Genomic DNA, 56,467 nt, shown 5'->3' on the forward strand with positions numbered 1-56,467 from the left:
TTGATCGAGAACAACCGGCGTATCGTCGAGCGCTCGCGGACTCAGGTCGGCAATCTCGCCCATTCCCTGAAGACACCGCTGGCGGTGCTGCTCAACGAGGGGCGGGCGCTTGGTGGCGCCAAGGGGCAACTGATCGCCGAACAGGCCGCTTCCATGCAGAAGCAGGTCGATCACTATCTCCAGCGCGCCCGCGTCGCGGCGCAGCGCGACAGCGTCGTCTATCGCACGCCGATAGCGCCGTTGGTGCAGCGCATGGTCAGGGTCTTGCAGAAGCTCAATCCGCAGACCAACCTGTCGTTGTCGCTGCCGCCGATCGAGATCGTCTTTGCCGGCGAGCGCGAGGACCTCGAGGAGTTGCTCGGCAATCTGCTCGAAAACGCGATGAAATGGGCGAAGAGCGCGGTTTCGATTTCCGTCGTTCCCGTGGGTGACAAGGACGACAACATGTTCGAGATCGCCATCGAAGACGACGGACCGGGCATACCCGAGGAAAAAGCGCGCGAAGCGTTGAAACGCGGACGACGCCTGGACGAGACCAAGCCGGGCACGGGTCTCGGCTTGGCCATTGTCGCCGACCTCGTCAACGAGTATGGAGGCATACTGCTGCTCGAACGGTCCGGCATGGGCGGATTGAAGGCGGTAGTGCGATTGCGGAGCCTTCAGTGATGCCTTTCCCCGGCCGATCGACATTGAAGGGCTGGGCATGTTATGGCGGGGCACCGATTGGCTCCGTAGCGGGCCCAACGGCCAAATTTCCGACAAATATCAACATTATAGGCTCGCCGACTTCTCCGATGACGCGGCCCCCGGCTCATCCATGACAGGCTCCAGCTCAAGAAAACCGGTTGTTGGCATGAAGATTCGCGTCGCGCTTGTTTCCGCATTGATGGCCGTTTCTGGCTGCACCACCTTGGGCGGCAAGGCTCCCACCATCGCTGCGACGCCGGCCTCGACGCCATCCGGCGGCGGCAAAGTCGCCACGACGATTATCTCTGCGATGGGCGGCGGCCTCATTGGCGGGTCGATCGGCAGCGGGCTTAGCGACGCCGAAAAGCGCAGCGCGCTCGAGGCTGAATACAAGGCGCTCGAATACACCACGAGCGGCCAGAAGGTGACGTGGAAGGGCACCCAGGCGTCCCGTTATGGCGAAGTGGTTCCGGCTCAGCCCTACCGCGTCGGCTCACAGGACTGCCGCCAGTACACGCAGACCGTCTTTACCGGCGGGGCAGGGGTCACGGCGCGTGGAACGGCTTGCCGCAACGCCGATGGCAGTTGGACGCCGCTCACCTGACAGGCTAGCCGGTCCATTTCGGACCCGGCCGGTTGATGTCGATGAAGGATATGCGGCGCGCCCGCCGTCAAAGCGTCGCAGTATGCTTGTGTTGGCAGGGCAAGGCTCTGCCGTTATTGGAAGAACCATGCTGTTCTGGGTCATAGCCGCAATCCTAACGCTGGGCGCCAGCCTGGCGGTGCTGCTGCCGCTGGCCGGTGGCGCCAGAAGCGCGTCTTCGAGCGGCGAGCACGATCTGGAAGTTTATCGCGACCAACTGTCCGAACTCGACCGCGACGCCGCCCGTGGCCTGATCAAGCCTGCCGAAGCCGATGAGGCGCGCGCCGAGATCGCCCGGCGCATCCTTCGTCTCGACAATGCGGACCAGACCGGCAGCGCATCCGTCGGACGTACATCCGTCGCGACGCGGCTTGTCGCCACCGCGGCCGTGCTGGCGGTGCCGCTGGTCAGTTGGGGCCTCTACATCAACATAGGCTCGCCCGATCTGCCCTCGCAGCCGCTCAGCGAGCGGCTGGCCAAGAATCCGGCCGACAGCTCGGTCGACGAACTTGTGGCTCGCGCCGAAGCCCATCTTGCCGCCAATCCGTCCGACGGCAGAGGATGGGACGTGCTGGCGCCGGTCTATCTGCGCATGCAGCGCTTTTCCGACGCGGTCGCCGCCTATCGCAACGCCATTCGCCTCGACGGCGACAGCGCTGTTCGCCGGGCCGGTCTCGGCGAGGCGATCGCCAGCGCGGCCGGCGGCATCGTTTCGGCGGATGCCCAGGAGGCCTTCGAGGCGGCCCTGAAACTTGACCCGGCCAATGCCAAGGCCGGCTTCTACCTGGCTATGGCCTTGGCGCAGGAGGGCCGCAGCAAGGAGGCGGCCGCGGCCTGGCAGGCGATGCTGGGCACGCTGCCGAAGGATTCGCCATGGCGCGGCGCGATCGAGCAGGCGCTGGCCAAGTCCGATAGTTCCGGCGCCGGCAATGCAGGCATCGCTTCGAGCGAGCCGGCAAACGGACCGACCGCGGGCGATATCGATGCCGCTTCATCGATGTCGCCGCAGGACAGGGAAGCCATGATCAACACCATGGTCGCCGGGCTCGACGAGAAGCTGCGGCAGAATCCGCGCGACCCGGAAGGATGGATGCGGCTCGTTCGTTCCTACATCGTGCTGGGCAAGGCCGACCAGGCGCGCGAGGCGCTGAGCCGAGCTATTGCCGTCTTTGGAGCCGACAGTGACGAAGCCAGGAAATTCACCGCTTTTGCCGCTTCGCTCGGCCTGACGGCGACGCAATAGGGCTGGACCGGACAATGACACGCAAACAGAAACGATTGTCGGTGATCGCGGGCGGCCTGGCCTTCCTCGGCGCCGCCACCGGCCTGACATTCTATGCGCTCGGCCAGAAGGCGTCCTATTTCTACATGCCCGCCGATCTGGCCACGGCGACGGTGCAGCCGGGCCAGCGCATCAGGCTGGGCGGCCTGGTGGAAAAAGGCACGATCCAGCGCGGGCAGGGGGCGACAGTGGCGTTCTCGGTGACCGACACCCATAAATCGGTCAAGGTCACCTATACAGGCATCCTGCCTGACCTATTTCGCGAGGAGCAGGGGGTCATCACCGAGGGCACGTTCGGCCCGGATGGCGTCTTTGTGGCCGACAGCGTTCTGGCCAAGCACGACGAGCGCTACATGCCCAAGGAAGTGGCCGATGGGCTGAAGGCCAAGGGCGTTTGGCAGGAGAGCAAGAGTGAATAGGCAGGCTCGATATAGCCGGGTTGGCGATCATGGTTGAGACCGGACATTTCGCGCTGGTCCTGGCCTTCGCGCTGGCGCTGGTGCAGACGGTGGTGCCGCTGTTTGGCGCCCGCACCAACAATCAGCGCCTGATGGCGGTCGGCGCTCCCGTCGCGATCACCGGCTTTGCCCTGACGGCGCTGTCCTTCGCCGCACTGGTCAGCGCCTATGCGAGCTCCGATTTCTCGGTCGCCAGCGTCTGGGAAAATTCCCATTCGCTGCAGCCGATGATCTATAAGATCACTGGAACCTGGGGCAATCACGAAGGCTCGATGCTGCTCTGGGTGTTGATCCTGACCTTCTTCGGTGCGCTGGTCGCCGCCTTCGGCTCCAACCTGCCGGCGACGCTACGCGCCAACGTGCTTGCCGTGCAGGGTGCGATCGGCGCGACATTCTTCCTGTTTATCCTGGCAACGTCCAATCCCTTCGCCAGGCTTTCGCCGGCGCCCATCGAAGGGCGCGATCTCAATCCCATTTTGCAGGATCTCGGCCTCGCAGTGCACCCGCCACTGCTCTATCTCGGCTATGTCGGCTTTTCGATCTGTTTCTCGTTCTCGGTAGCCGCGCTCATCGACGGACGCATCGATGCGTCCTGGGCGCGATGGGTACGGCCGTGGACCCTGGTGGCCTGGATGTTCCTGACCGGCGGCATCGCCATGGGCTCGTACTGGGCTTATTACGAGCTCGGCTGGGGCGGCTTCTGGTTCTGGGATCCGGTCGAGAACGCCTCCTTCATGCCGTGGCTGGCGGGCACCGCGCTGCTCCATTCGGCCATCGTCATGGAAAAGCGTTCGGCACTGAAGATCTGGACGCTGCTGCTCGCCATCCTGACCTTTTCACTGTCGTTGCTCGGCACCTTCCTGGTGCGTTCGGGCGTCCTGACCTCGGTGCATGCCTTCGCCACCGATCCGACGCGCGGCATCTTCATCCTGTGCATACTGACGTTGTTCATCGGTGGATCATTGACGCTGTTTGCACTGCGTGCCTCGAGGCTGACGGCCGGCGGCCTCTTTCATCCGGTTTCGCGCGAAGGCGCGCTGGTGCTGAATAATTTGTTCCTGACCACGGCCACCGCCACCGTACTCGTCGGTACGCTCTATCCGTTGGCCGTCGAGGCCCTTTCGGCCGACAAGATTTCGGTCGGCGCGCCGTTCTTCGACCTCACCTTCGGACCGCTCATGGTGCCGTTGCTGGCCATGGTTCCGTTCGGGCCGCTGCTGGCCTGGAAGCGCGGCGACGTCTTCGCCGTCGCGCAGCGCCTGATGGCAGCTTTCGCGGCGGCGCTTCTGGCAACGCTGGTCACCGCCCTGTTCATCAACGGCGCTTCGGTATTCGCAGCCCTTGGCGTGGGTCTTGCCGTCTGGCTGATCCTCGGCGCTCTCACCGACCTCGCTGTCAAGGCGGGGTTCGGCAATGTGGCTGCGAGGGTCATGGTCAGGCGCCTGCTCGGCCTGCCGCGCTCGGTCTTCGGCACAGCGCTTGCCCACCTCGGTCTTGGCCTGACCACGCTTGGCATCGTCGGCACGCTTTGCTTCGGCACCGAGAAGATCCTGTCGATGCATGCCGGGCAAACCGTCGAATTGTCCGGCCACACTCTGCGTTTCGTCGGGCTCCATCCGGCGCAGGGACCGAATTACAGCGAGGATCGCGGTCGCTTCCAACTGATCGGTGTCGGCGGCAGTCCGGTTGGCGAAATCAGCTCGGCCAAGCGCTTCTATCCGGTACGCCAGACGACGACGACGGAATCAGGCATCAGGACGATGGGCCTTTCGCAGCTTTACATTTCGCTCGGCGACGAGGGCAATGACGGATCGGTCGTGGTGCGCCTGTGGTGGAAACCGCTGGTGACGCTGATCTGGGGCGGCGGCCTGGTCATGATGGTTGGTGCGGCCATGTCGCTGATGGACAGGCGCCTGCGCGTCGGCGCACCCTCGCGCCGCCGCAAGCAGGCCGGCGCCATGAGCCCCGCGGGCCTGCCATGAAGGCGAAGTTGTCCATCGCGTCGCTCGTGATGGTGCTGGCGCTGTCCTTTGCCGGCACGGCGCTGGCGGTGAAGCCCGACGAGATGCTTGCCGATCCGACGCTGGAAGCGAGAGCGCGAGCGCTGTCGGAAGGGCTGCGCTGCATGGTCTGCCAGAACCAGTCGATCGACGAATCCGATGCCGATCTTGCCCGTGACCTGCGCGTTCTGGTGCGCCAGCGCCTGGTCGCTGGCGATACCGACAAGCAGGTGATGGACTATGTGGTTTCGCGCTACGGCGAGTTCGTGCTGCTGAAGCCGCGCTTCGACCTGCGCAACGCTCTGCTTTGGGGCACGCCGGTGATCCTGCTTTTGGCCGGTGGCCTGTTCGTCGTGCTCAGCGCGAGATCGCGCCGGACACTGGCGACAAAATCCCTCTCCGCCGACGAGCGGGCGGCACTGGAGGCGATCCTGCGCCGCGATTGAGTGCAGGCGGCGATCGTTCGCCAACATTACCAAAATTTCATGCGTCGGAAATGGCGTCGTAATGTACGCCGCTCTAATTCTCTTCCACAGGATGCCGACAAGGCGCGTCCCTTCGAAAAGAGGATACGAGACCCCATGAATATTGCCCCCAATTCATATTCCCGCACCCGCAAGCGTCTCCTGGCTGCCGTCGCTTCCGTCGCCGTTGCCGGCGCGATCGGCGTTGGCGCGTTGACCAGCGGAACCAGCCCCGTTCTGGCCGATGCCGTGCGCGTCGAGGCGCCGCAGGTCCCCAGCTTCGCCGATGTCGTCGAGCGCGTTTCGCCCGCCGTTGTCAGCGTCAAGGTTAAGGCCAAGGTCCAGCCCACCGCCGATGACGGCTCCGACGACCAGGACGGTTTCGACAATTTGCCCAACAATCCGCAGCTGCGCCGCTTTTTCAAGGAATTCCGCGGCTTTGGCGATCAGGGCGGCCAGAACGACGATGGCCACCGCCGGTTCGGGCATCGTGACCGCGGTAATGGCGAGCCGCGCCCGGTGGCTCAAGGGTCGGGCTTCTTCATCTCCGAGGATGGCTATCTCGTCACCAACAACCATGTCGTCGAAGAGGGCACCGCCTTCACCGTGGTGACCAATGACGGCAAGGAACTCGACGCCAAGCTGGTCGGTACCGACCCGCGCACCGACCTCGCGGTGCTCAAGGTCGAGGGTGGCGGCAAATTTACCTATGTCGACTTCGCCGACGACTCCAAGGTTCGGGTCGGCGATTGGGTCGTGGCCGTCGGCAACCCCTTCGGTCTCGGCGGCACCGTCACCGCCGGCATTGTCTCGGCGCGGGGCCGTGACATCGGCGCCGGTCCCTATGATGATTTCATCCAGATCGACGCCTCGGTCAACCGCGGCAATTCTGGCGGCCCGACCTTCAACCTCAGGGGTCAGGTGGTCGGCATCAACACCGCTATCTTCTCGCCTTCCGGCGGCAGCGTCGGCATCGCCTTCGACATTCCTGCCTCGACCGCCAAGCAGGTCGTCGAGGATCTGATGAAGAGCGGTGCCGTGCAGCGCGGCTGGCTCGGCGTCGAGATCCAGCCGGTCACATCAGACATCGCCGAATCGCTCGGCCTGAAGTCCAACAACGGCGCACTGGTATCCAGCGCACAGGACGACGGCCCCGGCAAGAAGAGCGGCATCACCGCCGGTGACGTGATCACCCAGGTCGACGGCAAGGATGTTGCTTCGCCGAAGGAACTCGCCCGCCTGATTGGCGCCTATTCGCCGGGCAAGTCGGTTGACGTCACGGTCTGGCGCGACGGCAAGAGCCAGAGCGTCAAGGTGGAGCTCGGCAAGCTGCCTTCAAGCGACAAGCAGGCCTCGGCCGACGACAAGCCTGCGGCTCCGGCTAAGGCCGATACGCTCGCCGATCTCGGTCTGACCGTCACCAAATCCGAGAACGGCAAGGGTTTGGTGGTGACCGATGTCGATCCCGACAGCGATGCCGCCGACCGTGGCATCCAGCCGGGCGACATCATCACCGCGGTCAATTCGATGGAAGTCAACGGCACCGACGACGTCACCAAGGCCATGGACGAAGCGGTGAAATCCGGGCGCAAGGCTGTCCTGATGCAGATCACCCGCGACGACAACAACCGCTTTGTGGCGCTGCCCGTCGCCAAGGGCTGAGAACGACTTTTCCAGTGCGGCGGTTTCAAACACCCCCGAGCCGCCGCACGGGAAGTATGGAGCCGAGCACGTTAGTCAGTCATCGTGCTCCCCTCCGGCGGCAGCGGGCTTCCCATCGCCCGCTGCCGCACTCACCCCGCGGACCATGCGCTCAGGCTGAGCGAACAAGCGGAGCGCTTTGGTGGCAACGGCATGCCGGCAGCATGCTGGGAAAGTAACACCAGAGAACCAAGACTTTATCGCGCGCGGCCTGGATCATCTTGATCGCGATGCGCTTTGGCGAAGGCTAAAATGCAGATGCCGGCTACTCAATCTTCCAGCGAAATCGCGTATAACGGTCCTATGAAGATTCTCGTCATAGAAGACGATCGCGAGGCTGCGGATTATCTGCAGAAAGCCTTTACCGAGGCCGGGCACACCGCGCATGTCGCGGGTGACGGCGAGACCGGCTTCGCGCTCGCCGATGCCGGCGACTACGACGTGATGGTCATCGACCGGATGATGCCGCGCCGCGACGGCCTTTCGGTCATCGCCGGCCTGCGCTCCAGGGGGAACGCCACGCCGGTGCTGATCCTGTCGGCGCTGGGCGAGGTCGACGATCGGGTCACCGGCCTACGCGCCGGCGGCGACGATTATCTGACCAAGCCCTATGCCTTTTCCGAGCTGCTCGCCCGCGTCGAGGTGCTGAACCGCCGGGCCAGCGCCAAGGAAGCCGAAACCGTCTACCGCGTCGGCGATCTCGAACTTGACCGGCTTTCGCATTCGGTCAGGCGCGCCGGACGCGAGATCACGCTGCAGCCACGCGAGTTCCGCCTGCTTGAATATCTGATGCGCCATGCCGGTCAGGTGGTGACGCGCACCATGCTGCTCGAAAATGTCTGGGATTATCATTTCGATCCGCAGACCAACGTCATCGACGTCCATGTCTCGCGACTGCGCGGCAAGATCGAAAAAGGCTTCGACAAGCCCATCCTGCATACGATTCGCGGCGCCGGTTACATGCTTAGGGCCGGTTAGGCGACGGCATGGCCCTTTCCGTGCCTGCCATCATGAAGACGACGGCTGCGCGGCTCTCGGCGCTCTATCTCCTGCTCTTCGCGCTCTGCGCCGTACTGCTTGTCCTCTACATGACCTCGCTTTCAGCGCGCATGCTGACCGCGCAGACGCAGGAGACCATCAACGACGAAGTGCTCGGCCTTGCCCGCGCCTACCAGCGCGGCGGCCTGCCTGTCCTGGTGCGCGTGGTGGAGCAGCGCTCGCGCCAGCCCGGCGCCAATCTCTATTTGATCGCCGACGCCAACGGCCAGATCCTGACCGGCAATGTCCAGAGCCTGGAGCCGGGGGTGATCGAAACCGAAGGCTGGACGACCGAGCCGTTCTCCTACCGTCGTTTCGGCGAAGGCGAGCTCGACCGGCAGCGCAGCACACCCTCCGATCAGACCACGCCCCAAGCCGGCGATACGGCGGTCCGATCCGAAGGCGAGAAGGGCCACAATGCGATCGCCCTGGTGCTGCGCCTGCCGAACCAGATGATCATGCTGGTCGGCCGCGATCTGGGCGAACCTGAGCGGTTCCGCGCCGTCATCCGCCGCTCCCTGATGCTGGCGCTCGGCATGATGGGGCTGGGCGGGCTGTTGATCTGGTTTTTCGTCGGCCGCGCCGCGCTGAAGCGCATCGATGGCGTTTCGGAAGCCAGCCGCCGCATCATGGGCGGCGATCTTTCGGGCCGGCTGCCGGTGACCGGCGCCGGTGACGAATTCGACCGGCTTTCCGAGAACCTCAATGCCATGCTGGCCAGGATCGCCATGCTCAACGAGGGGCTGAAGCAGGTTTCCGACAACATCGCGCATGATCTGAAGACGCCGCTGACCCGGCTGCGCAACCGCGCCGAGGCGACGCTTTCGGGCAAGCACAAGACGTCGAACTACCGCCAGGCGCTGGAAGGCACCATCGCCGAGTCCGACCAGCTCATTAAGACCTTCAACGCCATCCTGATGATCTCCCGGCTGGAGGCGGGTTATTCCTCCGAAAGCACCAGTCGCGTCGATCTGGCCGCAGCCGTGCGCGATGTCGTCGAACTCTACGAGCCGGTGGCGGAAGAGGCTGGCGTTTCGCTCGAAGCCGCGGTCAATGGCGCATTCCTTGTCGACGGCAACCGCGAGCTGATCGGCCAGGCGCTGTCTAACATCGTCGACAATGCGATCAAGTACTCGACCGATTCCACCTCCAAGCCGACTGTCCGCGTGACGCTCGAACGCACGCATGGCGAAATCAGGCTTGTCGTCGCCGACAATGGCCAGGGCATTCCGGACGATGCCGATCGCGCCCGGGCGACCGAACGGTTCGTGCGGCTCGAGAAGAGCCGTTCCCAGCCAGGTTCCGGGCTTGGCCTCAGCCTCGCAAAGGCGGTCATGACATTCCACTATGGCCGGCTTGATCTGTTGCCTGGTAATCCCGGATTATCCGTGGTCATGAGTTTTCCCGCGCGGGAGGATCATTGATGGCGGCGGCTGCAAAGCGGACGGCGAAGGACTGGCTGTTGAAGCCCGCGGCAAGGCTTGCTCCTCTGGACGACAGCCGGGCCCGGCAGGAGCTGGCCGAGATCGCCACCTTGGCACGCGAAGAAGGATTGACACGGCTGGCGAAATTCCTGGCTGGAACGGGTGAGGCGCAGGACTTCCTGGCCGCTGTCTTCGACCTGTCGCCGTTCCTGCGTGACATGGCGCGTCGCCGGCCGCAGATATTGGATGGGCTTTTCGACCAGCCGGTCGAGGCCCGGCTGAAGGCGATCATCGTGGCGATCGACCGGGCATCGTTCTCCGAGACGATCTCCGAATCCAGATTGATGATGGAACTGCGGCAATGGAAGGCCGATGCGCATTTCCTGATCGCGCTGGCCGATCTGGCCGCCGAGGCCGAGACCTCGCTTACGGTGCGGCGGTTGAGCGACCTTGCCGATGCGTGCACGCGCGCCGCCGTCGATTTTCTGCTGCGCGACGCGCATGGCCAGGGCAAGCTGAAGTTGCCGGATCCCGCCAATCCCTCGAACCGGTCGGGCTGGATCCTGCTCGGCATGGGCAAGCTTGGCGCGCATGAGCTCAATTTTTCCTCCGATATCGACCTCGTGGTCTTCTTCGACCCGGAAGCGTCGGCCGTCGTCGATCCGCTCGATGCGACGGAGCTGTTTTCGCGGCTGACGCGCCGTCTGGTGCGCATCCTGCAGGACCGCACCGAACATGGTTATGTCTTCCGCACCGACCTCAGGCTGCGTCCCGATCCCGGTTCGACCCCGCTGGCGATCCCGGTCGAGGCGGCGCTGCGCTACTACGAGGCGCGCGGCCAGAACTGGGAGCGCGCTGCCATGATCAAGGCGCGTCCTGTGGCCGGCGATCTGGACGCCGGCACCGCTTTCCTCAAGGAGCTCCAACCTTACATCTGGCGCAAATACATGGACTATGCCGCGATCGCCGACGTCCACTCGATCAAACGCCAGATCCACGCCCACAAGGGGCATGGCGAAATCGCGGTCAAGGGCCACAACGTCAAGCTCGGGCGCGGCGGCATCCGCGAGATCGAGTTCTTCGTCCAGACGCAGCAGCTCATCGCCGGCGGCCGCTTCCCGGAACTGCGAGGCCGCGAGACCGTGCCGATGCTCGGCCAACTGGCCGCGCGCGGCTGGATCACCGCCGAGGCACGCGACGCACTGGCCCGGCAATATTGGTTCCTGCGCCGGGTCGAGCATGCCATCCAGATGGTGGCCGACGAGCAGGCGCACACCCTGCCGGAGGATGATGAAGGGCTGGAGCGAATCGCGCGCATGCTGGGCTTTGCCGATGCGGCTGCTTTTTCCCTGGGCTTCCGCGCCTCGCTGCAGCAGGTCGAACGTCACTACGCGGCGCTGTTCGAAACCGCGCCGGAGCTTTCGGCAGGCATCGGCAATCTGGTCTTCACCGGCGACGTCGACGACCCCGATACGCTGCAGACGTTGCACGGTCTCGGCTTCCAGCGAACGAGCGACATCTGCCGCGTGATCCGTGGCTGGCATTTCGGTCGCTACCGCGTCACCCAGTCGGCTGAGGCGCGCGAGCGACTGACGGAACTGACGCCGGCGCTGCTCAAGGCTTTCGGCCAGACGCGTCGGGCCGATGAGGCGTTGATCCGTTTCGACGAGTTCCTCGCCGGCCTGCCTGCAGGCATCCAGCTCTTCTCGCTGCTCCAGTCCAATCCGGCGTTGCTGAAGCTTATGGCGACGATCATGGGCGCCGCGCCACGACTGGCCGCGATCATCACGCGCCGGCCACATGTGTTCGATGGCCTGCTCGATCCCGCTCTTCTCACCGAATTGCCGGATCGTGGCTATCTATCGGCACGGCTTACCGCTTTCCTCGAAGGCGACCGCGCCTATGAGGACGTTCTCGATCGTTTGCGCATCTTTGCCTCCGAGCAGAAATTCCTGATCGGCGTGCGGCTGCTCGCCGGCTCGATCGATCCGGCCCGCGCAGGCCGCGCCTTTTCTGACCTGGCCGACCTCACCATTGAGGCCGCGTTGCGCGCGGTTATGGCCGAATTCGAGGCGCGCCATGGTACAATCGCCGGCGGCGTGGTTTCGCTGCTCGGCATGGGTAAGCTCGGCAGCCGTGAATTGACGGCGGGGTCGGATGTCGACCTCATCCTGCTCTACGATCACGATGCGGACGCCGAGGAATCCGACGGTGAAAAACCGCTGGCGCCCTCGCATTACTACACCAGGATGACGCAGCGCCTCATCTCGGCCGTTTCCGCGCCGACCGCGGAAGGCGTGCTCTATGAACTCGACCTGCGGCTGCGGCCGTCCGGCAACAAGGGGCCAGTGGCCACCCACGTCGACGCCTTCAAGAAATACCAGCGCCAGGAGGCCTGGACCTGGGAGCACATGGCGCTGTCGCGGGCGCGCGCCATTGCCGGAGATGCCAGGCTCTGTGCCGAGGTCGAAGCCGACGTTGCGGCGGTGCTCGGGCAATTGCGCGACGCAGCAAAGGTGAAAGCGGAAGCGTCCGACATGCGCGCCATGATCGAAAAGGAAAAGCCGCCGCGCGACCTCTGGGACATCAAACTCATTGCCGGCGGCCTGATCGATCTCGAATTCATCGCCCAGGTGGCCGTCGTCACGGGCAATGTCGAGTCCGGCCGCAGGGTCACGGCAACCGCGGAGGTATTGTCGCGCCTTGCGCCACAATTCGCAGCCGCCGATGTCAGGGAGGAGCTTAGCGAGGCCTACCGCCTCTATCTGGCGCTGACCCAGATGATCAGGCTTTGCCTCACCGGCCAGTTCGAGCGGGACGATGTGCCGCCGGGGCTTTCGGATCTGCTTCTGGCGGTCACCGACTTGCCGGATTTCGGTGTGCTGGAAGCACATCTCAAGGAGACGTCGCGGAAGGTCAGGAAGGATTTCAACCTTCTGCTTCGTGCCGGGCGGCCGTGATCAACGGCCGTGCGGATCGCATCGGGGGTGACGATGCAACAGGAGAAGACCATGAGAAAGACAACCAAGCTCGCGTTCGCCTTCATCGCGTTGGCAGGAGCCGTCGGCACTGCGGCCTATGCCGAGAACATCGACAGCGCAAACATGCGTGAGCGCACGATGATGCGCCTCAACAAGGCGATGAAGGACAATGACGGCACCATCAGCTTCGACCAGTTCTCAAGCGTCATGGATTCGCGGTTGAAGAAGCTGGTCGCCGACAATGGTGGCAAGCTCACGGTGGAGCAGCTCACCGCAGCGCTGGAAAAGGCCCGCTTCGAGCACATGGCCAGGCGCATCATCGCGCGTTACGACAACAAGGGCGACGGTACGCTGAAGACGGACGACATCGCCAGTCGCGACAAGAAGCTCTTTGCCCTGCTCGACAAGAACAACGACGGAAAGATCAAGAAGGGCGAACTGCCAAAGGGCGGCCGCTTTGGCTTACACCGTCAGTGGGATGACGAAGGCGACGACGGCAGCATGCAATAACGCCTTCCGGCACGGGCTTCGGCGACATCGCCGGAGCCCGTTGCTTAAGCCGCGACCTTGACCACGGGCGTCGCCTTCTTCACCGGAATGCGCACCGACACGATCGTGCCGACACCTTCGGTTGAGCGGATTTTCAGGGCACCGCCTTGCAGTTCGGCCAAAGAGCGCGAGATGGCGAGGCCGAGGCCGGACCCGGCATGGCTCTTGGAGAACTGGTTCTGCACCTGTTCGAAGGGCCGTCCGAGCTTGCCGAGCGCCTCCTTCGGGATGCCGCAGCCATTATCCTCGATCGTCAGCACCAGCGCCCCTGAGGTATTGCGGGCCCTGACCGATATGTGGCCGCCTTGGCCGGTGAATTTCACTGCGTTGGACAAAAGGTTTATGACGATCTGCTTGATCGCTCGGCGGTCGGCAAACAGCGTCAGCGCGTCGGCGATGCGGGTCTCCACGGTGATCGCCTTCTGTGCGGCCTGCAGCGAGACGACCCTGACCGTCTCGCTGATCAGCGGGCCGAGATCGATCTCTTCGCGGTCGAGCGAGAATTGGCCGGCCTCGATTTTCGACATGTCGAGAATGTCGTTGATGACGCCCAGGAGATATTTGCCACTGCTGTTGATGTCGGTGGCGTATTCCTCGTAGCGCTCCGATCCCAGCGGGCCGAACAGCCCCTGTTCCATCAGCTCGGAGAAGCCGATGATGGCGTTCAAGGGCGTGCGCAGTTCATGCGACATGTTGGCCAGGAATTCGGACTTGGCCCGGTTCGCCGCTTCGGCGCGCTCGGTTTCCTTCATGTATTTGCGGTTGAGCTCGACCAGTTCGCGCGCGCGCTCCTCTTCGGCCCGGCGGGCGAGGCTGAGATCGTGTATGGTCGCCATCAGCCGGCGCTCGCTGTCGACCAGCTTTTCTTGATGCAGCTTGATCTGGGTGATGTCGGATCCGACCGAGACAATGCCGCCGTCGCGGGTTCTGAGTTCGTTGACCTGCAACCAGCGGCCGTCGGCCAGCTGCCGTTCGAACGTCGCGCCGCCCTGCGGTCCATTGCTGTTGGCAAGCCGCCGATCGGAAGCGAAAGCGAGCATGCGCTCTTCCAACGTGGCGCGCACGGCGCCTGGCATCACGTCACGGTCCGAAAGGCCATTGTCCTTCTGGTATTTGGAATTGCACATGATCAGCCGCTCGGCGGCATCCCACAGCACGAAGGACTCGTTGATGTTCTCGATCGCCGTCCTCAGGCGCAAATCGGCTGCCTCGGAACGAAGCGCCAGGTGACGCTGCTCGGTGACGTCGACGGCGATGCCGATCAACTGGATTTCGGGTGCTTCCGGATCCATGACCTGCGCCCTTGCGCGCATCCATACCCACTGCCCGTCGGCATGCCGCATCCGGAACACCTGATCGATATGATCGATCTCGCGCGCGACGATCTTGTTGGCGAGCTGGAACAAGTCGCCATCATTGGGATGGATGATCTCGTCGACCTCGCCGAAGGACAGCATCGTGTCGCATGGCTCGTAGCCCAGCATGTCGTACATCGAGCGCGACCAATACATCTTGCCGCGCACCATGTCCCAGTCCCACAAGCCGCAGCGGCCGCGTACCAGCGCCATGTCGATGCGTTGATGCGCTTCGAGATAGATGCGGTCGGCCGCCTGCGCGCGCGCCGCCTGGCCGAAATAGGCATAGAGGATGATGATCAGCACGCCGGCCGTCAGTACGAACAGCGTCACATTCAGCGAGACTGTCTTGCGCCAGGCGTCGAAAACCGCGTCCTGCGGCACCAGCGCCGCTGCCGCGCCTTTGCGACCGTTCGTCAGGCTGACCGCTGCATACCAGTCCTGCCCGCCAATATCGACCTCCATCACTCCGGCGCGGTCGCCGAACATGAACAGAGGCTGGCCGCCCTGGGCGAGGCTATCCAGCGAACGGCCTTGCCAGGACATCGAGCGCGGCGTCACCGCGGTGATCTTGAAGGCGCTGTCGGTGATGACAAGAACGTGGCCGCGGCTCATCGCGCCCTGGCGGCTGGTCGTTTCCAACAGGTCCTGGATGGCGCCCGGCGCGGTGTCGGACGTGGTGGCCAGCGAACTCGCCAGTTGACCGGACGCCAGCATCAGGATCGCCTTGGCGTTGCGCTCGATATCGTCGCGTTCGTTCATCAGCGACAGGACGCGCAGCGCCGCGATCGCGATCAGGAAGATGACGATGAGAGCCGGTATCGATCGGCGCAGCAATGGCTCCGCCGCCAGAAGCCGCTTGTAGGCCGGTTCGGCGATGAGCCGCGTATTCCCGGCAAGGCCGTCGCCTCGCGGCGTCTCGCGACGCGCAAAAGCTATCCCTCCGGGCGCGCCCCACGCGTCCGCCTTCGCCATAAATGGCACTCCCCGATTTGCCTATGCTTGATGATCCGGCAAACGCCGCACTTCCGAATCGCCATTAAAGAATCAAAGGTGATTCGCCTTGTCCAGTGGTCCGGCGAAAAAAGATTAAAAATCGACTAAAATAGCGGCTTTTCCGCCAACCGAGCAAAGGCATGCGATGGCGATTACCGTGGAAAGGGAATAATATTAGAAATCACGCATATTCCGTGCGGGATTGCACATTGGGAGGAAAGCATGAATCGCAGATCTGCAATTGCTCTCGGCGTGTCAGCGGCAGCGGTAACGCCTTTGTTCGCCCTGGCGGCGTCGGTAAAAACGAGGACATACGGCCCGAAGGAGGGCAAGGAGATTGCGCCCGGCATCAGAGTGGTGGAGGTAGGCACGGGAAACTCAGACATTCCTGCCTACAAAAGCATCTCAATCGTCGATGTCGTGTTTCAGCCCGGCACACATGCGCCGGCGATGGTGATGGACAACGACATGGTATGCACCATCACTGCGGGCGAATTCACGATCAAGAAGGCCGACAAGGAGTTCAAGCTCAAGGAAGGCGACATATACACTTGCGCCAAGGGCAAGACCGACGAGGCGACGAATACGAGCGCCGAGATCGGCGTGCATCGCATCGCCATGTTGATACCCGCGTAGGGAGGCGGGAATCCGTTCGAGCAGCAGAAGCACAGCCTGACGGGCCGGTGGCGTTGCCTTGGCATTGCCGCCGACCACCATGGTGGCCGCTTGGGTCTGGCTCACGCCAGCGTACGCTCCACGATATCGCTTAAATCCGCCGACAGGTTTTCGGCATTGGCAATCGAAAGCAGCGCTTCCCTGGCCTTGGCCTGCCGGCCAGGTTCGAGCGAACGCCACGACCGGAGCGCCGTTGCCAACCTTGCCGCCACCTGCGGATTGCGTTTTTCGACCTCGAGCACGGTCTGCGTGAAGAATCGGTAGCCTTCGCCGTCGGCGCGGTGGAATCCGGTCTGGTTGGCACTGGAGAATGTGCCGATCAACGAGCGCACCCGGTTCGGATTGGCCATCGAGAAGGCCGGATGCGTGGTCAGGGCGCGAACCGTCTCCACCGCCTGCGGACCGGGTACGCTGGCCTGAATCTGGAACCATTTGTCCATCACAAGCGGGTCGGACGCATATGTCGCTTCGAAAGCCGCCAGTGCCTTGTTTGCCTCCGGCGAACCATGGTGGCGGTGCGCGAGCACGGTCAGTGCCGCCGCGCGGTCAGTCATATTGGTGGCCGACCGGAAGTGCTCCGCCGCAAGCCCGGCGCCATCTGACAGCAGCGAGAGATAATCGAGCATGACGTTGCGCAGCGCCCGCCGTCCGGCGGAAGCTGCATCCGGGCTGAACGGGCCGGCGTCGGCAAGCCGCTCGTAGAGGCCGGCGAACGCGTCGCGGTTAGCCCTGGCGATTGCCAGCGCCAGCGCCTCGCGCGCAGCGAAGATGGCGTTGGGTTCGATGTTTTTGCCGATGTCGCGCGCTATGTCGGTCTCGCCCGGAAGCGAAAGCGCCAGCGCCCGGTAGGCCGGCTCCAGCGTCTCGTCGCTCGCGATCCTGCCGGCAAGCTCGGTCAGCCGCGCGGTGAAGCCAGGCTCGGCGCCGTCGAGAATCTGGCGGAAGGCCAAGATCAATGCATCCGTAAGCAGCGTGTTGAAGGTCTGCCAGCGCGAGAAGCTGTCGCTGTCGTGGCCGGCAAGGAAGAACTGGTCGTCGGTCTTCTGCTCGACGGCAAGCGTTATCGGCGCCGAGAAGCCGCGGTTCAGCGAAATCGCCGGACGCTCGGCGACGCCTGAGAAGCGCACCACATGCCGGCGCTTGCGGATGTGGATGATGCCGTCCTCGACGCTGGCGCCGTCGACAGCGTCATAGGCGACCGGCTCGCCGCCGGCGCCAATCAGACCGAAGGCGAGCGGTATGTGCATCAGTCGTTTGCGGCTTTCCGACGGGGTCGGCGGCACCGATTGCTCGATTTCCAGAGTGAATTCCCGCTCCGCCCGGTTATAGGTCGAGCTCACCGCCAGGTTAGGGGTGCCGGCCTGATGGTACCAGAGCGCGAATTGCGACAAGTCGCGGCCGGACACCTCCTCGAACACTGTCAGGAAATCCTCGATCGTCGCCGCCGTGCCGTCGTGCCGCTCGAAATAGAGGTCCATGCCGGCGCGAAAGCTATCAGGCCCGAGGATGGTACGGATCATGCGCACCACCTCCGAGCCTTTTTCGTAGACGGTCGCCGTGTAGAAATTATTGATCTCGCGATAGCGGCGCGGCCTGACCGGATGCGCCAGCGGCCCCTGGTCCTCGGGGAATTGATGCGCGCGCAGCGTGCGTACCTCGGCGATGCGCTTGACCGCACGCGAACGTTGGTCGGCGGAGAATTCGTGGTCGCGATAAACGGTCAGCCCTTCCTTCAGGCAAAGCTGGAACCAGTCGCGGCAAGTGATTCTGTTGCCTGTCCAATTGTGGAAATACTCATGCGCGATGATCGCCTCGATATTGGCGAAATCGGCGTCCGTCGCGGTCTCCCGGTCGGCCAGCACATATTTGTCGTTGAAGACGTTGAGGCCTTTGTTCTCCATCGCCCCCATGTTGAAGTCGGACACGGCGACGATGTTGAAGACATCGAGGTCGTATTCGCGGCCGAATGCCTCCTCGTCCCATTGCATCGATCGCTTCAAGGCATCCATGGCGTAGCCGGCGAGCTTCTCCTTGCCGGGCTCGACATAGATGCCGAGCTCGACCGTGCGGCCGGACATGGTGACGAAACTGTCGGCGACCCGGCCGAGATTGCCGGCGACCAGCGCGAACAGATACGATGGCTTGGGGAAGGGATCGTGCCAAATGGCATAGTGCCAGCCATCGCCGAGATCGCCCTTGTCGACCCGGTTTCCGTTGGACAGAAGCAGCGGCGCCTCGTCGCGGCGGGCTTCGATCCGCACGGTGTAGACGGAAAGGATGTCGGGGCGGTCGAGGAAATAGGTGATGCGGCGGAAGCCCTCTGCTTCGCATTGCGTGCAATAGACGTTGCTTGAGCGGTAGAGGCCCATCAGCGCTTCATTGCCCGACGGCGCCAGCTCGGTCTCGATCGACAGCCGAAAGCGACGCGCCGCCGGGGGCCTGAGGATGGTCAGTCGGTCGGGCGTCACGGCAAAATCCGTCGGCTTGGCTTTCCTGCCGTCGATCTCGACGCGCCTGAGCGTCAGCCCGTCGCCATCCAGCACAAGCGGCGTAGAGGCCGCGACGCCATCCCGGCGCTCGACGGTCAAAATTGCCGTGACGATCGTCGCGCCTGGCGAAAGACGGAATTCAAGGTTCGTTTCCGGAATGAGATAGTCGCTGGGGCGATAGTCTTCGAGTTTGAAGACCTGGCCAGTGTCGGTGCGCATTCCGTGGTTCCTGTCTTTCCGGGCCTGTCCTGCCCGTCCAAAAATTTGAAGTCCGCGCTCTTTACACGAACCGGCGCCTCGACAAAACTGCGACAAGGTCTATTCAGACCCTCCTTTCCAGCATCGCGAGGCAGTCATGGCCGCCGTCTACGACGTCAGGCATATCGAGAGCCCGGCAACGCCGGCGCGCACCTGGGCAACCACGCGGGAAGCGGCGGGAGCGTGACAGCAGGCCGCGACAACAGTGACAATACCGTAGGGCACAACACGCTCACTGGCATTATGCTGAAGATCGTCTCGGTGGCGGTCTTCGTCGGCATGTCGACCTGCATCAAGGCGGCGGGCACTGTGCCGGCGGGACAGATCGTCTTCTTCCGCTCCTTCTTCGCTATCTTTCCGATCATTGCCTTTCTGGCTTTCAAGGGAAATCTCGGCACGGCTTTCAGTACAAGCCGTCCGTTCAACCACATCGCGCGCGGCGTCGTCGGCGTCTGCGCCATGGGGCTCGGCTTCTTCGCGCTGACGCGGTTGCCGCTGCCGGAAGCAATCACGCTGAATTACGCCCAGCCACTGTTGGTGGTGGTGTTCAGCTCGATTTTCCTCGGCGAAGCCATTCGTGTCTATCGCTGGAGCGCGGTCGCCGTCGGCCTCGTCGGTGTGCTGATCATCTCCTGGCCGGAGCTGACGCTCCTGAGTTCCGGCGAGGCGCTCGACGACCAGGAGGTGCTCGGCGTCATCGCCGCATTGATAGCGGCGGCGATTTCGGCCGTCGCCATGCTGCTCGTGCGCAATCTCGTGCAAAGCGAGCGCACCGCCACGATCGTGCTTTGGTTTTCGGTCACCGCGAGCGTCATGGCGCTGCTGTCGCTGCCGTTTGGGTGGCAGGCGCTGACGCCGGGGCAGGCGGTCCTTCTTGTCGCCGCCGGCTTCTGCGGCGGCCTTGGCCAGATCCTGATGACCTCGGCTTACCGCCATGCCGAGGCATCGGTGGTGGCGCCGTTCGAATACACCTCGATGATCCTCGGCGTCTTGGTCGGCTATCTCGTCTTCGGCGATGTCGCCACGCTGAACACGCTGACCGGCGGTCTGATCGTCGTTGCCGCCGGCATCTTCATCATCTGGCGCGAACGTCAACTCGGCCTGGAACGCACCCGCACGCGCAAGGCCGCCCCGCCGCAGGGGTGATCAGCACCGTTAGGCCCGCTCTTTCGCCAATCTTACCAGCGCCGTCCGCGTCTGCTCGTCGGCCGGAAAGAAGGACTCGATCGCCAGCTCCGACAGCGTCACGTCCAGCGGCGTGCCGAACACGGTGATGGTGCTGATGAACGACAGCACCTGATCCCCATGGGCAAGCCGCAGCGGATGCACGATGCCGCTCGGCTCGACCCGCGCCGGCCGCCCACTCTTCAGGCCGGAGGGATAACCGCGCAACTCACGCTCCAGTTCGATCAGCACCGGATCGCCTGACGCGTCGTTCTGGTGCTTCAGGCGTTCCAGCAGGTGCGCCCGCCACTCCGCGAGATTGACGATGCGCGGCGCGACACCTCCAGGGTGCAGGCTGAGCCGCAGCACGTTGACTGGCGGCTTGAGCAGCGAGGGCTCGGAAACGTCGGCCAGGAACGGCCCAATGGCAGCGTTTGCCGAAACGAGGTTCCAGTGCCGGTCCACCGCGAGCGCCGGGAACGGCTCGTGCCCTCGAAGCACCGTCTCGACCGCCGCCATGGCCGGTGCCAGCGAAATGTCGGTCAGCGGCCTTTCGCTGAAGCTCGGCGCAAAGCCCGCCGCCAGCAAGAGCTGGTTGCGCTGGCGAAGCGGGATCGAAAGCTGCTCGGCCAGGTGTAGCACCATGTCGCGCGACGGCGCGGCCCGCCCGCTCTCGACGAAGCTCAGATGCCGCTGCGAGATATCGGCTTCCGTGGCGAGGTCGAGCTGGCTCATCCGGCGTCGCGTGCGCCATTCACGGATGAGGCTGCCGGCGGAGGTTTGAGGAGATATCATGAGGGCATGGTTAGGGCGACGGCAGGCGCATTTCAATTACCCGCGAGGTCATGGAGAGGTGAGCGCTCTTAGCTTCGCCTTCACCTCGAGAAAATCCCGCCAAGCCAGCTTCTTGTGCGCCGGCGTCCTCAGTAGATAGGCCGGGTGCAGCGTCGGCATCGCCGGAATAACGACGCCGGACGCTGTCGTGTGGGCGCGCCAGTTGCCGCGCAGCCGCAAGATGCCTTCGCTCGTATTCAGAAGGGTTTTGGCCGAGGGCCCGCCGAGATTGACCAGCACCTTCGGCTTGACCAGTTCGATCTGCCTTTCGATGAACGGCCGGCAGATCTCGGTTTCGTGCGGCGTCGGCGTGCGGTTTCCCGGCGGCCGCCAGGGGATGACATTGGCGATGTAGACGGATGTCCGGTCTAGCCCGATCGCGGCCAACATGCGGTCGAGCAGCCGGCCGGAGCGGCCGACGAAGGGCAGGCCTTCTATATCCTCGTCACGGCCGGGCGCCTCGCCGACCAGCATCACCGATGCATCCGGGTTGCCGTCGGCAAAGACCAGGTTCTTGGCGGTGAACTTCAGGTTGCAGCCGTCAAAAGTCGACATGTGCTGGCGAAGCTCGTCCAGCGTCGAGGCAGCCGAGGCCAATTCACGCGCCAGCGCCGCCTGCGCCTCGTCGGGTACCGCCGAAATGGGCGGGCGCGCCGGCGGAGCGTTAGGCACGGCGCTCGCATCGAGACGCGGTTGGGCGGGCCGCTCCGGTGCTCTGCTATCGCTCGGCGCGGCAGCCGGCATCCGCTCCGCCGGCTTGGGCGCGGCTTCCGCGAAGCGGTTCACCGGCGCGTCCTCCAACGCCTCGTCGACGCCCGCGCTGGCATAGAAGGCGAGCAGCTCGGCGATATCAGGTCGGCTGTTTGGGGAAGCGGCAGTCATGGCGCCACCATCGTTCGACTGGTCGCATATTGCAAGTTGGTGATTGGGGACATTGGCACAACCGGGCAATGACGGCCTGTCTGTGGCAGCGTCATACGCTCACCGCAACCTAACCCGTCGGTATGCGCGGGTCCTGCACCAGATAAAAGGTCCAGCGCGGCGTATAGTCGGTGATCAGGAATTCGAACCTGGCGGTCTTTAGCGGGTCGACCTTGCCGTTCTTGAACAGCAGACGGTCATACGGTTCAAAATCGCGGTCGAAATCGGCAAAATTGCTCGACCAGATATTGTCAGGCGTCTTGTTGCGCTGGTCGAACGAAAGCCCGTCGCCGAAGACGCTCGGCTGATTCAGGACCTCCTGAAGCTCGAACTGGAATTCGATCCAGGCCTGGCCGCTGTTGTTGAGCACGTCCAAGCGCAAATACATGATGCCGTTGGCGAACTCGCCCGCCTTGCCGAACGCCTGGATCGGCTTGGTTGCACGGATGGTCAACGTCACCGGCGTCGCTGAATTCAGCTCTTCGGTGATGACGAGCGGATCGTCCTTGGTGCCGGTGCCGGAAGCGCCGGTGATTTCGAACCCGCCAAGCTCGTCGGAGAAGGAGTAGGCACCGGTGGCCCAGACCTTCACCTCGTCTGCAAAGGCATGGACCGGCGCCAGCAGGGGGAGGGCCGAAAGGAACGCCCGGCAGGCCCTGCCGGGCGTCGATGGGAAGCGCGTTGATGAGAAGCCGGCTGGCCCAGGAATGCGCATGGTGCGAAGTATGGCCGATAAGCAAGCCGTCGAACAATTAAAAACGTACGCGTTGCGGGCAGGCCGGCGCAAAACGGGTGTCCTTCGGCACGATGCGCGACTTTTTGGCCAAATCCGCGTTGTCACAGACGCGCCGGTTTCCTGTCGCGACTTGATGCGCTATGCAGCGCATGAGCCAGCAAGATACGCGCAATAGCGACAAGCCAGTGCGGAGGGGTTGATGAGCGATATCGAACGCGAAAGCATGGAATTCGACGTGGTGATCGTCGGTGCGGGCCCGGCCGGCCTCGCCGCCGCCATCCGCCTGAAGCAAGTCAATCCCGAGCTTTCCGTGGTCGTGCTGGAAAAGGGCGGTGAGGTTGGCGCCCACATCTTGTCAGGAGCCGTCGTCGATCCAATCGGCATCGACCGGTTGCTGCCGGGCTGGCGCGACGAACAAGACCATCCATTCAAAACGCCGGTCACGGCGGACCATTTCCTGGTGCTTGGCCCCGCCGGCTCTTTCCGCCTGCCCAACATGATGATGCCGCCTCTGATGAACAATCACGGCAACTACATCGTCTCGCTTGGCAATGTCTGCCGCTGGCTGGCCGCCAAGGCCGAGGCGCTCGGCGTGGAAATCTATCCGGGGTTCGCCGCGGCCGGCCTGCTCTATAACGAGGAAGGCGCCGTCACCGGTGTTGTCACCGGCGACATGGGCGTCGAAAAGGATGGCACACACGGCCCGGGTTTCGCGCCGGGCATGGCGCTGATGGGCAAATATGTGCTGATCGGAGAGGGCGCGCGCGGCTCGCTCGCCAAGCAGTTGATCGCCAGGTTCAGGCTTTCCGAGGGCCGCGAGCCGGGCAAATACGGCATCGGCCTCAAGGAACTGTGGCAGGTCAAGCCGGAGAAGCACAGGCCGGGTCTCGTCCAGCACTCCTTCGGCTGGCCGCTCGATCTCAAGACCGGCGGCGGCTCTTTCCTCTATCATCTGGACGACAATCAGGTGGCGGTGGGCTTCGTCGTCCACCTCAATTACAAGAACCCCTGGCTGTCGCCGTTCGAGGAGTTCCAGCGCTTCAAGACCCACCCGGCGATCAGCGGTACTTTCGAGGGCGCCAGGCGGTTGGGCTATGGCGCGCGCGCGATTACCGAAGGCGGTTGGCAGTCGGTGCCGAAACTGTGCTTCCCGGGTGGCGCGTTGATGGGCTGCGCCGCCGGGCTCGTAAACGTCCCGCGCATCAAGGGCTCGCACAATGCCGTGTTGTCGGGAATGCTGGCGGCCGAGCATGTCGCCGAGGCAATCGCCGCCGGCCGCGCCAATGACGAGCTCTCCGCTTACGAAGCCGCGTGGCGGGCGACAGACATCGGCAAGGATCTGAAGAAGGTGCGCAACCTCAAGCCGCTGTGGTCGCGCTTCGGCACCATCGCCGGCGTCGCAATCGGCGGCCTGGACATGTGGCTGAACACTTTGTTCGGCTTCTCGCCCTTCGGCACGCTGAAGCATGGCAAGGCCGACTACGCCACGCTAGAGCCCGCCGCGAAGCACAAGAAAATAAACTATCCCAAGGCCGATGGCGTGCTGACCTTCGACCGCTTGTCCTCGGTGTTCCTGTCCAACACCAACCACGAGGAAAACGAGCCGGTGCATCTGCTGGTGGCGGACATGGAGCTGCAGAAGCGTTCCGAGCATGACGTCTTTGCCGGACCTTCGACGCGCTACTGCCCTGCAGGCGTCTACGAATGGGTCGACAAGGACGGCAATGCCGCTGCCGATCCGGCGGCCAAGGACGTGCGCTTCGTCATCAACGCGCAGAACTGCGTCCACTGCAAGACCTGCGACATCAAGGATCCGAACCAGAATATCGACTGGGTGCCGCCGCAAGGTGGCGAAGGCCCGGTCTATCAGAACATGTGAGCCGTGCCGGGCCAAGCCGTCACGAAGAACATGCGAGCAGCGGCGGACTTGTCTGTCGCCGTCGACCGCCTGCCTCGATCAAGCCCGTTGAAGCCTTCCGCCGAGTGTGGTCTGCTCGGCTCCGACAAAGGAGGCGGACATGCGCCTGACCAGCCCCACGATGCTCGCCATGGTCTTCATGCTGCTTTGCGCATCAGCCGCGTCGGCGGGCACAAAGCTCACCGTTCACATCCGCACCTACGATGTCGCTGGAAATACCGGAGCCGCCCTTGTCGAGGCGATGGACCGGCTGGGACCCAAGCACGGCTATATGACGCGCGCCATCGCCGAAACCGGTTACGCCGTGCATTGGGATCTCGATATTGTCCGGAAGGATGGTGCCTGCCATCTGCGGCAGGCCAACGGGACGCTCAACCTGACCTACACTTTCCCGCGGCTCTCGTCGGCAAGCCCTGTCCTGCGCGAACGTTGGGACCGTTTCATGATCGGCGTTCGCAAGCACGAGCAGACGCATGGCGGTATCGCGAGGCGTATGATGCGGGCCACCGAGGCCGCGCTTGCCGGCCTGCGGCGCCCGGACAACTGGTTCTGCACCGGCACGCATCTCGAGGCGCGGCGCCGGATCAAGGCCATCTATGTCGAATACGAAGCCAGGCAGAACGCTTTCGATGCGCGCGAGCATCGCGGCGGCGGGCCTGTCGAGCACCTTGTCGAAGCGTTGACCAAACCCTGAGAATGCCGAAGCATCAACCGCGCGGATTGTTTTCAAGGTCGCTCGCCGCGAGCGCGCTCTCATGCTCGTCATGGGGCAGCCTGTCGTCGGGGCGAAGCGAGAACTCCACGAGTACGGGAAGATGGTCGGAGCCGGTATCTTCCAGTCGCGTTGACGACAGAATGGTCACGCCGCCCTTGCTGAACGCCTGGTCGATCGGGAGGCCTGCATAGCGGCGCAGGAAGTCGGGCAGCTTCCGGTGAATCCAGGTCGACCCGGCCGACGGCATGACCGTCAGTCCGCCGAGAGCGGCGACGCGCCGCACCGCGGCGCTCCATGGCACCGCGTTGCAATCGCCGGCCATGATGGCGGTTTGGCCGAGCGATGAAAGCTGCTCCGAGAGTTCGCCGATCTGCCAATACTGTTCCCGCGGCCACGGCCAGCTGAGATGGATGGCGGCGACGTCGGCGCTCCTGCCGCCGAAATCGATGGTCGCAACGGCCATTGCGCCCCGGCGCTCGCAATGTGGCGCGGTGCCGGCGAGAAAGGGCCGCCGCGAGAGCAGCGCGACGCCGAATACGCCGTTGGGATAGGGACAGAGGATCCGGTATGGATAGGCGCTGGCGATGTAGCCAAGCTCCGTCGCCCACATCGCCGACACCTCGTCCAGGGTGATGACGTCGGGATTGGTCCGGCCGATCAGTGACAGCACTTTTTTCGGCGTCGGGTTGTCGTAGCGCAGATTCATCTGCAGCAGGCTGTAGACTACCTGGTCGGTGGGTTTGGCGACCGCCTGAACCGGCCACGGCCGGGGCAAGGCGGTCGAAGCGGTGGCAAGAGCGGCCACGGCAAAAACCAGGGCCGCGGCCGCTTGCAGGCGAAACGATGTCGCCAGCAGCGGCAGCGCGCAAAGCGCCATCAGCACGGCGAGGTGAATGCGGAAATGCGAAAAGGAATCGAGCGCCGGGTGCAACGCGCCTAAGAAGCCGGCCACCAGCGCGACCGAGAGCGTCATCATCACGATGAATACCAGTGAAGCCGCCATGTCTCGACTGCGTTTCATCGGATCAGATCTGCATGAGTTGCCTGCGATGGTCCCCGCCCGGTTATCGGCAAAAATGCGGCTCAATCAAGATAGCGAATTGCCGGCAAGATGGCGAATCGCCGGCAAGACGGCGAATGGCTCTGGCGGCGCGCAGATCGGCTACTGGAAGGCCGTTTCCGAAAAACTTCTGAGCTTGCGCGAATGCAGCCGCTCCATCGGCATTTCCGAAAGCTTTTCCATCGCCCTGATGCCGATGGTGAGGTGCTGCGCCACCTGCCGCTTGTAGAATTCGGTCGCCATGCCGGGCAGCTTCAGTTCGCCATGCAGCGGCTTGTCGGAGACACACAAGAGCGTGCCGTAAGGCACGCGGAAGCGGAAGCCATTGGCCGCGATCGTTGCCGATTCCATGTCAAGTGCGATCGCCCTCGACTGCGAAAGCCGCTGCACCGGTCCGCGCTGGTCGCGCAGTTCCCAGTTGCGGTTGTCAATGGTGGCGACAGTGCCGGTGCGCATGATGCGCTTGAGATCGTACCCCGACAGGCCGGTGACTTCGGCCACCGCTTCCTGCAATGCCACCTGGATTTCGGCCAGCGGCGGGATCGGCACCCAGACTGGCAGGTCGTCGTCCAGCACGTGATCCTCGCGCACATAGGCATGCGCCAGCACATAATCGCCCAGCGCCTGCGTATTGCGCAGGCCCGCGCAGTGGCCGAGCATCACCCAAGCATGAGGCCTTAGCACAGCGATATGATCGGTGATCGTCTTGGCGTTGGAGGGTCCGACACCGATATTGACCATGGTGATCCCGCCATGGTTCGGCTTCTTCAAGTGGTAGGCCGGCATCTGCGGCAGGCGCTGCGGCGCCACCCCTTCGCTCGGGGCGCTCTGCCCGGCTTTGGTGACCACGTTGCCCGGTTCGATGAATTCGGCATATCCGCCGCCGCCATCCTCCATCAGGTCACGGGCGCGCGCCACGAACTCGTCGATATAGAACTGATAGTTGGTGAACAGCACGAAATTCTGGAAATGCTGCGGCGTGGTCGCGGTATAGTGCGACAGGCGGTGGAGCGAATAGTCGATCCGCTGCGCGGTGAAGGGCGCCAGCGGCCTTGGTTCTCCGAACGCCACTTCGAACGTGCCGTTGGCGATCTGGTCGTCTGTACCGTCGAGATCTGGCACGTCGAACAGGTCTCGGATAGGCCGCTGGATACGCTCGGCCGCGGTTCCGTCGACATGGGTGCCTTCGAGAAAGGCGAAATGCAGCGGGATCGGCGTTGTCGATTCCGAGACCGTGACCGCGACCCCGTGGTTGCGCATGATCAGACGCAATTGCTCGACCAGATAGCTTTCGAACAGGCTCGGCTGGGTGATGGTGGTGGAAAAATGCCCCGGCGTCGGCATGTGGCCATAGGCTTGGCGCGAATCGATCTGGGTGAACGAGTTGGTCGTGACGCCGATCTCCGGGTAGAAGGCGCGGTAGCGCTTGCTGCTGTCGCCGCCGGCGGCAAGCGCCGCGAAGGAGTCGCGCAGGAACTTGGTGTTGCGGTCATAAAGGGCTTGCAACGCCGCGACGGCCTTTTCTGCGGTGTCGAAGCTTTGCCGGCCAAAAGGCTCGGGCATGACGACAGATTCGATGGCTTGGGGATAGATTCGCTTTTCCATGGCTCAATATAGAGATTTGGAAAGGCGGTTGGGAGGGGTGTCCCGATCGAAGGCGCAATTTATCCGCGCTGCAGGCTGACCAGCAGCACGAAACCGACGCCCGACTTCTTCAGTGCTGGCGCGTCGATCGTGGAACCGGCATCGGCACGCATCATCGGTACGGCCAGGACCGGCGCGGCAAGAAACGCCAGGATGAGCGCCGCCCGCGGCAGAAGCCGAACGGTTTTGAAGAGGTTGGCGGCGATGCGGTTCATGGTCTTTGCTTTTCTTTCGAGGTCTTGGTTTGGTCAGGTCTTTGGTTTCTGTCTCAGGGGCGAAGGGTGGTCGGGCAGGCGAGGCGGCAGGTTCTGGAACTGGCCTCGTCCCAGGAACGGGCCGGACGGCCCGCTTCGGCGACGAGGATGGCGAAGAACATTCCAAACAGGCTCACCAGCAGGCAGACGATGGTGAAGCGGCGGGCGAGCATTGGTCGTGTCTCCTTCAATACGCAGGAGAATGCCCGGGCACGACTGAACCGGCTCTGATGCCGGCGTTCATCTGCCGTTCAAATCGGTTGATGGATTTTGAGGCGGCGCTGGCCATAAGGAGCATGGCTGCCGGCACAGCATGCCAGGATCATGAAACGAAAACGGGGCCTGCCGGCCCCGTTTTCATGTCGCAAGGATGGGGTCGATCAGAGCTTGTGCCAGGTCTGGCTCTTGCAGATCAGCCCGCCGAGCACGCAACCGCTCATTTTCAGCGAGGTGCCCGATAGTGTCGCCTTGCCGGAGTAGGTCTTGTCGTTTGCCGGGTCGGTTATGTTGCCGGTGTATTTGTTGTCGCCGGACGCCTTGAGCGAACCGATGGTCTTGCCGGCATATTTGCCAGACTTCAGCGTGATGGAAAATGAACCCGAGCCCCCGATGGCCGCGGTATCGCCGGCCTGCGTCTTCCAGTTTCCCTCGATCGGATCGGCCCAGGCCAGACCGGTCAGGATCAAAGTGGCCGCCAGGGCCAGGCTTGCTTTTCGAAACATCTTTCCTCCCTTGGATACCGGCAGGAGGCTACGCCTCGCCGGTCTGCCGCTTACGCAAACGTAAGCTAATCCAGCTCCCTGCAAAACAAAAGCGGTGCCGCAGCGGAAGCTTTGGCAATTCAGATGCGCCGACGGAAGCAATGTCGGCAGGGAAATGAATGCATGCATGCGCGGCGTTTGTTTCGCGTGGTTAGCAGAGTGTTGATTCCGCCCGCGAAAATTGTCGTCAAATTTGGCGCTATCCGGCTGAATCGCTGGCTTTGTATCCTTAACGAATTTCCACGTTTACCTATTGTTTTAGCTTTGTTTTCCTCAAATTAAGCACGCCATTTAACGACGGATTCAAGCCTGAGCGGCATTCTCGAAAGCATCGAAAGAGCAGCCCGGGCAGACAAACGGAGGCAGCTCTCGGGAGCCAGACAGGGCCGGAAGAGAGGATTGAAAAATGGCACGTTTTGAAATGCTTGAAGCAGGCTTCGGCGCCATGGGGGCAACTGCCCAGGCCGACATTCTTTTCGAACTGGGGATGATGTATGCGACGGGCCGCGATTGCGAGACCGATGTCGTCGCCGCCCACAAATGGTTCAACATCGCCGCGATCAAGGGTTCGGCCCGCGCTGCGGAATTGCGTTCGGAACTGTCGGCTGCGATGTCGAAGGTCGAGATCGCCAAGGCGCTGCGCGAAGCCCGCGAATGGATGACGATGCACTGAATTTAGAGATAAGGCAGGGCGGCCTTCTGGTCCGCCAGGCAAGGACAAGGCCGCGGTAAGACGGCCACGTGACAAAACCAAGAACGCGGCACGCCCGACAGGGCCAGCGGCGCGGCGGTCATGATCCGGTTTCGGAAAGATCAGGGCCAGCAGGAAGACAGGGAAGGCGAGTTGGGTTCGAGTGCGGGGGCGCTTGAGAAACAGCTCGACAGGCAAAGCCGCGACCGGCCGGAACAAGGCCGGCGCGGCTTTTGCCTTTTTGCTCCAGAGATGCTCCGCAGGCCTAATCGAGCGCCGCCAATGCGCCTAGACAGGCCACACGAAGGATGAAATTGTCCGGCCTCTCTGGAAGAAGCGTGGCCGGGGCGGCCGCGCGTGAGTGGAGGAGTCATACCGCAATGAAAAAATTAAGTATTTTGAACGCGGCCATTTTCGGCCTGATGATGAGCGCGCCGGTCGCCTATGCCGACGACATCACCTTTTCGGTGGTCGGTCCGATGACCGGACAGCTCGCCACCATTGGCGATCAGTTCAAGCAGGGCGCGCAGGCTGCCGCCGACGCGATCAATGCTGCCGGCGGTGTCGACGGTCGCCAGATCAAGCTCGATATCGAGGATGACCAGTGCGACCCGAAGCAGGCGGTTTCGGTCGCCAACCGTATCGTCGCCAATGGCGTCAAGTTCATCGACGGCCACGCTTGCTCGGGTTCGAGCATTCCGGCTTCCGCCGTCTATGCCGAAGCCGGTGCCCTGATGATGAGCCCGGCCTCCTCGAACCCGGTGCTGACCGACGCCGCAGCGAAGGCCGGCTGGCCGACGATCATGCGCCTCTATACGCGTGACGATGCGCAGGGTGCCTTCATCGGCCCCTGGATCGCGAAGAAGTATGCCGGCAAGAACGTCGTCATCCTGCATGACAAGAGTGCCTACGGTCAGGGCGTTGCCGATGCGGTCAAGGCCACGATGAATGCCGGCGGCCTGAAGGAAGTGGACTATGAAGGCATCAATGCCGGCGAAAAGGACTATTCGGCGCTCGTCACCAAGCTCAAGGACCTCAAGGCCGACGTTGTCTATTTCGGCGGTTACCACCCGGAGGCTGGCCTGATCCTGCGCCAGTCGGCGGAACAGGGCATCAAGTTCCAGCTGATCATGCCGGATTCGATAGCCTCGCCGGAATTCTGGCAGGTTGCCGGCCCGGCCGGCGAAGGGACCATGTTCGTCTTCCCGTCGGATCCTCAGGCAAAGCCGGAAGCCAAGGCAGCCGTCGAGAAGATCAAAGCCGGCGGTTTCGTGCCGGAAGGCTTCACGCTATTCTCCTACGCCACGATCCAGGCCTTTGCGGAAGGCATCAAGCGTGCCGGCAGCGATGATCCGGCCAAGGTCGCCGAGGCGCTGAAGAACGGGCAGCCAATCAGCACGGTTGTCGGCAATGTCACCTTCGACGAGAAGGGCGACCTCAAGAACGCCAGCTACGACATCAACCAGTGGCACGACGGCAAGTATGCGCCGATCCAGCCGTAATCGCTGCCTATATCGATGAAATGGCCGGGCTCGTCCCGGCCATTTCATTTCTGCCTGTGTGTCTTGCCATGGACATATAACGGCGGTCGACATTCTACGGCGCCTCTCTCTGTCCGGCAGGACAGGGACGCTTGGCATCCGGCAGCGAGGCTGTCAGCCTTGCATATCCTCGAACCGCACCAGCACAGTGCCGTCGGTAACCTGCGCGCCCTCGGTGGCGATCTCGGCGATCACGCCATCATGCGGCGCGGCGATGGTGTGCTCCATCTTCATCGCCTCGAGAATAAGCAGCGGTTGCCCCTTCATCACCGTATCGCCCTTTGTCGCCCGCACAAGCTTGACCAGTCCCGGCATCGGCGCGCGCAAACTGCCTGACGCCGCCGCCGCATCATCGCCTCTGGCCAACGGGTCCGGCACCGCGAACGTATAGCCGGCCGCGCCTTCGAATATCGTGATGTGGCCTGGCCAGCGGGCGAGGCGAGGAACGGCGCGAAGGTCATGCGAATTGGCGCTGTCATAGGGTGCATGGAGCGTCACCTGGGAACGCCGGTCTGGTCGTACCGAAACCCTTGCCAGAATATCGTCCTCGCCAAACTTCAGCCGGATCTGTCGTGCCATGCCATGGAAATGCGTGTAGCCGGCAAGTGACGACCATGGATCATCCGATGCCGGCAGCGCGCCCGCCCCGGAGGCCGCTATGGCCGCGGCCGCGACCGTTTCGCCGCTCGGCGGCGCAATCTCGGTCAGCGCCTGCTGGTGGCGGCCTATCAGGCCGGTATCGACGTCGCCCGCCGAAAAGTCCGGATCGGTCACCAGCGCGGCGAGGAAGGCGGTATTGACGATCGAACCGGCGACTTCGGTTCGCGCAAGCGCCGCGCCGAGTGCCTCCAGCGCAGCCGGCCTGTCCCCGCCATGCACCACCAGCTTGGCGATCATCGGATCATAATAGGGAGAAATGGCGTCGCCGGCCCGCACCCCGGTTTCGACACGCATGGCGGCCCCTTGGGGAACCATGTCGGGAAATTTCAGATGATGCAGCGTGCCGGTCGCAGGCAGAAACTCCCTTGCGGCATCCTCGGCATAGAGGCGCGCCTCGAAGGCGTGGCCGGCTAGCTTTATCTCGCCTTGCGTTTTCGGCAGCTTCTCGCCGGATGCGACCCGCAACTGCCATTCTACCAGATCAGTGCCGGTGACCATCTCGGTGACCGGGTGCTCGACCTGCAACCTCGTGTTCATCTCCATGAACCAGAAGCGGTCAGGCGTCAGGCCTTGCGAGGCATCGACGATGAATTCGATGGTGCCGGCACCGCAGTAGCTGATCGCCTTGGCGGCCTTCACCGCCGCCTCGGTCATCGCCTTGCGTAACGCCTCCGTCATGCCGGGGGCGGGGGCTTCCTCGATAACCTTCTGATGGCGTCGCTGCACCGAGCAGTCGCGTTCGAACAGATGGACGGCATTGCCGAAATTGTCGCCGAAAACCTGCACCTCGATGTGGCGCGGTTTGTCGATATATTTTTCCACCAGTACACGGTCGTCGCCAAAAGCGGATTTCGCCTCGCGTCGTGCGCTCGACAGCGCTTCGGAAAACTCGTCGGGGTGCTCGATCCGGCGCATGCCCTTGCCACCGCCGCCGGCCCGCGCCTTGATCAGCACGGGGTAGCCGATTTCGCGTGCCTTGGAGGCCAGGACCACGATCTCCTGTGCCTCGCCATGGTAGCCCGGCACGACGGGCACGCCGGCCTTTTCCATCAGCCGTTTGGCGGCATCCTTCAGCCCCATGGCGCGGATAGAGGCCGCCGACGGGCCGATGAAGGTGAGCCCCGCGGCCGCCACCTGGTCGACGAAATCAGGATTTTCCGACAGGAAGCCATAGCCGGGATGAACGGCTTGCGAGCCTGTCGCCAAGGCGGCCGCGACGATCTTGTCGCCGCGCAGATAGCTGTCGCTGACAGGCGAGGCACCGATATGTACCGCCTCGTCGGCCATCTCGACATGCAGGGATTTCGCATCGGCATCGGAATAGACGGCAACCGTGCGCACCCCCATCCTGCGCGCCGTGCGGATCACCCGGCATGCGATCTCGCCTCGGTTGGCGATCAGGATCTTTGTGAACATGAAACCTCCGTAGACTGCGTTCGCCTCGAGGAAGCAACGGCCTCACGGTATAGTTCGGCCATTTGTTCGTCGAAGCAGCAGAAGATGACGGTCTGCGGCGTCGTATTTCCGCTCAAGAAGCTGGTTACGGCGCCGACTGCAATTGCTGCCGCCTCATCCCTCGGATAGCGGTAGATGCCCGTCGAGATCGCCGGAAAGGCGACCGAGCGGCATTCCTTCTCGGCGGCGATTTCGAGCGAACGCCGATAGCAGGAGGCGAGCAACTCCGCCTCGCCCTTGCCGCCGCCCTGCCAGACTGGACCGACCGTATGGATGACGTAGCGGGCCGGCAGCCGATAGCCCTTGGTCAACTTTGCATCGCCGGTCTTGCAGCCGTTGAGCGTGCGGCATTCGGCGAGGAGTTCCGGCCCCGCCGCCCGGTGAATGGCGCCGTCGACCCCGCCGCCGCCGAGCAGCGAGGAATTGGCCGCGTTGACAATGGCGTCGACATCCAACTTGGTGATGTCGCCGACGTTAATGCGGATCCTGTCCTGCACCTCGCCCATTTCACATCCTGAACACGCCGAAGCGCGTTTCCTCGATCTCCGCGTTGAGCGCGGCCGAGAGGCTGAGCGCCAGCACCTCGCGCGTCTTGGCCGGATCGATGATGCCGTCGTCCCATAGCCTTGCGGAGGAATAGAGCGGGTGGCCTTCATGCTCGTATTTCATCAGGATCGGCTTCCTGAACTTCGCTTCTTCCTCAGCGCTCCATTCGCCGCCCTTGCGCTCGATACCCTCGCGCTTGACCATGGCCAGCACCGTCGCCGCCTGCTCGCCGCCCATCACCGAAATGCGGGCGTTCGGCCACATCCACAGGAAGCGGGGCGAATAGGCGCGCCCGCACATGCCGTAGTTGCCGGCGCCGAACGAGCCGCCGATGATCACGGTGACCTTGGGCACGCGGGCGGTGGCGACTGCCATCACCAGCTTGGCGCCGTCCTTGGCGATGCCGCCTGCCTCATATTTGCGCCCCACCATGAATCCGGTGATGTTCTGTAGGAACACCAGCGGGATTTTGCGCTGGCAGCACAGCTCGATGAAGTGCGCGCCCTTCAGCGCGCTTTCGGAAAACAGCACGCCATTGTTGGCGATGATACCGACCGGCATGCCGTGAAGATGGGCAAAGCCGGTGACGAGCGTGGTGCCGTAATACTGCTTGAACTCATCGAACTCCGAACCGTCGACGAGGCACGCGATCACCTCGCGCACGTCATAGGGCTGGCGCAGATCCGTCGGCACGATGCCGTAGATCTCATCTGCCGGATGAAGCGGGGGAATCGGTTTCTGCACGGCAACGCTTACGGTCTTGTTCCGATTGAGGTTCTTGATGATGCGCCGGCAGATGGCCAGCGCATGTTCGTCGTCGAGCGCGTAGTGGTCGGCGACGCCGGAGAGCCGTGTATGGACGTCGGCGCCGCCGAGATCCTCTGCGCTGACATCCTCGCCGGTGGCGGCCTTCACCAGCGGGGGGCCGCCGAGGAAGATGGTCGCCTGGTTGCGCACCATGATCGTCTCGTCCGACATTGCCGGCACATAGGCGCCGCCCGCCGTACACGAACCCATGACACAGGCGATCTGCGGGATGCCTGAGGCAGACAGGTTGGCCTGGTTGTAGAATATGCGCCCGAAATGCTCGCGGTCGGGAAACACCTCGTCCTGGTTGGGCAGGTTGGCGCCGCCGCTGTCGACCAGGTAGACGCAAGGTAGATTGTTCTGCAGCGCGATCTCCTGCGCGCGCAGATGCTTCTTCACCGTCAGCGGGTAATAGGTGCCGCCCTTCACCGTGGCGTCATTGACGACGACCATCACTTCCGTGCCTTCGACGCGCCCGATACCGGCGATGATGCCGGCGGAGGGAATGTCCTCGCCATACATCGACCATGCGGCGAACTGGCCGATCTCGAGAAAGGGCGACCCGGTGTCGAGCAATTGCGCCAGCCGCTCGCGCGGCAGCAGCTTGCCGCGCGCGACGTGTCGCTCGCGCGCCTCTTCCGAGCCACCGCGCTCGACGCTCGCGGCCTTTTCCGCAATATCGGCGACCAGCGCCCGCATGCATTCGGCATTGGCACGGAAGGTATCGGAGGAAGGGGATATCTGGGTCTGGAGGACAGCCATGCTATACCCCCTCTGCCATGATCTCGCGGCCGATCAGCCATCGCCGGATTTCGCTGGTGCCGGCACCGATTTCGTAGAGCTTGGCGTCGCGCAGCAGCCGGCCGGTCGGATAATCGTTGATGTAGCCGTTGCCGCCCAGAAGCTGGAGCGCGTCAAGCGTCATCTGCGTCGCTTTTTGGGCGGCAAACAGAATGCAGCCTGCGGCGTCCTTGCGGGTGGTCTGGCCGCGGTCGCAGGCGGCGGCGACCGCGTAGACATAGGCGCGCGCGGCGTTCATCGTCGTGTACATGTCGGCGAGCTTGCCTTGCACCAACTGGAATTCCCCGATCGCCTGGCCGAACTGCTTGCGCTCATGCACATAGGGCACCGCGACGTCGAGACACGCGGCCATCAGGCCGATCGGGCCACCGGCCAGCACCGTGCGCTCATAGTCGAGACCAGACATCAGCACCTCGACGCCACACCCTTCCTCGTGCAGCACGTTGTCGAACGGCACCTCCACATTATCGAAAACCAGTTCGCCGGTGTTGGAGCCGCGCATGCCGAGCTTGTCGAGCTTTTGCGCGACCGAAAATCCGGCAAAGGCCTTTTCGACGATGAAGGCGGTGATACCGCGGGCATGGCGCTCCGGATCGGTCTTGGCATAGACCACCAGCGTCTCGGCGTCCGGGCCGTTGGTGATCCACATCTTGGTGCCGTTGAGCACGTACCGGTCGTTGCGCTTTTCGGCGCGCAGCTTGAGCGAGACGACGTCGGAGCCGGCGCCGGGCTCCGACATGGCTAGCGCGCCGACGCGCTCGCCCGAGCAAAGCGGCGGCAGGAATTTCTCCTTCTGCGCCGGCGTTGCCCAGCGGTTGATCTGGTTGACGCAGAGATTGGAGTGGGCGCCGTAGGACAGGCCGACCGAGGCCGAGGCCCTTGAGATCTCCTCGACCGCGATCACGTGGGCGAGGTAACCCATGCCGCCGCCGCCGAACTCCGGATCGGCGGTGATGCCGAGGAGGCCGAGATTGCCGAGTTCCGCCCACAGATGCGCCGGGAATTCGTTCGAGCGGTCGATTTCCGCCGCGATCGGCGCGATCCTGTCCTGGGCGAAGCGCCGCACCAGCTCGCGCAATGCCTCGATATCCTCGTCATGCCCGAAGCTGAGCGTGTTCGTGTACATCCGGTTCCTCCTGCCGCATGACCCCCGAAAATCGACTTGGATTTTCGGAAAGGATCATGCGCGAAACTAAAATCCCACGGCGTCGTTTGCGCGTCCAAACGGACGTGCGGCGCTGTACGTGTCGATCCTCGCGCCGACGAGCCGCATCGTCATCGAAAGATATGTCGCCGTGACTTCTGCGATCGACAGCCGCTCGCCCGGCCGGAACCAGACGATGACACCGGTCATCATCTGGATCAGCGCCATGGCGGTGAGGCCGGTATCTTCGACGACGAACACGCCTGCCTCGGCGCCGTCACGCAGAATGGTGCGCAGTTCCTTCTCATAGGCCGTGCGCATCCGCAGTATCTGCGTCAGTCTTTCGGGCGACAGGCTGCGCAGCTCCATGTTCGAAACATGCGTCGCATGGCGGCGGGCGATGTGGAAGGCGATGTGGTTCTCGACATAGGCCGAAAGCCGGCTTGCCGGATCGGCATCGGCTGGCCGTGCGGCGTTCCAGGCTGCGATCAGCTCCTCCATATGCTCGCGCATCAGCGTGAACAGCAAATCCTCCTTGGTCGGGAAATAGCGATAGAGCGCGGCCGCCTGCACGCCGACTTCGGCCGCCAGCTGGCGCATCGACATCGCCTCATAGCCGAGCTGTGCGATCAGGTTGACCGCCGCCTCGCGGGCTGCCGCCTCGGTCTTCCCGCCATCGGATCCTGTCGTGCGCGCCAAAAGAACCTCCCTTGTTGCGAATTAATAAAACGAACGTTCAATTAATTCAAGAGGTATGCCGAAGCCGCATCAGGCATCGATCCGGAAGCCGGTAACAGGATTGCTGGATACCGCATCCTCGACGTCAATCCCGGAAACGGACGCTCCCGGCGGTCCTTTCCAAAGCCGGCCGATCATGGTCGAGACGGCTTCGCCTGTGCCGGCAATCTCGGCGGTCACCGAGCCATCCGCTTCATTGCGCACCCAGCCCGTAAGCCCAAGGCTGGCGGCCTGGCTTCGGACCCAGATCCTGTAGCCGACGCCTTGCACCTTGCCGTGGGCCCGCACACGCACTGCCTTGCGATCGTCAGCCATTGCGTCTCTCCCGAGGCTCGTCTGCTGGAATCTGGCGCAGGCGACGGGGAATGCAACAGGCCGGTCGAAACGAGGATGGAGGGGGCCCGAGTCGAACTCGAATTTAATTGACTCAGTCCACTAAATTTCTCACACTGCGACGATCATAATCCAGGGCTGAACGCAGATGCTGGACCAACGCAGTGCTTTGGTGGCCGATATCAGGCACTTCAACCGTTTTTACACCCGCACTGTCGGTCTTCTCGACGAGACCTTGACGCAGAGCCCGTTCACGCTCACCGAGGCGCGTGTTCTGTTCGAGCTTGGCCACCGGGATCGCCCGGCAGCGGCGGAAATCGCCGGCGAGCGCGGCTTCCTTTCGGAAGCATTCGACATCGACATCGGCCCGGCCGCTTCCGACATCGCCAGGCAGCTGCGTCTCGACCCCGCCTATCTGACGCGCATCCTGCGAAAATTCGCCGGAGAAGGCCTGACCGAAACCCGGACCGATCCGGTCGACCGGCGAAGGCGTATTCTGTCGCTGACGGCAAGGGGACGGGCCGCCCTTGCCGGTTTGCAGGCTGCGGCGGACCGCGACACTTCCCGGCTTATCGAGAACCTGCCCGACCACCGCTTGGCCGAACTCGGCGACGCCTTGCGCAAGGCAGCGGAGCTGCTGGGCGATCCGGCGGCTGAAGGCCAGGCGGCGCCCCCCGTCGTGACGTTGCGTCCGCATCGCGTCGGCGACATTGGCTGGGTGGTTCAGCGTCAGGCCCAGCTCTATGCCGAGGAATATGGCTGGAGCATCGAGTTCGAAGCCTTGGTTGCCGAAATCGGAGCCGACTTCATCCGCAATTTCAAGCCAGGGCGCGATTTCTGCTGGATCGCCGAACGCGCCGGCCTCCCGCTTGGCGCGGTGTTTCTGGTCCACCAGGACGACGAGGTCGCGAAACTGCGGCTGCTGCATGTCGAGGCTGCGGCGCGCGGGTTGGGCATCGGCAAGCGCCTGGTTGCGGAATGCGTGAACCAGGCGCGCGCCTGCGGCTACATCAAGCTCGTTCTGTGGACGAATGACATTCTGGTCGCCGCCCGCGCGATTTATGAGCGCGCCGGGTTCAGACTGATCTCACAGGAGCGCCATCACAGTTTCGGCAAGGAACTCACCGGCCAGAACTGGGAGCTCGATCTCTAACGGGCCGGCAAGTGTCGCCGCTATGGCAACGCTCGTTCAGTTTCCACGGGCGGCGGCCAGTGCGCCGGGCAGTTCCTCGGCAAAAATGTCGAGCTCGTGGTCCAGTCCGACGCTGACGCGGATGCAACGATCGAGCCCCGGCGCCATCGGCTTGCGGATGAAGACGTCGCGCGCCAACAGGCCTTGCAGGATCTTCAGCGCGAAAGCGCCGTCGCGGCCGCAATCGATGGTAACGAAATTGGTCGCCGACGGCAGCGGCGTCAGCCCGTTCTGTTCGGCTATCTGCGCGATGCGCCGGCGCCCTGCCGCCACCCGCGCCACCACTGAATCCAGATAATCCTGGTCGGCGAGCGCCTCGACGCCCGCCACCTGCGCCATACGGCTGACGCCGTAGTGATTGCGGATCTTCTCGAAATCGCTGATCACCTGGGCCTCGGCGACCGCATAGCCGCAGCGTATGCCGGCAAGCCCGTAAGCTTTCGAAAAGGTCCGCATGCGGATGACGTTCGGCCGCGAGACGTCGATGGGCGGCAGTGCTGAGGCCGGCCCCAATTCACCATAGGCTTCGTCGAGCACGAGCATGGTGGTTTCCGGCAGCGCTTCGATGAAGCGCGTCAGCTCGGCCGCTTCCCACCAGCTCCCCATGGGGTTGTCCGGATTGGACAGATAGACCAGCGGCGCTTTCTCCCTGGCGGCCGCAGCCAGCAGCCCTTCCAAATCCTCGTGGTCGTTCGCATAGGGCACGGTGACAAGAAGCCCGCCGACACCGGCAATGTGGAAGTTGAAGGTGGGATAGGCGCCGAGTGAGGTGACCACCGCATCGCCAGGCGCCACATACATGCGCGCCACCAGACCAAGCAGGCCATCGATGCCTTCGCCGACCACGACGTTCTCGACCTTCAGATTATGATGCGCGGCCGCGGCCACCTTCAGGTCGTGATTGTCCGGATCGCAATACATCCACATGTCGCGCGCGATCTCGGCCATCCGGGCGATGACGCGCGGCGACGGCCCGAAGCTGCTCTCATTGGCGCCGATGCGGGCGCGGAATGCACGCCCGCGCTCGCGCTCCTGCGCTTCGGGGCCGACAAACGGCACGGTCGACGGAAGCGCGGCAACGAGCGGCATAAGGGGAGGGCGCAGACGCATGGCAAAAGCTCGCGTGAGGGAAGGGGCTTCTTGCTAGCGCGCTCAACGGGCGGGTGCAAGTTGCGCGAGCCCGCATCCGCGATGCTGGATTTTTCATTCTTTAGCGAGGCGCAATGAACAATCGTTTGCCGCTCGATCATAACCCCAATGAAAAACCCGGCGGTTGCCCGCCGGGTTTCGATATTCGAAGCGATAGCTGTTAGAACGAGCGCTGGAAGCGGAGCATGCCGCCGACGCTGTTCTTCTTATCGGCAGGTGTAAACGACGGGTTGACGAAGCCAGCATCGTCAAACCGTCCGGCATGGAGGTAGTCGACTTCGGCCGTGACGGTGAAGCCGGGAACGACGTCATAAGCAACGTTCGCCGCAACGCCGACGTTCTTCCAGTCGTCAGCAGACACTTGAAGGTTGAACGAGGTCTTCTCGTTGAACTTGTAGGTGCCGCCGCCCCAGACTGCCCAGTTGCCGCCCCACGCCTTGTAGAAGCCGCGGCCATGGGCTTCGACAAAATTGCCGGCGTCGTCGTTGAGGTTGTCATCGGTGCCGTAGCCGCCCATGATGAACAGCGACAGTGCGTCGCTGACATTGACGTCCAAGCGAACCTTGCCGGCAACTTCTTCGTAATTGCTGTCATAAGCGACGACGCCGGTGATGGCGCCCCAGCCCTGCGTGTACTTCACGCCGCCGACGACATGCGGAACATAGCTGTCGATCGTGTCGGTACCGGTGCCTTCTTCGAGCGAGACCACGGCCGAGAAGCCGTTGCCGGCATCGAAGTAGTACTGGACGACGTTGGTGTCGAAGTCACCATAAGGAACCAGCGTATCCTGGATGACGTTGCCGGCGTAGCCGACGAACGTATCGAAGGCCGATTCGTCCTTACCGACGCGCAGGCCACCGAGCTGGATCCAGGCGAAGTTCAGCGAGACGTCCCGGTTGTGGGCGGCGTTGATCGGCTCGTCGAAGGCATTGTCGTCGCCGAAGTTGAAGCGGGTCTCGGTGTAGGTTTTCAACGTGCCGAGCTCGGTTTCCTGGCCGGTCCAGGTCTTAAGCGTGAAGCGCGTGTTCTTGTAGTAGGTGTTGTGGTCGTCACCGTCCTGGTGATCGGCAGCCTTCGCACCGTCGAACGAGCCGGTGTCGCCCACGCCGATGTCGTAACGGACATAGCCGCCGACGCGCAGGCAGGTCTCGGTGCCGGGGATGTAGAAGTAGCCAGCGCCGTAGACGTCGCAAATCTTGACGTATTCAGCGGGCTCCGGCTCGGCGACGACGACGGCGTCGGCGGCGCGCGCACCGGAAACTGCGATCAGGGCCGCAGCGGAGCCGAGAAGAAGGCTCTTGATGTTCATTTTCTGACCTCCAGTCAGAATCGAACGAAACAACCGTTTTGGTGGTGCGTGTTTTTGCAGCAAACAATTGGTATTGCTGCGTCTTTCTGGGAATCCCTGGATTTTTCACAAAGGAAGGGGCATTCACCACAGACGTTTGCTGGCGAAGGCGTGCCCGGAACCGGATTTGAGATAACGCTCAAATGAAGTCGCCTTGGCTTGATTCGAGAACGCCACATAGGTGACGATCTGCCATGGCAGGAACTTGGATGTATGACTGGATTTTCCGTCATTGTGCTCGGCAAGCCGTCGCTTCAGGTCGGACGTGATGCCGACATAACGCTCACCGTCGGCAGTCTTGCTTTCCAGCAGGTATACATACCACACGACCGGCCCTCCTTTGCCAAGGCTTCGGAGGGCATCCTGCTTCGCGCTGAGGGTATTGCCAATCCTGCTTTTGCAAGCTTGCGGCCCTCCTTCGCCGAGGCTTCGGAGGGCATCCTGCTTCGCGCTGAGGTCTGGTCTGGGCTTGTCCTGCGAAGCTCGAAGAGCGAAGCAGGATGGCGGAGAGGATGGGATTCGAACCCACGAGAAGCTTTTGACCTCTACTCCCTTAGCAGGGGAGCGCCTTCGACCACTCGGCCACCTCTCCGTTGCGCCGCTGGATAAAGAAAAGCGCCGGCACAATCAACAAGCCCCAGCCAATATCTCGGAAAAAGAAGCCATTATACGGAAAAATAAGAACGCACCGGCCTGCGGCCTTCCGCGATGCGGCGGTTCTGCGGCGATTCCCTGGCTGGCGGCTCAAGGCCTCGCCATGATTCCGTCAGCCGATCGCCGGATTCGCCCGTAAACAAGGGGCTGGGGCGGGCCGAAGGTTAATGAGAGCTTTCTGAGTGAGGCCAAATCGTGTCATTTGTGCAACAACGCTGGGGGATAGCAGCCGCACAGCCCTTTCGCCGGTACGATCGTGGTTGAACCCCGTCTGCTCATGGGTAATGTCGATTTCGAAGGAGCGGCGCGGTGCGCATCTTTTTCGGTAGTGGGGATGGGGCAGGGAACGCTGTCCTTCAGCAAAGAATACCCAGACCCGTTTTTTAACTTTTGACTGGAGGTCAGAAAATGAACATCAAGAGCCTTCTTCTCGGCTCCGCTGCGGCCCTGATCGCAGTTTCCGGTGCGCGCGCCGCCGACGCCGTCGTCGTCGCCGAGCCGGAGCCCGCTGAATACGTCAAGATTTGCGACGTCTACGGCGCTGGCTACTTCTACATCCCCGGCACCGAGACCTGCCTGCGCATCGGCGGCTACATCCGTTATGACATCGGCGGCGGCGACGTCGGCACGTTCAACGGTTCGAAGACTGCGGACCACCAGGACGGCTCGGTAAATGATGCCTGGCACAAAAATGCCCGCTTCACGCTGAAGACCTGGACCGGCCAGGAAACCGAGCTCGGCACCTTGAAGACCTACACCGAGACCCGCTTCAACTTCGGCAACGACAACGCAATCGAGCCGTTCAACACCGCCCATAACAAGGACGTCTCGCTGAACTTCGCCTGGATCCAGCTCGGTGGTCTCCGCGTTGGTAAGGACGAATCGGCCTTCGATACGTTCGTCGGCTACGCCGGCAACGTGATCCAGGATACGCTGGTTCCTTACGGCGATTTCGACACCAACGTCGTCCAGTACTACTTCGACGCTGGCAACGGCTTCTCGGCCGTGGTCTCGCTCGAAGAAGGCGCGGGCGTTGTCGGCACGATCGACAGCTACGTTCCGCATGTCGTCGGCGGTCTGAAGTGGACGCAGGGCTGGGGCGCCATCAGCGGTGTCGTCGCTTATGACAGCAACTACGAAGAAGTTGCCGGCAAGGTTCGCTTGGACGTGAACGTCAACGACGCACTGTCGCTGTGGGTCATGGGCGGTTACGGCACCGATGACAACCTCAACGACGACGCCGGCAATTTTGTCGACGCCCATGGTCGCGGTTTCTACAAGCAGTGGGGCGGCAACTGGGCTGTCTGGGGCGGCGGTACCTACAAGTTCAACGAGAAGACCTCGTTCAACGCGCAGGTGTCGTATGACGATTGGAAGAACCTGGGCATCGCGGCGAACATCGCCTACGACGTCGTCCCGGGCTTCACGGTCACGGCCGAAGTCGACTACCTCAATGCAGGCAGGTTCGACGACGCCGACTTCTCCAACTGGACCGGCGCCGACAAGAAGAGCAGCATCGGCGGTATCCTCCGCTTCCAGCGCTCGTTCTAAGGGCTGGTTCCATACAGGTGAAATCCAGCCCGGGCGCATCAACGCCCGGGCTGTTTTTGTTTCGTGACTGGATCAAGGCAAACAGAAGGAACAGGGGGTAACGGTAGCTGAATAGAGTCCGTGGGATGGTTTCGTGGGATCCGCTGATGGCGGATGAAATCACAACTGCGTGATTCAAATCTCTTGAAAGGACGCTCCCAAGCGGATAGGGCTGAATCTATCCCACTCGGGGGTGTGGCAAATGATGACGACCGAAGCGATTCAAGAGGGCGAGCCCTCCGATCATTTTTCGATGTTTTCTTCTCAGAACTCAAAGTTTAACTACACCTACAATAGGATACGAGAAGTAAAATCGCATAGGGTTGGAGATCTTTTTTCAGCATATCGAGATATATTGTGGGATGATGGGCGACATAAATACAATGTCAGCTCGTTCATCGGCGAGATAGACGAGATTCTGCTCGGGGAGCGTTTCAGCGCCTTTGACCAGAGTACCCTGGACAACCTTATCGGCACCTTGCGCCAGCGCGGCAACAGCAACGCAACCATCAATCGGAAGATGGCTGCCCTCAGCAAACTGCTGCGCAAGGCCTACAAGATGGGAGATATCCACAGCCTGCCCGAGTTCCGCCGCCAGAAGGAGCGGTCGGGACGGATTCGTTTCCTTGAAAGGGACGAGGAGGCCAGGCTGTTTGCTGCCATCAGGAGCCGCAGCGAGGATGCCTACCGGCTTTCCGTCTTCCTGGTCGACACTGGCTGCCGCCTTGGCGAGGCGCTCGGGCTGATCTGGAACGACATCCAGGAGCATCGCGTCTCCTTCTGGATCACCAAGTCCGGCCGCAGCCGCACCATTCCGATGACCGAGCGTGTCAAGGAAGTGATCAAGCTGCCTCCCGGCGAAGGCCGTCGGCCGAAAGGCCCGTTCACCACATTCAGCCAGGCTCAATACCGTGCCATCTGGAACGATGCGAAGGCCGAAGTCGGTCTGGCCGCCGACGATCAGGTGGTGCCGCACATTCTGCGCCATACCTGCGCCTCGCGTCTTGTTCAGGGCGGTATCGACATCAGGCGCGTGCAGATGTGGCTCGGCCACCAGACCCTGTCGATGACGATGCGCTATGCGCATCTGGCCACCAATGACCTCGACGGCTGCGTCACCGTGCTGGAAGTACCCCGGTCTGGCGGCGTCGACAGCATGAAGGCAGCGCCCGAACCGTCGCCTCGTGCTGCGGCGCGCGGTGCGTCAGACGAACCGCCTGCCGTGAAGACCCCGGCTAAGGCAATGAAGAAGGCCTCAAAGTCCCGATAAGTTCACGCTTTGAAGACGCTGTGGACAACCAATTCCGTGGATCTCCCGATCTGCGGGTTATTCGAGGCATGCTATTCCGGCTTCGGAACCTACCTTGGTCGCCCTGCTGTCGTTTGCCTCGCCGGCAACGGTTTTTAAAGGCGAGTCGGCAGCCGCTCGGCTCTGTCGAGGAAAGCGGCGATGTCGCCCGGCAAGGTTCCGGTTTCGAGAAAAGGGGCGTGACCCTGGCCTTCGACGGTGATCGTCTGCATTGCCGGATGGCGCTCCCGCATCTGCCGCTGTGTGCCCACCGACAGCAAACTCGAATTGGCGCCGCGTATGGCGAGCATGGGAAGGGCCGACAGGGCGTCGAATTGCGGCCACAGCGCCGGCAGCGGCTGCGTCAGGTCGAGATTTGCAACCGTGTCGACCAGCTTCGGGTCGAAATCCGGCAGCAGGCCCTGATCCGTTTCGCGGTAGAGCGCCAGCACCATGCGCTCCCAGTCCGCATCGGCGAGCGCTGAAAAATCCCGGCCGTGAACGCGGCGCTGGGCTGCCACTGCTTCGGCGAAGGTCTTCGGCTTCGGTTTGCGTTCGAGATACGACTGGATATGGGCAAGGCCGGCCGGCTCGATCACCGGTCCGATATCGTTCAGCACGATCGCTTTCAATATGGCCGGCCGCAGCGCACCCAGGACGTGAATGATCAGGCCGCCGCGCGAGGTGCCGACGAAGGCGGCTTCCTCGATTCCCAATGCCGCCAGTCCGGCAAGAATGTCGCCGGCTTCGACGCCGACATTGTAGCGGCTGACATCGGGATCATAATCGGACTGCCCGCGGCCGCGATAGTCAAAGGCGACGACCTTGCGTGGGCTTCCCGCTTTGCCGGCCAAATAGAGCGCGAGTTCGTGGAAGTCGCGTGCATTGCGGGTGAGCCCGGGCAGACAGACGACTGGCCAATGTCGCGAATTTGCGTCGCCATAGATCCGGGCATGGAGCTTCAGCCCATTGGGTCCCGCGTAGAAGAAATCGGAGAAACCTTCGCTCGCCATTGGAATGCTGCCCCTTGCTCTCGCCGGATGGTCCGTCTGCTACAGGCGAGGGAAGGGATGGTCAAATGGAGCAGTTACTTCTCCTCTTGCGGGCCGAAGGTGGCGAGGCCCTTCACTCAGCCAAGGCGAGTAGATCCGCGCGAGGCCAACTCCTCTCGCAAGGAAACGAAAGCCGTCAACTTCGCCCGTTCACAAGATCTCCCACAATGTCATACTTGCCGGAAATGCGCATTTTGTAGACCTCGTAGTTCTCCATCACGCGCTGTACGTAACTTCTTGTTTCCGTGTAAGGAATCCGTTCGATCCAGTCGACGACAGCGTCGATGTCCTTGCCGCGCGGATCGCCGTATTTCGCCACCCATTGGGCAGCGCGGCTGGGGCCGGCATTGTAGCCGGCGAAGGTCAGCACATAGGAGCCGTTGAAGCGGTCGAGCTGCTGGCCGAGGAAGGCTGAGCCCAGCGTCGCATTGTAGCCGGCATCGGTGGTCAGGCGTGCCTGAGAGAATTGCAGCCCGGCCTTCTTCGCCAGTTGCTTGGCGGTTGCCGGCATCAGCTGCAGCAGCCCGCGCGCGCCGGCGCTCGATATGGCGGCGATGTTGAATTCGCTTTCCTGGCGGGCGATGGCATAGGCCAGCGCCTTGCCCGAACCGGAAATATCGGCGCTATCGGGGATGACCCCCAAAGGATGCGACAGCGCGCCGACGTCGATGCCACGCGCGCCGGCGATCTTGCCGATCTTGAGCGACATGAAGTGGTTGCCCTGCTTTTCCGCCAGCACGGCCAGCAGCGCCAGTTCGCCCGGGCTGGTCAACTGTCCTGCAAGGTCACGATAGAGCGTCTCGGCATAGCGGTCGTAGCCCGCCTCCTGCAACCGCTTGATGGCGGCGACGGCTTCGCGGCCGACGAAACTCTGGCGATCGGCGGCGCTCGGCGTGGGATAGGCGATGTTCAGCGCCGGGCGACCAATGCGCTCGGCGGCGAGCTGGCCGTAGAATGTCGTGCCGTAGGCCGCCGCGCGCGCAAAATAATCCTTTGCGTTACCCGGGCCACCAACTTCGGCGGCGCGGCCGAGCCAGTAATAGGCGCGCGACAATGTCATCGGTCCCTGGGCAAGGTCGGCGATGCGCGCGAAATGGGTTGCCGCAAGCCTGGGATCGTTCAGGCCGCGCAGAGCGTACCAGCCGGCATGGAATTCGGCTTCGGCGGCGTTCGCGGTGCTTTCGGCCGCATGCATGGCGACGATCTTGTAGGCAGCCTTCATGTCACCCTTGTCGACCAGCTCGCGCGACAGTACCCGGCGCTCCACCCACCAGGCATCCGGGTCGACCAGCGCTTCGCGATCCGTCGGCGCCTTCATCACGATGGCGGCGGCGTCGGCAATATTGTCTTGCTTGCGCAGATATTCGGCTTGCGCGAAGAAATAGCCGGCCGAACGCTGTGAAGGCGGTACCGCCTTGAGCAGCTTGGGGGTGTTCTTGTCGCCCTTGTCGGCCGCCGCCCAGGCGGTGGCCAGTTGCTCCGCTTGCGCCGGGCCGGCGACGCGCTGCGCCGCGCCGACCCGGTCGGCGTAGAACATGCGCTCCATGCGGAATCGGTGATCGGCGGCCGGGATCAGCCCGCCGAACTCCTTGATCAGCGCTGTCTCGTCCTTGGCCTCCAGGATCGCGGTGCGCCAGAACGGCACCAGCACCGAACGCGCCGCCTCTGCCTTGCCCAGCGCCATATAGGCGCGGGCAAGAAGCATCACGCCTTCGAATGTCTGCGGCTGGCTGCCGTCGAACGCCTGCACAACGATGTCGGGGGCGGGGTTCTCGCGATAGAGTGCGCGTTCGCTGTTCTTGCGCAGCGCGGTTGTCCCCGGCCAGTTGGGCAACATCTTCGCTGCGGCCGCGATGTCGCCGCTCGGCACCTTGTCGCCGCCATAAAGCGCGATTGCCCAGGCAAGGATGTGCTGGTCGAGCGAACGGGCGGGAAGGGCATCGCGCGCGGCGCGGGCACCGGGAATGTCGCCCGCCGCCAGTGCGTCCAGACCGCTCTTCAACTGCACGACGCTGTCAGAGAGGGCCGTATCGCGTGGACCCGCATCTTGCGAGCCTTGCATGCCGGGTATCGGGATGGCCGATGTCAACTGCACGTCGACGCTGCCGCCGATCGCCATCTCCGGCATCAGCGCGACGACCGCGCCCAGGAGCGCGAAAAGATGAGGCCGCCTAGTCGGCATCGTTCAGCCTTTACACATCACCAGCAGGCGCGAAAGCTTCGCGACCCGGACCAGACCGTAAACTTAGGTCATGAAGGGCCAGTTAACAAAAGGTTATCGAGGCCGTTCGAATTGCGTTTGCTGGCAGAATGGCAATGCTTGCCGCGCAACCATGTCGAGACTATGGTGCGCCGCCTCGCTTTCGGTTAGAAGGCGCGACATTAAGACCAGAGACGAAAATACCCATGCATATCGCCCAGAAGTGGCTACCGGTTTCGGGATAACGATATGCGTGAACAAAGAAGTCCCAAGGAGTTGGACGACATGCTGAGAGGCTCGCTGACCGCGCTCGTGACACCGTTCGAAAAGAGCGGGCGTTTCGACGAGAAAGCCTTTCGCGCCTTTGTCGACTGGCAACTTGCGGAGGGCACGACAGGCCTTGTTCCCGTTGGCACCACCGGCGAGTCGCCGACGCTGTCGCATGACGAGCATCGTCAGGTGGTCAAGGTCTGCATCGAGGCGGCCAGGGGCCGCGCTCCGGTCGTCGCCGGCGCTGGCTCCAACAACACCGCGGAAGCGATCGGCTTGGTCCAATATGCCGAACAGGCAGGCGCCGATGCTGCACTTGTCGTCACTCCCTACTACAACAAGCCGACGCAGCGCGGGCTCTATGAGCACTTCGCCGCCATCGCCAGGGCAACCAAGCTGCCGATCATCATCTACAACATCCCGCCGCGGTCGGTCATCGACATGATGCCGGAGACGATGGGCCGGCTGGCGCACGACTTCAAGAATATCGTCGGCGTCAAGGACGCGACCGGCAAGGTCGAACGGGTTTCCGAGCAGCGTATGACCTGCGGCAAGGATTTCATCCAGCTTTCCGGCGAAGATGCATCCGCGCTCGGCTTCAACGCGCATGGCGGTGTCGGCTGTATCTCGGTGACGGCCAACGTCGCGCCGCGGCTTTGTGCTGAATTCCAGGAGGCGACGCTGTCCGGCGACAGCGCCAAGGCGCTGGAATTGCAGGATCGCTTGCTGCCGCTGCACAAGGCGATCTTTATCGAACCCGGCGTGTCCGGCGCTAAATATGCGCTTTCGAAGCTCGGCAAGGTCGAGAACGTGCTGCGTTCGCCGCTGGTCACGGTCGAACAGTCGACGGCCGAAAAGATCGACGCGGCGATGAAGCACGCCGGCTTGATAAATTAGGGATGAGGCGCCACCTCTCCGCATTATGAATCAAGTCAGAAAAGCCGATCCCAACAACAAGACCGTTGCGGAAAACCGCAAGGCGCGGTTTTCCTATGAGGTGCTCGACACGATCGAGGCCGGCCTGGTGCTGACCGGCACCGAGGTCAAGTCGCTGCGCCAGGGCCAGGCCAACATCCAGGACAGCTATGCCTCGGTCGAGGGCGGCGAGATCTGGCTGATCAACTCCTATCTACCGGAATATCTGCAGGCCAACCGCTTCAACCACGAGCCGCGCCGGCGCCGCAAACTGCTGCTCAACAAGCGCGAGATGGCCAAGCTGTCGCAGAGCGTCGACCGCGAAGGCATGACCCTGGTGCCGCTGAAGATCTATTTCAACGACCAGGGCCGGGCCAAGCTGCTGCTCGCCGTCGGTCGCGGCAAGAAGCTGCACGACAAGCGCGAGACGGAAAAGCAGCGCGACTGGTCGCGTGAGAAGGGCAGGCTCTTGAAGGAGCGCGGGTGACAGCCATCAGGCGGCAGCCAAGCGGATAAGTGTTTGGCTTTCAGGGTTCTAGCCAAGGAGCCAGAATACCGGAGGGGACAGTCTTGAAGAACCGGATCATCCTCTGGGGATCGGTCAGCCTGGTTTTTGCAATCCTCATGATCGCTGGCGGCTTCTTCTATTTCCATGCGTTTTCTCCGGATCGCGGCAAATATCCTGTCAGGGGCATCGACGTTTCGCATCATCAGGGCCGGATCGACTGGCGGCGCGTTGCCGCCGCCGACGTCGCCTTTGCAGTCATCAAGGCGACCGAGGGCGGCGATCATGTCGACGATGCCTTTGCCACCAATCTGCGCGAGGCTCGTGCTGCCGGGCTCGCTGTCGGCGCCTATCACTTTTTCACCTTCTGCCGGCCGGGCGCCGACCAGGCGAAGAATTTCATCGCCGTGGTGCCGCACGACCAGCCTTTGCTGCCGCCGGTTGTCGACATCGAGTTCGGCGGCAATTGCCCGCAGCGTCCTTCGCCCGAACAACTCGACACCGAACTCCAGGCCTTCCTCGGTCCCGTTGAAGCCGCCTTTGGCAAGAAGGCTATCATCTATCTGACCGACGATGCAGCAACGGCCTATGCAGGACAGATCGCCGCCCGTCCGCTTTGGCTTCGCTCACTGCTGCTCGAGCCGGGTCGCGACGATTGGGTCTACTGGCAGTACCACAACAGGGGCCGCGTCGAGGGCATCGTCGGTGACGTCGACCTGAACGTCCTGCAAGGAGGTCAGGAGAAACTGTCCGCATTGTTCGCGCCGGCGTTGTAAGCCAATTCCAGACCCTACGAATCCAGGAACGCCGCAATTTCCCTGAAAACGCTGACGAACATCGCTTCGGTCAGCACGCCGGTGTTGGTGTTGTAGCGCGAGCAGTGATAGCTGGAAAACAGCGTGATGCCCCCGGCCTCCTGCCGCCCGCCATGCTTGAAGGGATAGGCGGCGACGCGCTGGCCCAGTGCCCGCACGGTCGACTGGTGCGCGATCGAACCAAGTGTCAGTATGGCCCGCAAATTGGGAAACCGTGTGATCGTCGGCACAAGGAAAGTCCGGCAGGTGGCGATCTCGGCGCCCACAGGCTTGTTCTCGGGAGGCACGCAGCGGACGGCGTTGGTGATTGCCGTTCCAACGAGCTCCAACCCATCGTCAGGCCGCGCCTTGAACTCGCCGCGCGCCAAGCCGTGCGCGATCAACGTGCCGTAGAGCAGGTCGCCGGCATAGTCGCCCGTGAAAGGCCGGCCCGTGCGGTTCGCTCCGCGCAGGCCGGGCGCAAGCCCGACGATCAGCAGCCGGACCGAATCGTCGCCTTCGGGCGGCAGGAAGGTCGGAACCGGCGCGTTGAACCACGATGGCTCGCGTTGCCGCCACTCGGCAATGAAACCGTGCAGCCGCGGACAGAGCGGGCAATCGCGATCGGGTTCCGGGGAGGCGGCCAGATGTGCGGCCAACGCAGCCGCCCTCAGTACTCGTCCTCTTCCGTCTCGGCCGGTTCGGGTCGGCGCACCGGCCTTTCGGAAGGATCGCGGCCCACCTCGTTCTTCAACGTCATCAGGTCGATGAAATGGTCGGCCTGGCGACGCAGATCGTCGGAGATCATCGGCGGCTGCGAGGCCATGGTCGAGACGATCGACACCTTGCGCCCGCGCCGTTGCAGCGCCTCGACCAGCGTGCGGAAATCGCCGTCCCCGGAGAAGATGACATAGTGGTCGACGACATCGGCCAGTTCCAGCGCATCGACGGTCAATTCGATGTCCATGTTGCCCTTGATCTTGCGGCGGCCGGTCGAGTCGGTGAATTCCTTGGCCGGCTTGGTGACGACCTTGAAGCCGTTATAGTCGAGCCAGTCGATCAGCGGCCGGATCGAGGAATATTCCTGATCCTCGACCAGGGCGGTGTAATAGTAGGCGCGCAGCAGGTAACCGCGTTTCTGGAAGCTCGACAGGAGCTTGCGATAATCGATGTCGAAACCGAGCGCGCGCGACGTGGCGTAGAGATTGGCGCCGTCGATGAACAGGGCGATCTTTTCACGGGGGTCGAACATGGAAAAATTCCTTTTCGAAATAAGCGGCCGTCAAAACGAAATGCGACTATCAGTAGGGTTCGCAATAAACCGGCTGACCTTACGCTTTTCGAAATAACGCCAGTTTTGTGGCAATCCAAGGGTGCGTTGCCGCACTGCAAGCAATTGTGATCGCCGGCTTGGTACCGGGCGCACCGGAGCTCGACTGAAACCGGTTTTGGGGGAAATCCGACAAAGCAATGACAGATCCTGCGTTCTCCGGCCCCGGCATTCCATAATGCTTGTATTTCGGCGGCGTTCGGGTTATTGACCGCGCCTGTTTTCCATTAAATCCAGGCATGAAAGGGGCAATCCATGGCCCGCGTAACCGTTGAAGATTGCATCGACAAGGTCGACAACCGCTTCGAGCTGGTGCTTCTGGCCGGCCACCGTGCTCGTCAGATCAGCCAGGGCGCGCAGATCACCGTCCCGCGCGACAATGACAAGAACCCGGTCATCGCACTGCGCGAGATCGCCGACGAGACGTTGTCGCCCGACGACCTCAAGGAAGACCTGATTCATTCGCTGCAGAAGCATGTCGAAGTCGACGAGCCCGAAGCCGATGGCGAGGCAATCGCTGATCAGACCGGCGCAGCCGTCACGGCCGCCGATACCGATGATGCCGAGGACAACATCGCCTTCGATCGCATGACCGAGGAAGACCTGCTGGCCGGCATCGAAGGCCTGGTGCCGCCGGAAAAGAGCGACGACTACTAAGACTGCTTTGCGGAGGCGCCTGGAACAAGCTTCCGGCACTTCCGTCCCGGCAGTTTCGTGGCTATCTATGACATGCGCCGTGCAGTAGTGCGGCGCATGATTCATTTCATCGCCGAGAGATTCCGCCCATGATGCGTCAGTATGAGCTTGTCGAGCGCGTCCAGCGCTACAAGCCTGACGTCAACGAGGCGTTGCTCAACAAGGCCTATGTCTATGCCATGCAGAAGCATGGCCACCAGAAGCGCGCTTCCGGCGATCCCTATTTCTCGCATCCGCTCGAAGTCGCCGCCATCCTCACCGAAATGCACATGGACGAGGCGACGATCGCCGTCGCCCTGCTGCATGACACGATCGAGGACACCACGGCGACCAGGGCCGAGATCGACGAACTGTTCGGGCCCGAGATGGGCAAGCTGGTCGAGGGTCTGACCAAGCTGAAGAAGCTCGACCTCGTCTCCAAGAAGGCCGAGCAGGCCGAGAACCTGCGCAAGCTTCTGTTGGCGATCTCGGAAGACGTGCGCGTGCTTCTGGTCAAGCTCGCCGACCGCTTGCACAATATGCGCACCCTCGACCATGTGCCGGAAGCCAAGCGCCTGCGCATCGCCGAGGAGACGATGGATATTTATGCGCCGCTGGCCGGGCGCATGGGCATGCAGGGCATGCGCGAGGAACTGGAAGAGATCGCCTTCCGCTACATCAATCCGGAAGCCTATCGCGCCGTCACCGCCAGGCTCGCCGAGATTTTCGAGCGCAACAAGGGTGTGCTGTCCGAGATCGAGAAAGCGCTGTCGGCGCTGTTCGAGAAGCATGCGATCAATGCAGGCGTCAAAAGCCGGCAGAAGAAGCCGTGGTCGGTGTTCCGCAAGATGGAGGCCAAGGCGCTCTCCTTCGAGCAATTGTCCGACATTTTCGGCTTTCGCGTCGTCGTCGACAATGTCGAGGACTGCTATCGCGCGCTTGGCGCCATCCACACCGCCTGGTCGATGGTGCCCGGCCGTTTCAAGGACTACATCTCAACACCGAAGCAGAACGATTACCGCTCGATCCACACCACCATCGTCGGGCCGTCGCGTCAGCGCGTCGAGCTTCAGATCCGCACCCGCGAGATGAACAAGATCGCCGAATATGGCGTCGCCGCCCATTCGATCTACAAGGATACCGGCGGCAAGGCGAACGGCACGGCCCATTCGATCTCGAAGGAAACCAATGCCTATGCCTGGCTGAGGCGCACGATCGAACAACTCGCCGAGGGCGACAATCCCGAGGATTTTCTCGAGAACACCAAGCTGGAACTGTTCCAGGATCAGGTGTTCTGCTTCACCCCCAAGGGCATGCTGATCGCGCTGCCGAAAGGTGCCACGCCGATCGACTTCGCCTATGCGGTTCACACCGATGTCGGCGACACCTGCGTCGGCGCCAAGGTCAACGGCCGCATCATGCCGCTGATGACGGAGCTGAAGAATGGCGACGAGGTGGAGATCATCCGCTCCAAGGCGCAGGTGCCGCCGGCCGCGTGGGAATCCGTCGTCGTCACTGGCAAGGCGCGCGCCGCCATTCGCCGCGCCACCAAGAACGCCATCCGCAAGCAGTATTCGGGTCTCGGCGCGCGCATTCTCGAACGGGCTTTCGAGCGGGCCGGCAAGAATTTCACCAAGGAAAACCTGAAGCCCGTCCTGCACCGGCTGGCGCGCAAGGACATCGAGGACGTGCTGGCGTCCGTCGGCCGCGGCGAATTGGCGTCCACCGACGTCATGAAAGCCGTCTTCCCAGATTACAAGGACGAGCGCGTCACGCCGGCGGCGCCCAAGCAGCGCGAGGAAGGCTGGTCGAAGATCCGCAACGCCGCCGGCATGCTGTTCCAGATCCCGGGCCGTGCCGCGCGCAAGGACAAGGACCAGCCGCGCGACGGCGCGGTGCCGATCCGTGGCGTGCGCGGTGACCTGCCGGTGCGTTTCGCGCCGGAAGGGGCGGTGCCTGGCGACCGCATCGTCGGCATCGTGCAGCCGGGCACCGGCATTACCATCTATCCGATCCAGTCGCCGGCGCTGCAGGCTTTCGACGACCAGCCCGAGCGCTGGATTGACGTGCGCTGGGACATCGACGAGCGCACCAAGGAACGCTTCCCCGCGCGTGTTTCCGTCACCGCCATCAATGCACCGGGATCGCTCGCCGACATCGCCCAGGTCGTTGCCTCGAACGATGCCAACATCCATACGCTGTCAATGGTGCGCACCGCGCCCGATTTCACCGAAATGCTGATCGATCTCGAAGTCTGGGATCTGAAGCATCTCAACCGGCTGCTGTCGCAGCTCAAGGACAATTCGAGCGTCAGCGATGCACGGCGTGTCAATGGCTAACTCGGCTGATCTACACGGGGATAGACGGATGAATACGGACGAAGTGCTGGATATTTTTCGCCAGGCTGGTGCTGTCCTGGAGGGGCATTTCATCCTGACGTCGGGTCTGCGCAGCCCTGTCTTCCTGCAGAAGGCGCGCGTGTTCATGCATGCCGATAAGACCGAGCGGCTGTGCAAGGCGCTGGCCGAAAAGATCCGCGCCGCCGTGCCGGGTAAAATCGACTATGTCGTCGGCCCGGCCATCGGCGGGCTGATCCCGGCCTACGAGACTTCGCGCCATCTTGGCGTGCCGGCGATCTGGGTCGAGCGGGAAGGGGGCGAGTTCCGGCTGCGCCGCTTCGAGATCGCGCTCGGCGCGCGTGTCGTCATTGTCGAGGACATCGTCACCACTGGATTGTCTATCCGCGAGACCATCGACTGCCTGCGCGAACTTGGCGCCGAGGTCACGGCGGCGGCCTGCATCATCGACCGCTCGGCGGGCAAGACCGATGTCGGCGTGCCGCTGATCGCCCTCGCCGAGTACGAGGTGCCGGCCTATCCGGCCGATCGGCTGCCGCCGGAACTCGCCGCCATACCGGCGATCAAGCCGGGCAGTCGCAATATCTGAGAGGGGCGGGATGATCATCAGTATCGATCATTTCGTGCTGACGGTGGCCTCACTCGAGGCGACCTGCGCCTTTTACCAGCGCGTTCTGGGCTTTAAGCGCATCGATACGCCGGGCCTGCCGACAGCCCTGGCTTTTGGCAACCAAAAGATCAATGTCCACGAGGTCGGCCGCACCTTCGAGCCGAAGGCGAAGTCGCCGACGCCCGGAGCCGGTGATTTCTGCCTGATCACCGATCGGCCGCTCGGCGAACTCCTCGCCAGTCTCGAAGCCGATCGTGTGGCGGTGGAACTTGGACCAGTAGAGCGGATCGGCGCACGCGGCCGCATGATGTCTGTCTATTTCCGCGATCCCGACGACAATCTGATCGAGGTCAGTGAATATCTGGAATAGCCGCCGTTAAATCCGCGCGAGATCGAGCAGCATTGCGCAGCGCCGGCTCACCGGCATGCCGTGCGCGGCTTCCTGTCTCAGCCACCCGGCGAGCCGCGCATCGATCTGCGCATCCTCCAGGACGCGGAATCCGAACTTTCGGTAGAACGGCACGTTCCAAGCAACATCGCGAAATGTCGTCAGCGTGATCGTTGCAAGGCCGCGCCGCCTGGACTCCTCGATGACGGTCTCCAGCAGGGCTCGGCCGATGCCCGAGCCTTGCCACTCAAAACGAACGTCGAATTCCAGGATATGCAATGCATCGTCCTCAACGCTGGCGCTCAAGAAGGCGATGGCGCGGTCGCGCTTGTCCGTGGCGACCCAGCATGTGCCCTCCGTGGTCAGCGCGCGGTGCCGCTCGACGCTCATATTGCCGTCTTCGGCGATCCAGGCGAGGTCCGGTATG

Annotated in this window: 51 protein-coding genes and 1 tRNA gene (2 of these 52 cut by a window edge); 27 read left to right on the forward strand and 25 right to left on the reverse strand. The window is 62.9% G+C overall.

What is annotated here, in order from left to right; all coding sequences use genetic code 11:
* From FJ979_RS10800 to FJ979_RS10850, 11 genes are all read left to right on the forward strand, one after another.
* Positions 1-666: the final stretch of an ATP-binding protein gene (locus FJ979_RS10800; protein WP_281405892.1), read on the forward strand. It extends 723 nt beyond the left edge of the window; only the last 666 of its 1,389 coding nucleotides appear in the window; its start codon lies beyond the left edge, outside the window; its stop codon occupies positions 664-666.
* A 187-nt stretch (positions 667-853) separates the two neighbouring features.
* Complete coding sequence (locus tag FJ979_RS10805) at positions 854-1,291, forward strand: hypothetical protein (RefSeq protein ID WP_140517972.1); 438 nt, start codon at positions 854-856, stop codon at positions 1,289-1,291.
* A gap of 127 nt (positions 1,292-1,418) precedes the next feature.
* Entirely contained in the window at positions 1,419-2,573 is a 1,155-nt protein-coding gene (ccmI, locus tag FJ979_RS10810) for a c-type cytochrome biogenesis protein CcmI (protein WP_140555843.1), read from the forward strand.
* Between the two features lie 14 nt (positions 2,574-2,587).
* Entirely contained in the window at positions 2,588-3,031 is a 444-nt protein-coding gene (ccmE, locus tag FJ979_RS10815; RefSeq protein WP_140494692.1) for a cytochrome c maturation protein CcmE, read from the forward strand.
* A gap of 29 nt (positions 3,032-3,060) precedes the next feature.
* Positions 3,061-5,052 carry a heme lyase CcmF/NrfE family subunit gene (locus FJ979_RS10820; protein ID WP_140494690.1) on the forward strand — a complete coding sequence of 664 codons (1,992 nt, stop codon included), beginning with the start codon at positions 3,061-3,063 and terminating at the stop codon, positions 5,050-5,052.
* A complete protein-coding gene (locus tag FJ979_RS10825) occupies positions 5,049-5,516 on the forward strand; it encodes a cytochrome c-type biogenesis protein (RefSeq protein WP_140494688.1) in 468 nt (155 codons plus the stop codon). The genes FJ979_RS10820 and FJ979_RS10825 overlap by 4 nt, the downstream gene beginning before the upstream one ends.
* Positions 5,517-5,651: 135 nt before the next feature.
* Positions 5,652-7,196, forward strand: coding sequence for a Do family serine endopeptidase (locus FJ979_RS10830; RefSeq protein ID WP_140580858.1), 1,545 nt, complete (start codon positions 5,652-5,654; stop codon positions 7,194-7,196).
* 342 nt (positions 7,197-7,538) lie between these two features.
* Positions 7,539-8,213 carry a response regulator transcription factor gene (locus FJ979_RS10835; RefSeq protein ID WP_181165141.1) on the forward strand — a complete coding sequence of 225 codons (675 nt, stop codon included), beginning with the start codon at positions 7,539-7,541 and terminating at the stop codon, positions 8,211-8,213.
* Positions 8,214-8,221: 8 nt separating this feature from the next.
* Positions 8,222-9,697, forward strand: coding sequence for a HAMP domain-containing sensor histidine kinase (locus FJ979_RS10840; RefSeq protein ID WP_140580859.1), 1,476 nt, complete (start codon positions 8,222-8,224; stop codon positions 9,695-9,697).
* A complete protein-coding gene (locus FJ979_RS10845) occupies positions 9,697-12,657 on the forward strand; it encodes a bifunctional [glutamine synthetase] adenylyltransferase/[glutamine synthetase]-adenylyl-L-tyrosine phosphorylase (protein WP_140580861.1) in 2,961 nt (986 codons plus the stop codon). Before FJ979_RS10840 ends, FJ979_RS10845 begins: the two co-directional genes overlap by 1 nt.
* A 51-nt stretch (positions 12,658-12,708) precedes the next feature.
* Positions 12,709-13,188: a hypothetical protein gene (locus tag FJ979_RS10850; protein ID WP_140580862.1), complete on the forward strand. Its 480-nt coding sequence runs from the start codon at positions 12,709-12,711 to the stop codon at positions 13,186-13,188.
* A gap of 44 nt (positions 13,189-13,232) precedes the next feature.
* On the opposite strand, the gene FJ979_RS10855 is transcribed toward FJ979_RS10850, so the two are convergent.
* Positions 13,233-15,557 (reverse strand): PAS domain-containing sensor histidine kinase, encoded by a 2,325-nt coding sequence (locus FJ979_RS10855; RefSeq protein ID WP_140567695.1) that lies wholly within the window; start codon positions 15,555-15,557, stop codon positions 13,233-13,235.
* A 243-nt stretch (positions 15,558-15,800) separates the two neighbouring features.
* On the opposite strand from FJ979_RS10855, the gene FJ979_RS10860 reads away from it, so the two are divergent.
* Positions 15,801-16,214: a hypothetical protein gene (locus FJ979_RS10860; protein WP_140580864.1), complete on the forward strand. Its 414-nt coding sequence runs from the start codon at positions 15,801-15,803 to the stop codon at positions 16,212-16,214.
* A 101-nt stretch (positions 16,215-16,315) separates the two neighbouring features.
* Here FJ979_RS10860 and pepN read toward each other — a convergent pair whose 3' ends face one another.
* On the reverse strand, positions 16,316-18,961 hold the full coding sequence (pepN, locus tag FJ979_RS10865) for an aminopeptidase N (RefSeq protein WP_140580866.1): 2,646 nt from the start codon (positions 18,959-18,961) through the stop codon (positions 16,316-16,318).
* A gap of 282 nt (positions 18,962-19,243) precedes the next feature.
* On the opposite strand from pepN, the gene FJ979_RS10870 reads away from it, so the two are divergent.
* Complete coding sequence (locus FJ979_RS10870; RefSeq protein ID WP_224617863.1) at positions 19,244-20,146, forward strand: DMT family transporter; 903 nt, start codon at positions 19,244-19,246, stop codon at positions 20,144-20,146.
* A gap of 9 nt (positions 20,147-20,155) precedes the next feature.
* Here the strand turns inward: FJ979_RS10870 and FJ979_RS10875 are convergent, their stop codons facing one another.
* The 3 genes from FJ979_RS10875 to FJ979_RS10885 form a co-directional block, all read right to left on the reverse strand.
* On the reverse strand, positions 20,156-20,959 hold the full coding sequence (locus tag FJ979_RS10875; RefSeq protein WP_140559443.1) for a helix-turn-helix transcriptional regulator: 804 nt from the start codon (positions 20,957-20,959) through the stop codon (positions 20,156-20,158).
* Between the two features lie 48 nt (positions 20,960-21,007).
* Positions 21,008-21,880 (reverse strand): uracil-DNA glycosylase, encoded by an 873-nt coding sequence (locus FJ979_RS10880; RefSeq protein ID WP_140520708.1) that lies wholly within the window; start codon positions 21,878-21,880, stop codon positions 21,008-21,010.
* Between the two features lie 109 nt (positions 21,881-21,989).
* Positions 21,990-22,634 (reverse strand): hypothetical protein, encoded by a 645-nt coding sequence (locus tag FJ979_RS10885; protein WP_140517982.1) that lies wholly within the window; start codon positions 22,632-22,634, stop codon positions 21,990-21,992.
* Between the two features lie 220 nt (positions 22,635-22,854).
* Here FJ979_RS10885 and FJ979_RS10890 point away from each other — a divergent pair, with 220 nt between their 5' ends.
* On the forward strand, positions 22,855-24,534 hold the full coding sequence (locus tag FJ979_RS10890) for an electron transfer flavoprotein-ubiquinone oxidoreductase (protein ID WP_140580867.1): 1,680 nt from the start codon (positions 22,855-22,857) through the stop codon (positions 24,532-24,534).
* Between the two features lie 139 nt (positions 24,535-24,673).
* Positions 24,674-25,267 carry a DUF922 domain-containing protein gene (locus FJ979_RS10895; RefSeq protein WP_140580869.1) on the forward strand — a complete coding sequence of 198 codons (594 nt, stop codon included), beginning with the start codon at positions 24,674-24,676 and terminating at the stop codon, positions 25,265-25,267.
* A 13-nt stretch (positions 25,268-25,280) separates the two neighbouring features.
* Here FJ979_RS10895 and FJ979_RS10900 read toward each other — a convergent pair whose 3' ends face one another.
* The 5 genes from FJ979_RS10900 to FJ979_RS10915 all read right to left on the reverse strand — a co-directional run bounded on the left by FJ979_RS10900 (position 25,281) and on the right by FJ979_RS10915 (position 28,968).
* Positions 25,281-26,291, reverse strand: coding sequence for an endonuclease/exonuclease/phosphatase family protein (locus tag FJ979_RS10900; RefSeq protein WP_224680932.1), 1,011 nt, complete (start codon positions 26,289-26,291; stop codon positions 25,281-25,283).
* Positions 26,292-26,450: 159 nt separating this feature from the next.
* Positions 26,451-27,911: an AMP nucleosidase gene (locus FJ979_RS10905; protein WP_224519193.1), complete on the reverse strand. Its 1,461-nt coding sequence runs from the start codon at positions 27,909-27,911 to the stop codon at positions 26,451-26,453.
* Between the two features lie 101 nt (positions 27,912-28,012).
* The gene (locus FJ979_RS10910) at positions 28,013-28,207 is read right to left on the reverse strand and encodes a hypothetical protein (protein ID WP_140494649.1); all 195 of its coding nucleotides are present in this window, start codon (positions 28,205-28,207) and stop codon (positions 28,013-28,015) included.
* Positions 28,208-28,260: 53 nt separating this feature from the next.
* Positions 28,261-28,419: a hypothetical protein gene (locus tag FJ979_RS32495; protein WP_181169517.1), complete on the reverse strand. Its 159-nt coding sequence runs from the start codon at positions 28,417-28,419 to the stop codon at positions 28,261-28,263.
* 207 nt (positions 28,420-28,626) lie between these two features.
* Positions 28,627-28,968, reverse strand: coding sequence for a DUF2147 domain-containing protein (locus FJ979_RS10915; RefSeq protein WP_140494647.1), 342 nt, complete (start codon positions 28,966-28,968; stop codon positions 28,627-28,629).
* Positions 28,969-29,413: 445 nt separating this feature from the next.
* On the opposite strand from FJ979_RS10915, the gene FJ979_RS10920 reads away from it, so the two are divergent.
* Both FJ979_RS10920 and FJ979_RS10925 read left to right on the forward strand, forming a co-directional pair.
* On the forward strand, positions 29,414-29,680 hold the full coding sequence (locus FJ979_RS10920; RefSeq protein ID WP_010915070.1) for a sel1 repeat family protein: 267 nt from the start codon (positions 29,414-29,416) through the stop codon (positions 29,678-29,680).
* A gap of 398 nt (positions 29,681-30,078) precedes the next feature.
* Complete coding sequence (locus FJ979_RS10925; protein WP_140494645.1) at positions 30,079-31,200, forward strand: branched-chain amino acid ABC transporter substrate-binding protein; 1,122 nt, start codon at positions 30,079-30,081, stop codon at positions 31,198-31,200.
* A gap of 153 nt (positions 31,201-31,353) precedes the next feature.
* Here FJ979_RS10925 and FJ979_RS10930 read toward each other — a convergent pair whose 3' ends face one another.
* The 6 genes from FJ979_RS10930 to FJ979_RS10955 all read right to left on the reverse strand — a co-directional run bounded on the left by FJ979_RS10930 (position 31,354) and on the right by FJ979_RS10955 (position 37,705).
* Positions 31,354-33,315, reverse strand: a complete 1,962-nt coding sequence (locus tag FJ979_RS10930) for an acetyl/propionyl/methylcrotonyl-CoA carboxylase subunit alpha (RefSeq protein WP_140559448.1) — start codon at positions 33,313-33,315, stop codon at positions 31,354-31,356.
* The gene (locus FJ979_RS10935) at positions 33,297-33,860 is read right to left on the reverse strand and encodes an O-acetyl-ADP-ribose deacetylase (protein ID WP_140580871.1); all 564 of its coding nucleotides are present in this window, start codon (positions 33,858-33,860) and stop codon (positions 33,297-33,299) included. Before FJ979_RS10935 ends, FJ979_RS10930 begins: the two co-directional genes overlap by 19 nt.
* Position 33,861: 1 nt before the next feature.
* Positions 33,862-35,469: a carboxyl transferase domain-containing protein gene (locus FJ979_RS10940; protein ID WP_140580872.1), complete on the reverse strand. Its 1,608-nt coding sequence runs from the start codon at positions 35,467-35,469 to the stop codon at positions 33,862-33,864.
* 1 nt (position 35,470) lies between these two features.
* Positions 35,471-36,634, reverse strand: a complete 1,164-nt coding sequence (locus FJ979_RS10945; RefSeq protein WP_140580874.1) for an isovaleryl-CoA dehydrogenase — start codon at positions 36,632-36,634, stop codon at positions 35,471-35,473.
* Positions 36,635-36,700: 66 nt separating this feature from the next.
* Positions 36,701-37,351, reverse strand: a complete 651-nt coding sequence (locus tag FJ979_RS10950) for a TetR/AcrR family transcriptional regulator (protein ID WP_140559450.1) — start codon at positions 37,349-37,351, stop codon at positions 36,701-36,703.
* Between the two features lie 69 nt (positions 37,352-37,420).
* Positions 37,421-37,705, reverse strand: a complete 285-nt coding sequence (locus FJ979_RS10955; protein WP_140517994.1) for an acylphosphatase — start codon at positions 37,703-37,705, stop codon at positions 37,421-37,423.
* 166 nt (positions 37,706-37,871) lie between these two features.
* Here FJ979_RS10955 and FJ979_RS10960 point away from each other — a divergent pair, with 166 nt between their 5' ends.
* Positions 37,872-38,876, forward strand: coding sequence for a bifunctional helix-turn-helix transcriptional regulator/GNAT family N-acetyltransferase (locus FJ979_RS10960; protein ID WP_140580875.1), 1,005 nt, complete (start codon positions 37,872-37,874; stop codon positions 38,874-38,876).
* A 36-nt stretch (positions 38,877-38,912) separates the two neighbouring features.
* Here FJ979_RS10960 and FJ979_RS10965 read toward each other — a convergent pair whose 3' ends face one another.
* The 4 genes from FJ979_RS10965 to FJ979_RS10980 form a co-directional block, all read right to left on the reverse strand.
* Entirely contained in the window at positions 38,913-40,025 is a 1,113-nt protein-coding gene (locus FJ979_RS10965) for a pyridoxal phosphate-dependent aminotransferase (RefSeq protein WP_140580877.1), read from the reverse strand.
* Positions 40,026-40,224: 199 nt separating this feature from the next.
* Entirely contained in the window at positions 40,225-41,373 is a 1,149-nt protein-coding gene (locus FJ979_RS10970; protein ID WP_140520696.1) for a porin, read from the reverse strand.
* Between the two features lie 123 nt (positions 41,374-41,496).
* Complete coding sequence (locus tag FJ979_RS10975; RefSeq protein ID WP_140580879.1) at positions 41,497-41,739, reverse strand: GIY-YIG nuclease family protein; 243 nt, start codon at positions 41,737-41,739, stop codon at positions 41,497-41,499.
* 174 nt (positions 41,740-41,913) lie between these two features.
* Positions 41,914-42,004 (reverse strand) — tRNA-Ser (locus FJ979_RS10980).
* Between the two features lie 470 nt (positions 42,005-42,474).
* Here FJ979_RS10980 and FJ979_RS10985 point away from each other — a divergent pair.
* Complete coding sequence (locus tag FJ979_RS10985) at positions 42,475-43,617, forward strand: porin (RefSeq protein ID WP_140494624.1); 1,143 nt, start codon at positions 42,475-42,477, stop codon at positions 43,615-43,617.
* Between the two features lie 241 nt (positions 43,618-43,858).
* Positions 43,859-44,926, forward strand: a complete 1,068-nt coding sequence (locus FJ979_RS10990) for a site-specific integrase (protein WP_224680934.1) — start codon at positions 43,859-43,861, stop codon at positions 44,924-44,926.
* A 134-nt stretch (positions 44,927-45,060) separates the two neighbouring features.
* On the opposite strand, the gene FJ979_RS10995 is transcribed toward FJ979_RS10990, so the two are convergent.
* Both FJ979_RS10995 and FJ979_RS11000 read right to left on the reverse strand, forming a co-directional pair.
* Complete coding sequence (locus FJ979_RS10995) at positions 45,061-45,957, reverse strand: alpha/beta hydrolase (protein WP_140494621.1); 897 nt, start codon at positions 45,955-45,957, stop codon at positions 45,061-45,063.
* A 175-nt stretch (positions 45,958-46,132) separates the two neighbouring features.
* Positions 46,133-48,178: a lytic transglycosylase domain-containing protein gene (locus tag FJ979_RS11000; RefSeq protein WP_140580881.1), complete on the reverse strand. Its 2,046-nt coding sequence runs from the start codon at positions 48,176-48,178 to the stop codon at positions 46,133-46,135.
* A 303-nt stretch (positions 48,179-48,481) separates the two neighbouring features.
* Here FJ979_RS11000 and dapA point away from each other — a divergent pair, with 303 nt between their 5' ends.
* The 3 genes from dapA to FJ979_RS11015 all read left to right on the forward strand — a co-directional run bounded on the left by dapA (position 48,482) and on the right by FJ979_RS11015 (position 50,662).
* The gene (gene dapA, locus FJ979_RS11005; RefSeq protein WP_140580979.1) at positions 48,482-49,363 is read left to right on the forward strand and encodes a 4-hydroxy-tetrahydrodipicolinate synthase; all 882 of its coding nucleotides are present in this window, start codon (positions 48,482-48,484) and stop codon (positions 49,361-49,363) included.
* Positions 49,364-49,388: 25 nt separating this feature from the next.
* On the forward strand, positions 49,389-49,868 hold the full coding sequence (smpB, locus tag FJ979_RS11010; protein ID WP_006202221.1) for an SsrA-binding protein SmpB: 480 nt from the start codon (positions 49,389-49,391) through the stop codon (positions 49,866-49,868).
* 83 nt (positions 49,869-49,951) lie between these two features.
* Positions 49,952-50,662: a GH25 family lysozyme gene (locus FJ979_RS11015; protein WP_140580882.1), complete on the forward strand. Its 711-nt coding sequence runs from the start codon at positions 49,952-49,954 to the stop codon at positions 50,660-50,662.
* Between the two features lie 14 nt (positions 50,663-50,676).
* Here the strand turns inward: FJ979_RS11015 and FJ979_RS11020 are convergent, their stop codons facing one another.
* Entirely contained in the window at positions 50,677-51,339 is a 663-nt protein-coding gene (locus tag FJ979_RS11020) for a uracil-DNA glycosylase (protein ID WP_224684713.1), read from the reverse strand.
* Positions 51,340-51,350: 11 nt separating this feature from the next.
* The gene (locus FJ979_RS11025) at positions 51,351-51,932 is read right to left on the reverse strand and encodes an NYN domain-containing protein (RefSeq protein WP_140494612.1); all 582 of its coding nucleotides are present in this window, start codon (positions 51,930-51,932) and stop codon (positions 51,351-51,353) included.
* Positions 51,933-52,265: 333 nt separating this feature from the next.
* On the opposite strand from FJ979_RS11025, the gene rpoZ reads away from it, so the two are divergent.
* The 4 genes from rpoZ to FJ979_RS11045 all read left to right on the forward strand — a co-directional run bounded on the left by rpoZ (position 52,266) and on the right by FJ979_RS11045 (position 56,022).
* The gene (gene rpoZ / locus FJ979_RS11030) at positions 52,266-52,667 is read left to right on the forward strand and encodes a DNA-directed RNA polymerase subunit omega (protein ID WP_140494610.1); all 402 of its coding nucleotides are present in this window, start codon (positions 52,266-52,268) and stop codon (positions 52,665-52,667) included.
* A 128-nt stretch (positions 52,668-52,795) separates the two neighbouring features.
* Positions 52,796-55,024: a bifunctional (p)ppGpp synthetase/guanosine-3',5'-bis(diphosphate) 3'-pyrophosphohydrolase gene (locus FJ979_RS11035; RefSeq protein WP_140517800.1), complete on the forward strand. Its 2,229-nt coding sequence runs from the start codon at positions 52,796-52,798 to the stop codon at positions 55,022-55,024.
* A gap of 28 nt (positions 55,025-55,052) precedes the next feature.
* Positions 55,053-55,631 carry an orotate phosphoribosyltransferase gene (gene pyrE, locus FJ979_RS11040; protein WP_140520690.1) on the forward strand — a complete coding sequence of 193 codons (579 nt, stop codon included), beginning with the start codon at positions 55,053-55,055 and terminating at the stop codon, positions 55,629-55,631.
* Between the two features lie 10 nt (positions 55,632-55,641).
* Positions 55,642-56,022 carry a VOC family protein gene (locus tag FJ979_RS11045; RefSeq protein WP_140559458.1) on the forward strand — a complete coding sequence of 127 codons (381 nt, stop codon included), beginning with the start codon at positions 55,642-55,644 and terminating at the stop codon, positions 56,020-56,022.
* 6 nt (positions 56,023-56,028) lie between these two features.
* Here the strand turns inward: FJ979_RS11045 and FJ979_RS11050 are convergent, their stop codons facing one another.
* Positions 56,029-56,467, reverse strand: the 3' portion of a protein-coding gene (locus tag FJ979_RS11050; protein WP_140559459.1) for a GNAT family N-acetyltransferase. Its footprint extends 83 nt past the window's final position; only the last 439 of its 522 coding nucleotides appear in the window; the start codon falls outside the window, past its right edge; its stop codon occupies positions 56,029-56,031.

This window comes from Mesorhizobium sp. B1-1-6, from assembly GCF_006443035.1.
Classification (GTDB): domain Bacteria; phylum Pseudomonadota; class Alphaproteobacteria; order Rhizobiales; family Rhizobiaceae; genus Mesorhizobium.

Excerpts from the sequence above, each read along its gene's own strand:
- FJ979_RS10805 (WP_140517972.1), top strand. The coding sequence starts at position 854 with ATGAAGATTCGCGTCGCGCTTGTTTCCGCATTGATGGCCGTTTCTGGC.
- ccmI (WP_140555843.1), top strand. The coding sequence starts at position 1,419 with ATGCTGTTCTGGGTCATAGCCGCAATCCTAACGCTGGGCGCCAGCCTG.
- ccmE (WP_140494692.1), top strand. The coding sequence starts at position 2,588 with ATGACACGCAAACAGAAACGATTGTCGGTGATCGCGGGCGGCCTGGCC.
- FJ979_RS10820 (WP_140494690.1), top strand. The coding sequence starts at position 3,061 with ATGGTTGAGACCGGACATTTCGCGCTGGTCCTGGCCTTCGCGCTGGCG.
- FJ979_RS10825 (WP_140494688.1), top strand. The coding sequence starts at position 5,049 with ATGAAGGCGAAGTTGTCCATCGCGTCGCTCGTGATGGTGCTGGCGCTG.
- FJ979_RS10830 (WP_140580858.1), top strand. The coding sequence starts at position 5,652 with ATGAATATTGCCCCCAATTCATATTCCCGCACCCGCAAGCGTCTCCTG.
- FJ979_RS10835 (WP_181165141.1), top strand. The coding sequence starts at position 7,539 with ATGAAGATTCTCGTCATAGAAGACGATCGCGAGGCTGCGGATTATCTG.
- FJ979_RS10840 (WP_140580859.1), top strand. The coding sequence starts at position 8,222 with ATGGCCCTTTCCGTGCCTGCCATCATGAAGACGACGGCTGCGCGGCTC.
- FJ979_RS10845 (WP_140580861.1), top strand. The coding sequence starts at position 9,697 with ATGGCGGCGGCTGCAAAGCGGACGGCGAAGGACTGGCTGTTGAAGCCC.
- FJ979_RS10850 (WP_140580862.1), top strand. The coding sequence starts at position 12,709 with ATGAGAAAGACAACCAAGCTCGCGTTCGCCTTCATCGCGTTGGCAGGA.
- FJ979_RS10855 (WP_140567695.1), bottom strand. The coding sequence starts at position 15,557 with ATGGCGAAGGCGGACGCGTGGGGCGCGCCCGGAGGGATAGCTTTTGCG.
- FJ979_RS10860 (WP_140580864.1), top strand. The coding sequence starts at position 15,801 with ATGAATCGCAGATCTGCAATTGCTCTCGGCGTGTCAGCGGCAGCGGTA.
- pepN (WP_140580866.1), bottom strand. The coding sequence starts at position 18,961 with ATGCGCACCGACACTGGCCAGGTCTTCAAACTCGAAGACTATCGCCCC.
- FJ979_RS10870 (WP_224617863.1), top strand. The coding sequence starts at position 19,244 with ATGCTGAAGATCGTCTCGGTGGCGGTCTTCGTCGGCATGTCGACCTGC.
- FJ979_RS10875 (WP_140559443.1), bottom strand. The coding sequence starts at position 20,959 with ATGATATCTCCTCAAACCTCCGCCGGCAGCCTCATCCGTGAATGGCGC.
- FJ979_RS10880 (WP_140520708.1), bottom strand. The coding sequence starts at position 21,880 with ATGACTGCCGCTTCCCCAAACAGCCGACCTGATATCGCCGAGCTGCTC.
- FJ979_RS10885 (WP_140517982.1), bottom strand. The coding sequence starts at position 22,634 with ATGCGCATTCCTGGGCCAGCCGGCTTCTCATCAACGCGCTTCCCATCG.
- FJ979_RS10890 (WP_140580867.1), top strand. The coding sequence starts at position 22,855 with ATGAGCGATATCGAACGCGAAAGCATGGAATTCGACGTGGTGATCGTC.
- FJ979_RS10895 (WP_140580869.1), top strand. The coding sequence starts at position 24,674 with ATGCGCCTGACCAGCCCCACGATGCTCGCCATGGTCTTCATGCTGCTT.
- FJ979_RS10900 (WP_224680932.1), bottom strand. The coding sequence starts at position 26,291 with ATGGCGGCTTCACTGGTATTCATCGTGATGATGACGCTCTCGGTCGCG.
- FJ979_RS10905 (WP_224519193.1), bottom strand. The coding sequence starts at position 27,911 with ATGCCCGAGCCTTTTGGCCGGCAAAGCTTCGACACCGCAGAAAAGGCC.
- FJ979_RS10910 (WP_140494649.1), bottom strand. The coding sequence starts at position 28,207 with ATGAACCGCATCGCCGCCAACCTCTTCAAAACCGTTCGGCTTCTGCCG.
- FJ979_RS32495 (WP_181169517.1), bottom strand. The coding sequence starts at position 28,419 with ATGCTCGCCCGCCGCTTCACCATCGTCTGCCTGCTGGTGAGCCTGTTT.
- FJ979_RS10915 (WP_140494647.1), bottom strand. The coding sequence starts at position 28,968 with ATGTTTCGAAAAGCAAGCCTGGCCCTGGCGGCCACTTTGATCCTGACC.
- FJ979_RS10920 (WP_010915070.1), top strand. The coding sequence starts at position 29,414 with ATGGCACGTTTTGAAATGCTTGAAGCAGGCTTCGGCGCCATGGGGGCA.
- FJ979_RS10925 (WP_140494645.1), top strand. The coding sequence starts at position 30,079 with ATGAAAAAATTAAGTATTTTGAACGCGGCCATTTTCGGCCTGATGATG.
- FJ979_RS10930 (WP_140559448.1), bottom strand. The coding sequence starts at position 33,315 with ATGTTCACAAAGATCCTGATCGCCAACCGAGGCGAGATCGCATGCCGG.
- FJ979_RS10935 (WP_140580871.1), bottom strand. The coding sequence starts at position 33,860 with ATGGGCGAGGTGCAGGACAGGATCCGCATTAACGTCGGCGACATCACC.
- FJ979_RS10940 (WP_140580872.1), bottom strand. The coding sequence starts at position 35,469 with ATGGCTGTCCTCCAGACCCAGATATCCCCTTCCTCCGATACCTTCCGT.
- FJ979_RS10945 (WP_140580874.1), bottom strand. The coding sequence starts at position 36,634 with ATGTACACGAACACGCTCAGCTTCGGGCATGACGAGGATATCGAGGCA.
- FJ979_RS10955 (WP_140517994.1), bottom strand. The coding sequence starts at position 37,705 with ATGGCTGACGATCGCAAGGCAGTGCGTGTGCGGGCCCACGGCAAGGTG.
- FJ979_RS10960 (WP_140580875.1), top strand. The coding sequence starts at position 37,872 with ATGCTGGACCAACGCAGTGCTTTGGTGGCCGATATCAGGCACTTCAAC.
- FJ979_RS10965 (WP_140580877.1), bottom strand. The coding sequence starts at position 40,025 with ATGCGTCTGCGCCCTCCCCTTATGCCGCTCGTTGCCGCGCTTCCGTCG.
- FJ979_RS10970 (WP_140520696.1), bottom strand. The coding sequence starts at position 41,373 with ATGAACATCAAGAGCCTTCTTCTCGGCTCCGCTGCGGCCCTGATCGCA.
- FJ979_RS10985 (WP_140494624.1), top strand. The coding sequence starts at position 42,475 with ATGAACATCAAGAGCCTTCTTCTCGGCTCCGCTGCGGCCCTGATCGCA.
- FJ979_RS10990 (WP_224680934.1), top strand. The coding sequence starts at position 43,859 with ATGATGACGACCGAAGCGATTCAAGAGGGCGAGCCCTCCGATCATTTT.
- FJ979_RS10995 (WP_140494621.1), bottom strand. The coding sequence starts at position 45,957 with ATGGCGAGCGAAGGTTTCTCCGATTTCTTCTACGCGGGACCCAATGGG.
- FJ979_RS11000 (WP_140580881.1), bottom strand. The coding sequence starts at position 48,178 with ATGCCGACTAGGCGGCCTCATCTTTTCGCGCTCCTGGGCGCGGTCGTC.
- dapA (WP_140580979.1), top strand. The coding sequence starts at position 48,482 with ATGCTGAGAGGCTCGCTGACCGCGCTCGTGACACCGTTCGAAAAGAGC.
- smpB (WP_006202221.1), top strand. The coding sequence starts at position 49,389 with ATGAATCAAGTCAGAAAAGCCGATCCCAACAACAAGACCGTTGCGGAA.
- FJ979_RS11025 (WP_140494612.1), bottom strand. The coding sequence starts at position 51,932 with ATGTTCGACCCCCGTGAAAAGATCGCCCTGTTCATCGACGGCGCCAAT.
- rpoZ (WP_140494610.1), top strand. The coding sequence starts at position 52,266 with ATGGCCCGCGTAACCGTTGAAGATTGCATCGACAAGGTCGACAACCGC.
- FJ979_RS11035 (WP_140517800.1), top strand. The coding sequence starts at position 52,796 with ATGATGCGTCAGTATGAGCTTGTCGAGCGCGTCCAGCGCTACAAGCCT.
- pyrE (WP_140520690.1), top strand. The coding sequence starts at position 55,053 with ATGAATACGGACGAAGTGCTGGATATTTTTCGCCAGGCTGGTGCTGTC.
- FJ979_RS11045 (WP_140559458.1), top strand. The coding sequence starts at position 55,642 with ATGATCATCAGTATCGATCATTTCGTGCTGACGGTGGCCTCACTCGAG.